51 protein-coding genes (2 of these 51 cut by a window edge) are annotated in these 57,671 nt (G+C 59.8%); 29 read left to right on the plus strand and 22 right to left on the minus strand.

Annotated features, from left to right (window positions below; genetic code table 11):
• Positions 1-116, plus strand: partial view of an MFS transporter gene (locus EJA70_RS13920; RefSeq protein ID WP_371924577.1) — the 3' portion only. 1,228 nt of this gene lie to the left of the window's left edge; only the last 116 of its 1,344 coding nucleotides appear in the window; its start codon lies off the left edge, out of view; the stop codon is at positions 114-116.
• Between the two features lie 152 nt (positions 117-268).
• Here the strand turns inward: EJA70_RS13920 and panB are convergent, their stop codons facing one another.
• From panB to EJA70_RS13955, 7 genes are read right to left on the minus strand one after another with little or no spacing between them, the layout of a single operon-like run.
• Complete coding sequence (gene panB / locus EJA70_RS13925; RefSeq protein WP_158831420.1) at positions 269-1,093, minus strand: 3-methyl-2-oxobutanoate hydroxymethyltransferase; 825 nt, start codon at positions 1,091-1,093, stop codon at positions 269-271.
• Between the two features lie 40 nt (positions 1,094-1,133).
• Positions 1,134-1,931: an alpha/beta fold hydrolase gene (locus EJA70_RS13930; RefSeq protein WP_158831422.1), complete on the minus strand. Its 798-nt coding sequence runs from the start codon at positions 1,929-1,931 to the stop codon at positions 1,134-1,136.
• Positions 1,928-3,136, minus strand: coding sequence for an MFS transporter (locus tag EJA70_RS13935; protein WP_158831424.1), 1,209 nt, complete (start codon positions 3,134-3,136; stop codon positions 1,928-1,930). The genes EJA70_RS13930 and EJA70_RS13935 overlap by 4 nt, the downstream gene beginning before the upstream one ends.
• A 6-nt stretch (positions 3,137-3,142) precedes the next feature.
• Positions 3,143-4,324 (minus strand): acyl-CoA dehydrogenase family protein, encoded by a 1,182-nt coding sequence (locus EJA70_RS13940; RefSeq protein WP_158831426.1) that lies wholly within the window; start codon positions 4,322-4,324, stop codon positions 3,143-3,145.
• A gap of 38 nt (positions 4,325-4,362) precedes the next feature.
• Positions 4,363-5,490, minus strand: coding sequence for an acyl-CoA dehydrogenase family protein (locus tag EJA70_RS13945; protein WP_158831428.1), 1,128 nt, complete (start codon positions 5,488-5,490; stop codon positions 4,363-4,365).
• A gap of 29 nt (positions 5,491-5,519) precedes the next feature.
• Positions 5,520-5,780, minus strand: coding sequence for an acyl carrier protein (locus EJA70_RS13950; protein ID WP_158831430.1), 261 nt, complete (start codon positions 5,778-5,780; stop codon positions 5,520-5,522).
• A complete protein-coding gene (locus EJA70_RS13955; RefSeq protein WP_158831432.1) occupies positions 5,773-7,308 on the minus strand; it encodes an AMP-binding protein in 1,536 nt (511 codons plus the stop codon). The genes EJA70_RS13950 and EJA70_RS13955 overlap by 8 nt, the downstream gene beginning before the upstream one ends.
• A 133-nt stretch (positions 7,309-7,441) precedes the next feature.
• On the opposite strand from EJA70_RS13955, the gene EJA70_RS13960 reads away from it, so the two are divergent.
• A complete protein-coding gene (locus EJA70_RS13960; protein WP_158831434.1) occupies positions 7,442-8,338 on the plus strand; it encodes a LysR family transcriptional regulator in 897 nt (298 codons plus the stop codon).
• Positions 8,339-8,491: 153 nt separating this feature from the next.
• Here the strand turns inward: EJA70_RS13960 and EJA70_RS13965 are convergent, their stop codons facing one another.
• The 4 genes from EJA70_RS13965 to EJA70_RS13980 form a co-directional block, all read right to left on the minus strand.
• The gene (locus EJA70_RS13965) at positions 8,492-10,891 is read right to left on the minus strand and encodes a TonB-dependent receptor (protein WP_158831436.1); all 2,400 of its coding nucleotides are present in this window, start codon (positions 10,889-10,891) and stop codon (positions 8,492-8,494) included.
• 67 nt (positions 10,892-10,958) lie between these two features.
• Positions 10,959-11,909, minus strand: a complete 951-nt coding sequence (locus EJA70_RS13970; RefSeq protein WP_178116860.1) for a FecR domain-containing protein — start codon at positions 11,907-11,909, stop codon at positions 10,959-10,961.
• Complete coding sequence (locus EJA70_RS13975) at positions 11,906-12,415, minus strand: sigma-70 family RNA polymerase sigma factor (protein ID WP_008086001.1); 510 nt, start codon at positions 12,413-12,415, stop codon at positions 11,906-11,908. The genes EJA70_RS13970 and EJA70_RS13975 overlap by 4 nt, the downstream gene beginning before the upstream one ends.
• Positions 12,416-12,505: 90 nt before the next feature.
• Entirely contained in the window at positions 12,506-13,405 is a 900-nt protein-coding gene (locus EJA70_RS13980; RefSeq protein WP_158831440.1) for a helix-turn-helix domain-containing protein, read from the minus strand.
• Between the two features lie 162 nt (positions 13,406-13,567).
• Here EJA70_RS13980 and EJA70_RS13985 point away from each other — a divergent pair, with 162 nt between their 5' ends.
• The 5 genes from EJA70_RS13985 (at position 13,568) to EJA70_RS14005 (ending at position 19,921) form a co-directional block, all read left to right on the plus strand.
• Complete coding sequence (locus tag EJA70_RS13985) at positions 13,568-14,926, plus strand: glutamine synthetase family protein (RefSeq protein ID WP_158831442.1); 1,359 nt, start codon at positions 13,568-13,570, stop codon at positions 14,924-14,926.
• Between the two features lie 155 nt (positions 14,927-15,081).
• Complete coding sequence (locus EJA70_RS13990; RefSeq protein ID WP_158831444.1) at positions 15,082-16,170, plus strand: polyamine ABC transporter substrate-binding protein; 1,089 nt, start codon at positions 15,082-15,084, stop codon at positions 16,168-16,170.
• On the plus strand, positions 16,167-17,468 hold the full coding sequence (locus EJA70_RS13995; RefSeq protein ID WP_158831446.1) for an FAD-binding oxidoreductase: 1,302 nt from the start codon (positions 16,167-16,169) through the stop codon (positions 17,466-17,468). The genes EJA70_RS13990 and EJA70_RS13995 overlap by 4 nt, the downstream gene beginning before the upstream one ends.
• 229 nt (positions 17,469-17,697) lie before the next feature.
• Positions 17,698-19,353, plus strand: coding sequence for an intermembrane transport protein PqiB (locus tag EJA70_RS14000; protein WP_158831448.1), 1,656 nt, complete (start codon positions 17,698-17,700; stop codon positions 19,351-19,353).
• A 16-nt stretch (positions 19,354-19,369) separates the two neighbouring features.
• Complete coding sequence (locus EJA70_RS14005; protein WP_158831450.1) at positions 19,370-19,921, plus strand: membrane integrity-associated transporter subunit PqiC; 552 nt, start codon at positions 19,370-19,372, stop codon at positions 19,919-19,921.
• Here EJA70_RS14005 and EJA70_RS14010 read toward each other — a convergent pair.
• On the minus strand, positions 19,879-21,183 hold the full coding sequence (locus EJA70_RS14010) for a HAMP domain-containing sensor histidine kinase (RefSeq protein WP_158831452.1): 1,305 nt from the start codon (positions 21,181-21,183) through the stop codon (positions 19,879-19,881). The genes EJA70_RS14005 and EJA70_RS14010 overlap by 43 nt on opposite strands.
• Before the next feature lie 330 nt (positions 21,184-21,513).
• On the opposite strand from EJA70_RS14010, the gene EJA70_RS14015 reads away from it, so the two are divergent.
• The 6 genes from EJA70_RS14015 (at position 21,514) to EJA70_RS14040 (ending at position 29,343) form a co-directional block, all read left to right on the plus strand.
• Positions 21,514-22,179: a histidine phosphatase family protein gene (locus EJA70_RS14015; RefSeq protein WP_371924579.1), complete on the plus strand. Its 666-nt coding sequence runs from the start codon at positions 21,514-21,516 to the stop codon at positions 22,177-22,179.
• Between the two features lie 55 nt (positions 22,180-22,234).
• A complete protein-coding gene (gene arnT / locus EJA70_RS14020; RefSeq protein ID WP_158831454.1) occupies positions 22,235-23,950 on the plus strand; it encodes a lipid IV(A) 4-amino-4-deoxy-L-arabinosyltransferase in 1,716 nt (571 codons plus the stop codon).
• Positions 23,947-25,464: a glycosyltransferase family 39 protein gene (locus tag EJA70_RS14025; RefSeq protein ID WP_158831456.1), complete on the plus strand. Its 1,518-nt coding sequence runs from the start codon at positions 23,947-23,949 to the stop codon at positions 25,462-25,464. The genes arnT (EJA70_RS14020) and EJA70_RS14025 overlap by 4 nt, the downstream gene beginning before the upstream one ends.
• A gap of 211 nt (positions 25,465-25,675) precedes the next feature.
• Positions 25,676-26,689, plus strand: coding sequence for an iron ABC transporter substrate-binding protein (locus EJA70_RS14030; protein WP_158831458.1), 1,014 nt, complete (start codon positions 25,676-25,678; stop codon positions 26,687-26,689).
• Positions 26,690-26,692: 3 nt separating this feature from the next.
• A complete protein-coding gene (locus tag EJA70_RS14035; RefSeq protein ID WP_158831516.1) occupies positions 26,693-28,288 on the plus strand; it encodes an iron ABC transporter permease in 1,596 nt (531 codons plus the stop codon).
• Positions 28,285-29,343 (plus strand): ABC transporter ATP-binding protein, encoded by a 1,059-nt coding sequence (locus EJA70_RS14040; protein ID WP_158831460.1) that lies wholly within the window; start codon positions 28,285-28,287, stop codon positions 29,341-29,343. Before EJA70_RS14035 ends, EJA70_RS14040 begins: the two co-directional genes overlap by 4 nt.
• Here EJA70_RS14040 and xerC read toward each other — a convergent pair whose 3' ends face one another.
• Positions 29,344-30,234, minus strand: coding sequence for a tyrosine recombinase XerC (gene xerC / locus EJA70_RS14045; RefSeq protein ID WP_158831518.1), 891 nt, complete (start codon positions 30,232-30,234; stop codon positions 29,344-29,346). It lies immediately after the preceding gene.
• A 432-nt stretch (positions 30,235-30,666) separates the two neighbouring features.
• Here xerC and arnB point away from each other — a divergent pair, with 432 nt between their 5' ends.
• The 12 genes from arnB to EJA70_RS14105 all read left to right on the plus strand — a co-directional run bounded on the left by arnB (position 30,667) and on the right by EJA70_RS14105 (position 43,696).
• Complete coding sequence (gene arnB / locus EJA70_RS14050) at positions 30,667-31,815, plus strand: UDP-4-amino-4-deoxy-L-arabinose aminotransferase (RefSeq protein WP_158831462.1); 1,149 nt, start codon at positions 30,667-30,669, stop codon at positions 31,813-31,815.
• Positions 31,812-32,846, plus strand: a complete 1,035-nt coding sequence (arnC, locus tag EJA70_RS14055; RefSeq protein ID WP_158831464.1) for an undecaprenyl-phosphate 4-deoxy-4-formamido-L-arabinose transferase — start codon at positions 31,812-31,814, stop codon at positions 32,844-32,846. Before arnB ends, arnC begins: the two co-directional genes overlap by 4 nt.
• Positions 32,843-34,834: a bifunctional UDP-4-amino-4-deoxy-L-arabinose formyltransferase/UDP-glucuronic acid oxidase ArnA gene (gene arnA / locus EJA70_RS14060; RefSeq protein WP_158831466.1), complete on the plus strand. Its 1,992-nt coding sequence runs from the start codon at positions 32,843-32,845 to the stop codon at positions 34,832-34,834. The genes arnC and arnA overlap by 4 nt, the downstream gene beginning before the upstream one ends.
• Positions 34,834-35,718: a 4-deoxy-4-formamido-L-arabinose-phosphoundecaprenol deformylase gene (arnD, locus tag EJA70_RS14065; protein WP_158831468.1), complete on the plus strand. Its 885-nt coding sequence runs from the start codon at positions 34,834-34,836 to the stop codon at positions 35,716-35,718. Before arnA ends, arnD begins: the two co-directional genes overlap by 1 nt.
• Positions 35,715-37,367 carry a lipid IV(A) 4-amino-4-deoxy-L-arabinosyltransferase gene (gene arnT, locus EJA70_RS14070; RefSeq protein ID WP_158831470.1) on the plus strand — a complete coding sequence of 551 codons (1,653 nt, stop codon included), beginning with the start codon at positions 35,715-35,717 and terminating at the stop codon, positions 37,365-37,367. The genes arnD and arnT (EJA70_RS14070) overlap by 4 nt, the downstream gene beginning before the upstream one ends.
• The gene (arnE, locus tag EJA70_RS14075) at positions 37,364-37,708 is read left to right on the plus strand and encodes a 4-amino-4-deoxy-L-arabinose-phosphoundecaprenol flippase subunit ArnE (protein ID WP_158831472.1); all 345 of its coding nucleotides are present in this window, start codon (positions 37,364-37,366) and stop codon (positions 37,706-37,708) included. The genes arnT (EJA70_RS14070) and arnE overlap by 4 nt, the downstream gene beginning before the upstream one ends.
• On the plus strand, positions 37,705-38,109 hold the full coding sequence (gene arnF / locus EJA70_RS14080) for a 4-amino-4-deoxy-L-arabinose-phosphoundecaprenol flippase subunit ArnF (protein ID WP_158831474.1): 405 nt from the start codon (positions 37,705-37,707) through the stop codon (positions 38,107-38,109). The genes arnE and arnF overlap by 4 nt, the downstream gene beginning before the upstream one ends.
• Entirely contained in the window at positions 38,106-39,485 is a 1,380-nt protein-coding gene (locus tag EJA70_RS14085) for a UDP-glucose/GDP-mannose dehydrogenase family protein (RefSeq protein WP_158831476.1), read from the plus strand. The genes arnF and EJA70_RS14085 overlap by 4 nt, the downstream gene beginning before the upstream one ends.
• Positions 39,482-41,080, plus strand: a complete 1,599-nt coding sequence (locus EJA70_RS14090) for a glycosyltransferase family 39 protein (RefSeq protein WP_158831478.1) — start codon at positions 39,482-39,484, stop codon at positions 41,078-41,080. The genes EJA70_RS14085 and EJA70_RS14090 overlap by 4 nt, the downstream gene beginning before the upstream one ends.
• A 134-nt stretch (positions 41,081-41,214) precedes the next feature.
• Positions 41,215-41,478 (plus strand): GNAT family N-acetyltransferase, encoded by a 264-nt coding sequence (locus tag EJA70_RS31120; protein WP_158831480.1) that lies wholly within the window; start codon positions 41,215-41,217, stop codon positions 41,476-41,478.
• A 196-nt stretch (positions 41,479-41,674) separates the two neighbouring features.
• Positions 41,675-42,853 carry an MFS transporter gene (locus EJA70_RS14100; protein ID WP_158831482.1) on the plus strand — a complete coding sequence of 393 codons (1,179 nt, stop codon included), beginning with the start codon at positions 41,675-41,677 and terminating at the stop codon, positions 42,851-42,853.
• Between the two features lie 156 nt (positions 42,854-43,009).
• Positions 43,010-43,696, plus strand: coding sequence for an HPP family protein (locus tag EJA70_RS14105; RefSeq protein WP_158831484.1), 687 nt, complete (start codon positions 43,010-43,012; stop codon positions 43,694-43,696).
• An 89-nt stretch (positions 43,697-43,785) separates the two neighbouring features.
• On the opposite strand, the gene EJA70_RS14110 is transcribed toward EJA70_RS14105, so the two are convergent.
• The 3 genes from EJA70_RS14110 to EJA70_RS14120 form a co-directional block, all read right to left on the minus strand.
• A complete protein-coding gene (locus tag EJA70_RS14110) occupies positions 43,786-44,145 on the minus strand; it encodes a hypothetical protein (RefSeq protein WP_256677675.1) in 360 nt (119 codons plus the stop codon).
• An 88-nt stretch (positions 44,146-44,233) separates the two neighbouring features.
• Positions 44,234-44,935, minus strand: a complete 702-nt coding sequence (locus EJA70_RS14115; protein WP_158831488.1) for a hypothetical protein — start codon at positions 44,933-44,935, stop codon at positions 44,234-44,236.
• Entirely contained in the window at positions 44,935-45,441 is a 507-nt protein-coding gene (locus EJA70_RS14120; RefSeq protein WP_158831490.1) for a PAAR domain-containing protein, read from the minus strand. Before EJA70_RS14120 ends, EJA70_RS14115 begins: the two co-directional genes overlap by 1 nt.
• Before the next feature lie 434 nt (positions 45,442-45,875).
• Between EJA70_RS14120 and EJA70_RS14125 the strand changes: the two genes are divergently transcribed.
• Together EJA70_RS14125 and EJA70_RS14130 are read left to right on the plus strand one after the other, a co-directional pair.
• On the plus strand, positions 45,876-46,982 hold the full coding sequence (locus EJA70_RS14125) for an enoyl-CoA hydratase/isomerase family protein (RefSeq protein ID WP_158831492.1): 1,107 nt from the start codon (positions 45,876-45,878) through the stop codon (positions 46,980-46,982).
• 3 nt (positions 46,983-46,985) lie between these two features.
• On the plus strand, positions 46,986-48,137 hold the full coding sequence (locus EJA70_RS14130; RefSeq protein ID WP_008082569.1) for an acyl-CoA dehydrogenase family protein: 1,152 nt from the start codon (positions 46,986-46,988) through the stop codon (positions 48,135-48,137).
• Between the two features lie 705 nt (positions 48,138-48,842).
• Here EJA70_RS14130 and EJA70_RS14135 read toward each other — a convergent pair.
• The 6 genes from EJA70_RS14135 to EJA70_RS14160 all read right to left on the minus strand — a co-directional run bounded on the left by EJA70_RS14135 (position 48,843) and on the right by EJA70_RS14160 (position 55,971).
• Positions 48,843-49,616 carry an enoyl-CoA hydratase gene (locus EJA70_RS14135; protein WP_158831494.1) on the minus strand — a complete coding sequence of 258 codons (774 nt, stop codon included), beginning with the start codon at positions 49,614-49,616 and terminating at the stop codon, positions 48,843-48,845.
• A 121-nt stretch (positions 49,617-49,737) separates the two neighbouring features.
• Positions 49,738-50,865, minus strand: a complete 1,128-nt coding sequence (locus tag EJA70_RS14140) for an acyl-CoA dehydrogenase (protein WP_158831496.1) — start codon at positions 50,863-50,865, stop codon at positions 49,738-49,740.
• 138 nt (positions 50,866-51,003) lie between these two features.
• Positions 51,004-52,197 carry an acetyl-CoA C-acyltransferase gene (locus tag EJA70_RS14145; RefSeq protein ID WP_158831498.1) on the minus strand — a complete coding sequence of 398 codons (1,194 nt, stop codon included), beginning with the start codon at positions 52,195-52,197 and terminating at the stop codon, positions 51,004-51,006.
• 12 nt (positions 52,198-52,209) lie between these two features.
• On the minus strand, positions 52,210-52,971 hold the full coding sequence (locus tag EJA70_RS14150; protein ID WP_008082577.1) for an SDR family NAD(P)-dependent oxidoreductase: 762 nt from the start codon (positions 52,969-52,971) through the stop codon (positions 52,210-52,212).
• A gap of 16 nt (positions 52,972-52,987) precedes the next feature.
• Positions 52,988-54,652, minus strand: a complete 1,665-nt coding sequence (locus tag EJA70_RS14155; RefSeq protein ID WP_158831500.1) for an AMP-binding protein — start codon at positions 54,650-54,652, stop codon at positions 52,988-52,990.
• A 302-nt stretch (positions 54,653-54,954) separates the two neighbouring features.
• Entirely contained in the window at positions 54,955-55,971 is a 1,017-nt protein-coding gene (locus EJA70_RS14160; protein ID WP_158831502.1) for an AraC family transcriptional regulator, read from the minus strand.
• A 262-nt stretch (positions 55,972-56,233) separates the two neighbouring features.
• On the opposite strand from EJA70_RS14160, the gene efeU reads away from it, so the two are divergent.
• Together efeU and efeO are read left to right on the plus strand one after the other, a co-directional pair.
• On the plus strand, positions 56,234-57,073 hold the full coding sequence (gene efeU, locus EJA70_RS14165) for an iron uptake transporter permease EfeU (protein WP_158831504.1): 840 nt from the start codon (positions 56,234-56,236) through the stop codon (positions 57,071-57,073).
• 8 nt (positions 57,074-57,081) lie between these two features.
• A protein-coding gene (gene efeO / locus EJA70_RS14170; RefSeq protein WP_158831506.1) for an iron uptake system protein EfeO crosses the window boundary here: on the plus strand, positions 57,082-57,671 show its beginning. 610 nt of this gene lie beyond the right edge of the window; only the first 590 of its 1,200 coding nucleotides appear in the window; it begins with the start codon at positions 57,082-57,084; its stop codon lies off the right edge, out of view.

Genomic DNA, 57,671 nt, shown 5'->3' on the forward strand with positions numbered 1-57,671 from the left:
CGCCGACCGGCGCGGAGCTGCGAGTGACCGAAGACTTGCGTCAGGCGGTGCAGGAGCATCCGCCCATGGTCGATGCGTTGAGTGGCGAGCCTGGACCACACTGTGAAAGGCGCTGAGCGCTGCATGTCCTTCTCGCCAACAGGACAATAGGCGCGCCGTGAACAAAGCAAAAAAGCCAGTGCGGCGCTTGTCACACCACACTGGCCGGGTGTTAACGCAGTAACCCGCAATCAGCTACAGATGCAGCGAGCTGCCAGCGTTATTGATCTCAGCGTTTAACGCCAAAACAGTGCGAGAGTTCGGGGAAGCTGCCATCGCGAACCTCCGCTGAAAACTGGCCAACCGCATCGCGGATGACCGCATGGACGTCGGCATAACGTTTAGCGAAACGCGGCACAAAATCACCGCCAAGCCCCAGAATGTCCTCGATCACCAGGACCTGGCCATCGCACGCGGGCGACGCGCCGATGCCAATCGTTGGCACACTGAGCGTTTCGGTCAGTTCGCGGGCGAGCGGCTCTGCCAGCCCTTCCAGCACAAAGCAAAAGGCCCCGGCTTGCTCCATCGCCGTGGCGGCTTCACGGATAGCGTTCGCCGATGAGTCGTCCATGCCCTGGGCGCGGAATCCGCCCATGGTGTTGACGAACTGAGGCATCAAGCCGATATGCGCCATCACCGGGATACCGCGCTCCACCAGAAACTGCACGGTGGGAGCCATGGCCGCGCTGCCTTCCAGTTTGACCGCGGCGACATTGGCTTCCTGCATCAACCGTGCGGCACTGCGAAAGGCCTGGACCGGTGATTCCTGGTAGGAGGCGAACGGCAGATCGGCCACGACGCAGGCTCGGCGTGTCGCCTGAACGACAGCGCGACTGTGTTGAATCGTCTGATCCAGGCTGAAGTGCAGTGTGTTGGGCTGCCCGTAGGCAACCATCGCAGTCGAATCCCCCATCAGGATAACGTCGACGAATTCGTCAACGATCTCAGCGAGCGAGCGATTGTGCGCGGTCAACGAAACGATCTTGCGTTTGCCCTTGCACGCTCTGATGTCCGGCACTGATAGCCGACGGGTTTCACTTGCTGCAGTACTCATGGCGTGAGCTCCTTGCCAATAGCGATGAAGGAAATACCTTTTAAAGCGACGCTGACGCGAGTTCGGCTCTGGGCGAGGTGCCCGTCATCTGGCCAACGAATTCGACGATCAGGTCAAGTGTGTGCTCCGTCTGATCGAGATGCGGAGAGTGTCCGCAATCCATCAGGCAATGCCGGGTGACCACTGCGGGTATCTTTTGCTCAATGGAATCGAGTTGTGCCAGCGTTCCGTATTCGTCCCGATCGCCCTGCAACACCAAGACAGGGCAATCGATATCGGCCAGGCAATGCTCAATATTCCACTCAAGAAAATCATCGGCAGCCCAGACGCTGCTCCACCCCTCAAATACGGCTTTGGGGTCGGGATGAAACAGAGCCAGTTGCCGTTCCAGACTCCCGTCCAGGAACGAATTTCGTGCGGCGGCAATGCCGCTCAATGTGATCGACTCGACGAACACATGCGGCGCGAACAGCACCAGCCCGGCAACAGGAAATCTGCTCGCGTGGAGTAATGCGATGGAGGCGCCATCGCTGTGCCCCACCAGCAGAGGGTTGCGTAACTGCAGTTTCGCCAGCAGTTCAGGCAATACCTGCTGTGCCTCCACATGCATATAGTCTGATCGGCGTGGCAACGCTGCGCGAGACGAATGGCCATAGCCAAAACGGCTGTAAGCGAGCACTCGACGCCCGGTCATGGCTGCCAGTCGATACGGGACACGTCGCCACATCGCAATGCATCCGAGGCCCTCATGCAGCAGGACCAGCGGAGGACGATCGGCATCCCCGTCAATCAGCAAATAGTCAATATCACCACCACTTAGCGAGATCGTCGCCATCATTCACTCTCTACTGCAATTGCCAAATCTGGCTCCGGCGCTGAACCTAGCGCCAGCACCGCGCGGCTACTGAAAATGGCCATCAGCGTCACTAACCCGCCGAACAAGCCTATGGTTGAAGACATCTCCCATACGGACAACAGCAGGCCCACCCCGACCACGGGCACAATCAACCCCAGATAGGCCGCGACGAAAAACGCCGAACTGACTTCCGCCATGCGATCGGCAGGCGACAACATCGTCACCAGGCCCAACCCGCCACGCAGCACCATGCCCGCGCCCATCCCGCCCAGCACCGCGCCACCGAGAAATAACGTCAGGGAGGTAAATTCAAAGGCCAGCCAGACACTGGCCAACGCCACGGGCAGCAGCAATACACCCACTGGGACAACTCGCCGGGGCGCCATGCGCAACACCAGCAACTGGCCGATGGCAGCACTGCAAAACGCCAGGAATACAATGCTGCCGCTCAACAGAATGCCGCTCTGATGCAACCCGACCGCCAGGAAACGACCAGCCAGCGCGGCGAACAGACCGAGAAAGCTGAAGCCGCACAGCACCGACATCGCCACGGCCATAAAGGCCTGCCGCATCTCGCTCGGTATCCGCAGGCGCTGCAACCGTAGCGGCGGACGAGAACCGCCATGGATCACCGTTTCCGGCAGCCAGGGCAACAGCACAGCGGGCAACAGCATCAACAGCAATACGACATAACTGGCGTGGAGCGGTTGCGCCGCCTGCTCTGCCACCCAGCCAGACAGTAGTGCGCCAAAGCCGAGCCCGCCCATGTTGCTCAAGCTGGCGATCAACGCCGCGAGCGACCGATTCCCCAGCAATTCGGCCAGATAGGCCGTGCTGGCGCCCACCATCAACCCGACAGCCATCCCCGATAACAGGCGGCCAACGAACAAGCCGACTAACGTGGGCCAGAGCAAAAAGCTCAGCAGGCTCGCCAGCGTCAATCCGATCCCGAGCCCGAGCACCACGCGTCGGCCGAGCAGATCGGACAGTCGGCCAAATATCAGCAGCTTGAACAGTATCGCCAGTGCGTAGGAGGCAAAGACCAACGTCACCCAGAACGGCGACAAGTCCAGTTGCCTGGCGTAGAGCGGATAAAGAGGCGTCGGCAACGTGCCCACCATCATCACCACTAACAACAGATAAGTGCTGAGCCAGACGGCGCGGTTGAATCGGTGCGAAATGCCCATGAGCCGTTACCAGTCAATCTGTCGAGTATCGAACAGATTGACCCCCAACTGGGCTTTGCCCAAGTACTCCAGACAGTCCATCGGCTTGGCTGGCATGACACTGCAGAAAAACGATTCGCGCAGCAATCGTTCCAGTGGCCGGCTGCGATTCAAGGTGCTCGCACCACAGATCTTCACCGCCGCCATGGCCATCTTCGGCGCCAGTTCACCGATGAAGTATTTGGCCGCATGCACAGCAGCATTCGCCTCGATCGTTCCACGCCGCTCCACAATGAGGGTGCCTGCATGATTGAGCAGCGCGCGCCCGGCTTGCAGCTCCGCTGACAGCCTGCCGACTTCCTGATGGATTGCGCTGGATTCGCGCTGCGAAGGCGTGGCGCGCACGCCTTCGGTGATGTGTTGCAGCAACGCAGTGGCGATCCCGAGATAGACGCCGGTATAGCCGGCAATCATCCAGTGGGGCTCACGTACCAGCTTGAATAAAGACATGCCTTCGACAGCCAGAAACAAACGCTGGCGGGTGAGCAGCACATTCTCGAACGTCATGCTGGCGGTCTGGGTGCCGTTCATGGCAAACCCGTCCCACACCTGTCCGCACTGCACACCTTCGTCGTGGCGTCCGACCACGAAGTGGCTGATCTCGCTATCGCTATCGTTGCCTTCAGGTTTTGCCGTGACAACGATGTAGTCCGCAGCGCCCGCCAACGACACGAACGACTTGCTGCCGTTGAGCAGAAAGCCGCCGGCATGCGCCCGGTAATGGGTCTGGATACCTCGCAAGCGCGCGCCACTGCCCAGCTCCGACGTCGCCGAAGCGAACATCTTGTTGTGCGCGATCACCTCGTCGAATACCCAGGCGCGAAAGGCATCCGCCGCCACTGACAGCGTTTTCCCCGCCGACTCGCACAACGAGCCAAGCGCCACGTTGTGCATGTTGAAGCCCAGCGCCGTCGCCGCGTCATACTGCGCAAGTCGCGCCAGAACCTGGCTGTATTGCAGATAATTCAGACCTGCGCCCCCCGCCTCGCGAGGGATCAGCAAGCCTAAAAGTCCCGACTCCTTGATCAGTTGATAGCTTTCGCGACTGTCCGATTGCTGGTTATCCACCAACGGCGCCAAGTCGACCAACTGGGTACCGATGCGATCTACCAAGGCGAAAATTTCATCGATTTGATCTGGCAAAGCCATAAACGTTGACCTTCTATTTTTTCAGAAGCGCAAAGCGCTCAGTTCTCGACGGGCAAACCAGCCTGGCGCGCAACGCTGATGCGGAGCAGATCGTTCACCCCCGCATAGGTCATTGAAGCCAGTGGGCTGATGAGATCGATCGCGCGACCGGAATCGCCGATGTAAGAGCGCACGCCACCCAACTGAGCGGCCAACTGCGACAGCCGCGTAAAGTCTTCGGAAACCGATATCTTGACCATCGCCGCCTCACCGCTCAGCTGGCGCACAGTCACCCCGGCGTCGATGCGTCGCGCAATGCCGTAGAGCAGTTTTCGCGAGCGATAGAGGTACAGGCTCATGTCAGCCACGTGCCCCGCCACCAGGTGACTGGCGCTCATCGATCGACCGAAGTGGGTGCGCTCCCGGCTCCACGCGACTGTCTGATCGAGCATTCGGCGCATCGGCCCCAGCGCATAACCCATCAACAACGCGCGTTCCCACGTGGTGGTCGCGGTCATGACAGAGAAACCCGCGCCCTCGCCGCCCAGCAGGCTGTGCTCCTCCAGCCGTACGCCGTCAAAGCTCAACACTCCCATCGGCACGCAGGGCAACGCGGTCTTGTCCAGCGGAGCACCGCGCTCCACGCCTGGCGCCGAGAGGTCAACCAGTGCGACGGACAAGTCGAAGGGAGATCGGCCCTTGCCGGTACGGACGAACACCAACGCGTGATCCGCCACCGGGGCGGCGGTGATGAAGCGTTTCTCGCCAGTCAATCGATAGCTACCATCCGCCTGGCGTTGTGCCACGGTTTCCATCGACATCGGATCACTGCCGCCATGTGCCTCGGTCAGCGCGTGACACAACACTGTCTCGCCGTCTTCCAGGCCTGCCAGTTGTCTGCGCTGCTCGGCATTCAGCCAGGCCTGCATCGGCAATTGCATACCAAACAACTGTGACGCCAGCGCATAGCAAAGGGCTGGACTGATGCCGCTCAGGCCCAATCCTTCCACCATCGCCAGCTTGTTGGTCACTGTGCCATCCGAGGCACGCAGCAAGCCGGTCCTGGCGGCCAGCAACCATTGCTCCCGGAAGGTTTTGCCTTCCAGTTCAGGCCGCAACGCCTGCCCTTGCAAGCAACTCTCCTGCACGGTTTGCTCAACTGTTTTGTCTTCGTTTACGAACAGCATGACTCGCCCTCTCTGTTATCTGCACAGACTCAAGCGAGTTCGACCCGGTTGGCTTCAATCACGGCCCACAACGTGGCCGGCGTGCGAAACGAAGCGGCGATGACTTTTTCTTCCGGAAACGCGATGCCGAACTTTCTCTCGACGTCGGTGACGATGGAGATGATGGTCAGAGAGTCCAGCCAGCCCTCCTCCAGCAGAGCCGTATCGGGCAACACGGTAAGGTTTTCACCTTGGTATTGGGTCAGCAGATTTGCCTGGATCAGCAAGCACAGCGCTTCAATGTTATTCATTGCCTATCTCTTCCATGTTTACGCTCAACATGCCCAAAGCACGTCGATCTATTTTGCCGTTGGCCGTCGCGGGCAGCTTTCGCGCCATACGAATGCCATCCGGTTGCATCCTCTTGGGTAATGCACTGTTCAAGCCGCGAAGAATGTCTGCGCGACTGGCACCGGCACTCACCACATGTACCCAGATTTCGGCCTCCGGCGTTGTGCCTTGGCGAACCACGACCGCCGCCGTTTCAATGCCGGGCAACGCCAGTACCGCACTTTCGATGTCGAGCAGATCGATACGGTGACCGCGGCGCTTGACCTGATGATCACGGCGGCCCTGCAAATGAAAACGACCATCGGCCGCCTGATAGCCGATGTCCCCCGTGCCATAGGCCAGCCTTTGCACGCCATCGCGGAAATACACGTTCTTACGGGCATCGCGGCAGATGCCGTCGACCAGATAACCGGCGAACACCGTTGGGCCGGCAACGAAAATCTCGCCCTGCGCAGCCGCGCGACCGTCCTCGCCGATAAGCTCGACTTCTACCCCTTCGATTGCCCAGCCGATTGACGGTAAAACCGTGTCGACACCCGCCAGGCTCACCTGTTCTGCGGTACACACATTGGTCTCGGTGGGGCCATACAGGTTGTAAAACGGCAAGTCGGGGAATGCCGTCAGATAGCGTGCCAGCAGCTGTGGCGGGAATGGTTCACCGGCGTACAACGCAGCGCGCAGAGCCGATGGCCGCGCCTGCTCGATTGCCCCCTGCTGCAACAGCATCTGATACAAGGTCGGGACGGCGTAAAACACCGAGATACGCTGCTCATCCAGCCAACGCGTGACATCGCGAGGAAACATCTTCAAGAAGTCTGGCATCAGGCAAAGACAGGCTCCCGCCAGTGCGGTCGAGAACAGGTCGAAGGTCGTCAGATCGAAGGTGAGTGCCGCTTGTGAGCCCACCCGATCCTCGCAACTCAGAGCCACCGTGCGGGCTGCCCAGGCAGAAAAATGCAAGACGTTGGCGTGGGTCAGGCATACGCCCTTGGGCGAACCGGTACTGCCCGAGGTAAACAAGACATAACCGCCCTCGTCCCCGGCATGTCGTTGCGGTTGCCCTGGCAAGGCAAACAGCAATAGCCCGTCCACTGTGCGAACATCGCCAGCCTGACCATGAATGGCAACCACCCTGGCCGCTGCGGCCTGGCTTGCCGCAGTTGCCAGCAAAAAATCCAGGTCGGCGTTGGCCAACATGCGTGCGCCCCGTTCCGCGGGGTCCTTGATATCCATCGGAGCAACTAATGCGCCCAGCCTCAATGCGGCATAAATGGCCACAACAGCGCTTGCACTTTTGGCGATATAAATGCCTATTCGATCGCCCGGCTGAACGCCTTGCGCCCGCATCAACTCACATAACTTATTAACTGTTCCGTTAAGTTGTTCGTAGCTGAATGTGCCATCTTGCGCTTCCAGTGCCGATCTCTGCGGATAACGCTGTGCAGCCGCAACCAGTGCCTGATCAAGCCGAATACAATCATTGAACACGGTTGGCCTCTACTTCCAAATTGATATGTCCTGTCGTGGCACCAGGGCAATTGGGGTGGCGATAGTAGAAGGATTCTTCCAACCAGAGTGAATGAACAATTTTTATAAACACTATGCGGAAATGGCATACAAGATGGATCTGAAAAACTTACGCTACTTCGTCGAAGTGACGGAGCATGGAAGCTTCTCGAAGGCCTCCCACAATATTCATGTCACGCAACCGGCGCTGAGCAAAGCGGTGCAACAGCTTGAAGAAGAACTGGGCTCGACGCTGCTGGTGCGCAGCCGTCCAGGCGTGCCATCACGTTTGACGCCATCGGGTGAAGTGGTTTTCCACCACGCCAAACGCATACTCAGTCGCAGCAAGCAAATGCTCACCGACGTCAACCTGCTCAATAGCCTCGTCACCGGCGTGCTTAAGCTGGGCCTGCCGCCGTTAGGCAGTACCGATCACATTGCCTTTGTGTTGACCGAGTTTCGGCAGCGCTTCCCGCAAGTGGAACTGCAGTTGCGCGAACAAGGTGGGCAAGCGCTGGAAGACGCTGTGCGCAAGGGCGAAATAGAACTGGCAATCAGCCTGCGCCCGGATGACGAGGAACTCGCGTGGCTGCCGATTTGCGAGGAACCACTGGTTGTCGTCCTGCCGCCGCGCCACCCACTTGCCAGCCGCCATCGGCTGAGTCTGCCCGATCTGGCGCATCACCCATGGGTCCAGTTACAAGGCGCCTCCATTCTCAATCACCGCATCAAGCTCTGTTGCCCTGATCTGGACGTCAGCCGTCTGCAAGTAGCCAAGAGTGACAACCTGGCTTTTTGCCTGTCATTGGTGGCTGCGAATGCGGGCCTTATGGTACTGCCCAGACTTTTGGCGCAACACCATATTCCGCCCGGTGTGGAAATTGTCCCGCTTGAATGCGCCGAACTTCAGTGGCAACTGGTTGCCATCTGGCGCAAGAACTCGCAACTGTCGGTGGCGGCACAACAATGGCTTGAATTGCTGGCCAATCAAGGGGGCAATAACCTGGAATAACATCGTGATCCAACGACCTGCAGGCATTCAGTAAAGTTCGGACTCGATACTTGAATCACGAATGCTTACTCATTGTTTTTCAGGCATACAAAAGGACAATAACCATTTCCTGTTTGAAAGCCCGTCCCTGGGCTTTCGCTAAATTACAGCCACTCAAAAATCCACAGTCGCCGACAACAGATAAGTTCGCGGCGTCGACAGGGTCAACCCCGGTTCACTGTCATCCGAAGCCCCCGCCGAACTCCAGTAACGCTTGTCCAGCACGTTCTCGACATTGGCGCGCAAGGTCACGGTTTTCTCATCGACCTTGAAGGCATAGCGCGTGCCCACATCAAAACGCTCCCAGGCGTCGATTTGCTTCTCGTTGGACTGATCCAGATACTGCGAGCTGGAATAAATTCCGCGCCCGGTCAACGTCAGTCCCTGCACGGTCGGCACGTCCCATTCGGCGCCCAGATTGACGTTGTATTTCGGGGTCGCCGGCGCGCGATTGCCGTCGAACGTGCCGTTGGTGGTCTTGGTCAGTTCGCTGTCGATGAACATCACGCCGCCCAACAGCCGGAAGCCTTTCAACGGCTCGCCAAACACGCTCAGTTCGACCCCGTCGTTCTGGCGTTTGCCGTTGGGGCCGAAGACGCGTGTCGTGGCATTGGTTTCGTAAGCGGGCTGTTTGATCCGGAATACTGCGGCGGTCAGCGCGTAGGCACCCGCGTCGTACTTGGCGCCGACTTCAACCTGGCGACTGATGAACGGCGGGAAGATTTCGTCCTCGTTGATCGAGGTCGAAGGGGCGATCTTGCCTTGGCTGAGGCCTTCCATGTAGTTGGCGTACAGCGACAACTTGTCCGTCGCCTTGAACAGAATGCCGCCCGAGGGCGAGACTTTTTCTTCATCGTAGGCCGTGTCGCCTTTGACGTCATCGCTCCAGTCATCGACTTTCACCCGTTGCCAGCGAGCGCCCAGCGTCAACAGCAGTCGATCGTCGAAGAACCCCAGCGTGTCAGACAACGCCACGCCGCTGAAGCGGTTTTCGGTGTAGACCTTGGCGTCGTAGCGCGTCGGTGTGCCGGGTTTTGCCGTTTCCACCGGCTCATACAGGTTGCTGCGCCCGGTGGCGTAGCGCGCACCGCCATTCTCGAAATCCATGTAGAAATAGCTGGCCGCGAGGTTGACCTCGTGGCTCACCGGCCCGGTATGGAACCAGTTGCGCACACCGGCCGTGGCCGTGCGCACGTTTTCGTCGCGGGTGAAGTCGCGCGGCAGAACGCTGAAATCACCGGCATCGTTGGTCACGGATACGGCGTGGCGCAAGAAGTCATGATTACTTTTGCGCGCACCGACGCCGCCGTACAGCATCACCGAATCACTGACATCGAACTCGGCATTGAGCGTGCCGAAGGTGTCCCGGGTTTTCGCTTGGCTCCACGGTTGCGCGTAGTTGCGATGCACATTGTTCGCGCTCGGCACCTTGGCATTGGCCGCGACTTGCACGCGTTCCTGCGGTGCATCGGTGTCGCGTTCGGTGTGGCCGATATCCGTCGACAGGCGCAGGCGTTCGCCGCGAAAATCCAGGCCGAGCACGGCCATGTCACGGTCGACGCTTTGATGATCCCACTCCGTGTCACCCGACTGTTTGACGCCGTTGAAACGCAAACCGAACTGGTTGTCTTCGCCAAAACGGCGGCCGACGTCCACGGCGCCACCGAGCTGATTATTGGAGGCGTAGTTGGCGGTCAACGAGGTGATCGGCTGGTCGCTGGCGCGCTTGGGCACCACGTTGATCCCCCCACCGACACTGCCCCGTGGCGAAATGCCGTTGATCAACTGGCTCGGGCCTTTGAGGATGTCGACGCGGTCGGCCATCTCCATGTCGATCGTGTAGGTCGGCAACACGCCGTAGAGGCCGTTATAGGCAACGTCGCTGTTGAACAGACTGAAACCACGGATGGTGAACTGCTCATAGCGGCCACCCGCCGGGTTGGTTGCGCGCACTGACGGGTCGCTGCCGATCAGGTCACCCAAGGTGCGCGCCTGCTGATTCTTCACCGCCTCACTGGTGTAAGTGGTCATGCTGAATGGGGTTTCCATGAAGTCCCTGGAGCCCAGCAAACCCTGTGAGCCCCGGCGCGCCACCTGTCCGCCGGCAAACACATCGGCGTCGGTTGTGCCGGTCGCACCGAGAATCGAAGTCGGCGCCAATTGCAGGCTGCTGCCATCGGCCGCGGGAATCAACGTGTAAGCGTGATCACCCACCGGTTGCAATTGCAGACCGCTGCCCGACAACAGCCGAGTGAAGCCCTCTTCCACGCCATATTCACCGGCCAGGCCATTGCTGTTGCGGCCGCTCACCAGGGCCGGATCGACTGACAGATTGACCCCGGCCAACCCGGCAAAACGCGTCAGCGCCGCACTCAGACTGCCGGCGGGCACCTGATAATTGCGCCGGGCGTCATCGGCCCAACTGGATTGCATCAATACCGGGCTGGCACTCAGGCTCAGCACGAAGCTCAACTGCAACAACGGACGCAAACGACTTGGGAATACTGCGGGCATTGGAAGAAGCTCTCGATTTTGTTCACTTACCTGCAATGACCGGTGAGGCGAAGAAAGGGGACAGGCTTCAGACGATATTTTTTCGCGGCGTCAGCGTGACCCAGAAGCGCGTGCGCGAATGCACCTCCAGCGGCAAGCTTGCCGCCAGCAGCGCCAGCACTTTATCGGTGTCGTCGAGACGGAAACTGCCGGTGATGCGCAGGCTTTCCAGGGCCGGCTCCCACCGCAACAGCCCTGAGCGATAACGACTCAACTCGCGCAGGAAGTCGCCCAGAGGCTGGTTTTGCGCCATCAACACGCCGTCGCGCCAGCCGGGCATTTTGGCGTCGAACGCCGAGACCGGGCCGGCACCGGACGCTTGCAGAGTGATCTGTTGCCCTGCATTCAACTGCAGCGCCGGCCCTTGCAACGGTTGCAACTGCACCGCACCGCTGACCACCGAAACGTTGCAGTCACGTTCATTGAGGCGCACACAGAGTTCGCTGCGACTAACGATGATCCGGCCGTAAGCTGCGTTGATCGTCAATGCAGCGCCGCCAGCGACGTTGAGCGCCATTTCGCCGCGCACCAGGGTCAATTGACGACGGGCCAGATCAACGTTCACCGCGCTCGCCGTATTGAGTTGCAAAGTACTGCCGTCGGCCAACCGTGTTCGTGTGTGCTCGCCAGTGCCGGTCTGCAAGTCGGCGCGCCAGACGTCCAAGGGCAATTGGCGACTGACCAGCCACGCCGTCGGCATCAATGCGGCCAGCGCCAGCGCCCGTTTCAGCGCCGCACGCCGCGCCAGGTCCGGGCGATCCAGTGTGGCCATGGCCAATTCTGCGGGCAGACTGGAAAAACGCTGGCGCAACAACTGGATCTTCTGCCAAGCGTTTTCATGGCGGCTATCGCTGTCGCGCCAAGCCTTCAGCCGCACGTGATCCGTTTCACTGGCTTCACCCGATTCAAGCAACGCCAGCCATTGCGCGGCGGCGCGCGCCACTTCGCGTGCTTCCGTATTGGGCGCTACACGCATCATAGATCCAACATCAAGCAATGCTCGTAAGCCTGCGCCATATAACGTTTTATGGTTCGCTCAGAGACCTGCAGGCGCTCAGCGATTTCGCGGTAACCGAGGCCTTCCAGCTGACTCCAGAGAAATGCCCGCCGCACTGGCCGTGGCAAGCCATCGAGCAATTCATCCAACGCTTGCAGAGTTTCCAGCAGCACCCAGCGTTGCTCGGGCGACGGCACGCATTCTTCGGGCAATTGCGCGAGGGCTTCGAGATAGGCTTTTTCCAGGCTGCGGCGCGTGTAGAAATTGCTCAGCAGGCGTTTGCCGACGGTCAACAGGTACGCCCGTGGCTCACGCATGTCGGCAATCGGTTGCGCGCTGCACAGCACACGCACAAAGGTGTCCTGACTCAGGTCGGCCGCATCCCAGGCATTGCCCATGCGCCGCCGCAGCCAGGTTTCCAGCCAGCCTTGATGATCGCGATACAGTTCGTGCAGGTGCTGCGGCGATGGCGTCGCTGCTTCAGTCATCTCAAGAGTCCTGCGCGAAGTCAGTTTCAAATGAGAGTGATTCTATTTAACTTGCGCGCCGACACAAAGCCTTTTTATCCGCTACGGCATTCAAGAGCGCTTTAGCGTCTCGCTCGGTAATTCCTTGAACAACGCCCGATAACTGCTTGAAAACCGTCCCAGATGCCAGAACGACCACTGCATGGCCACCTCGGCAACGGTGGTTTCCGTGGGGCGACGCTTGAGCAGTTCGCGGTGGGCGCTGTTCAACCGGCGCAGACGTAACCAGTGGCTCGGCGTCATGCCGGTGTAGGCCTTGAAGGCCTGTTGCAACTGACGCAATGACACGCCCGCAACCTGCGAGAGTTCGAGCAGATTGAGGGTCTCTTCCGCTGAGTCCGCCGCCCAGTCACCGACGCGTTTCATGATGGCGCGCTCTGCAGTGCGCCGCTGCAAGCCGCCGCCGTCCAGGCACACCCGCGCGTTGTCGAGGATGAACAGACAGTCATCCAATAGCTGCCTGGTTAGACCATCTTTATCAAGCGGATCAACAGCTTGCGACAACTTCGTGAGAGTCGAGCTTAACCAGCGACTGAACAAGGCGTTCTGCCCGCAGTTGAGCTGGGTCATAAACATCCCTTCCAGTTTCGCCACGTCCAGACCGTGCTGGCGAACGAACTCCGGGCCGAACACCACGGCGATTTCCTGGTAGTTCTCCGGGGTGATCCAGATGTTGCGACTGTCTTCATTGAGCAGATAAAGCGCGTTGTCACTGCGATCAAAACAGAACGCCAGCGCCCCCGACGGTGCACTGAAATTCTGCTCGACGCGGGTGTTCATTTGCTCTTCGTAGACCTCGACACCCTGCAGATCCAGATAGCGAATCTGCCCGGCGAAATGGCCTGGCGACATCTGTTGGTAATGCTGTACCCAACCCGGTGTCACGCGAACTTGTTCAGCGACATCGGCGGTGTTGAACGCTTGTACCTGGAGCGGATTGCACGTTGTCATGGGGTGACCTTGCGCACTCTTTTGGTGCGCTTTGGTGCTGCTTAAAGTGGATAGATGGAACTGCAAGGCTCGCCCAAGATAGTCGTCAACGCGCCACAGGGGAAGGGGCGGAAGATGAAACCCGCCCTCCCCGGCGTCTATAAAACCAATAACGAGGTCTTTATGAATGCCCCTTTCGATCAGCTGTTCACGTGGCTGAAAGATCACAAGATTACCGAAGTTGAATGTGTGGTCAGCGACCTGACCGGCATCGCCCGCGGCAAGATCGCACCGACCAACAAGTTCCTGCATGAGCGAGGCATGCGCCTGCCGGAAAGTGTGCTGCTGCAAACGGTAACCGGGGATTTTGTCGACGACGACATCTACTACGACCTGCTCGATCCTGCCGACATCGACATGGTCTGCAAACCAGTGGCTGACGCGGTCTACGTGATTCCATGGGCGATCGAACCGACCGCCATCGTCATCCACGACACCTTCGACAAGTTCGGCAACCCGATCGAACTGTCGCCGCGCAACGTGCTGAAGAAAGTCTTGCAGCTGTACACCGACAAAGGCTGGAAGCCGATTGTTGCGCCGGAAATGGAGTTCTACCTGACCCAACGTTGCGAAGACCCGGATTTGCCGCTGAAGGCACCGCTGGGCCGTTCGGGCCGTGCGGAAAGCGGTCGTCAGTCGTTTTCCATCGATGCCGCCAACGAATTCGATCCGCTGTTCGAAGACGTCTACGACTGGTGCGAACTGCAAGGCCTGGACCTCGACACGCTGATCCACGAAGACGGCCCGGCGCAGATGGAAATCAACTTCCGCCACGGCGACGCGCTGGATCTGGCCGACCAGATCACCGTGTTCAAACGCACCATGCGTGAGGCTGCGCTCAAGCACAACGTTGCCGCGACGTTCATGGCCAAGCCGATCGGCGATGAACCGGGCAGCGCCATGCACATCCACCAGAGCGTGGTCGAGATCGCCACCGGCAAGCCGATCTTTGCCAACGCCGACGGGCAGATGAGCGAACTGTTCCTGCATTACATCGGCGGTTTGCAGAAGTACATCCCGAAAGTGCTGCCGATGTTCGCGCCGAACGTCAACTCGTTCCGCCGTTTCCTGCCGGATACCTCGGCGCCGGTCAACGTCGAATGGGGCGAAGAAAACCGCACCGTCGGCCTGCGTGTGCCGACCTCCAGCCCTGAGGCGATGCGTGTGGAAAACCGCTTGCCGGGCGCGGATGCCAACCCGTATCTGGCGATTGCCGCGAGCCTGCTCTGCGGCTACATCGGCATGGTCGATGGCATCGAGCCGAGCGCCGGGGTACAGGGCCGCGCCTACGAACGCCGCAACCTGCGTTTGCCGATCACCATCGAGGAAGCGCTGACGCAGATGGAAGAGTGCGAAACCGTGGCGAAATACCTCGGCGACAAGTTCGTCCGTGGTTACGTCGCGGTGAAGCGTGCCGAGCATGAAAACTTCAAGCGCGTGATCAGCTCGTGGGAGCGTGAGTTCCTGATGCTCAGCGTTTAATTCAAATTTGCACAAAACCTGTGGGAGCGGGCTTGCCCGCGATGGCGGCGGCACATTCAGCAGTGATGTCGAAGCTGCCGACCTCATCGCGGGCAAGCCCGCTCCCACAGGATTAGCGAACCACCTGAAAAGTCCAATAAATTAGAGGTGTCGATATGCGTCTGTTGAAATCCATGGTTCCCGCCGCTCTGGCCCTGATGTGCAGCGTTGGAGCACACGCCCAGCCCCAGGTCAGCGTCTACAACTGGACCGACTACATCGGCGAAACCACCCTCGCCGACTTCCAGGCAAAAACCGGGATCAAGGTGATCTACGACGTCTTCGACTCCAACGAAACCCTCGAAGGCAAGCTCCTCGCCGGGCGCACCGGGTATGACGTGGTCGTGCCATCCAACCACTTCCTCGCCCGTCAGGTGAAGGCCGGGGCTTTCCTCAAACTGGATCGTTCGCAACTGCCGAACTTCAAAAACCTTGATCCGAAGCTGCTTGAACTGCTGGAGAAAAACGACCCGGGCAACGAGCACTCGGTGCCGTACCTGTGGGGCACCAACGGCATCGGCTACAACGTCGACAAGGTCAAGCAAGTGCTGGGCATCGATCACATCGATTCCTGGGCCGTGCTGTTCGAACCCGAGAATCTGAAAAAACTCACCCAGTGTGGCGTGTCGATGATGGATTCCGCCGACGAAGTCTTCCCTGCGGTGCTCAACTACATGGGCATGGACCCACGCAGCGAAAACCCCGAAGACTACAAAAAAGCCGAAGCGAAACTGCTGAGCATTCGTCCGTACATCACCTATTTCCATTCCTCCAAATACGTCTCGGATCTGGCCAACGGTGACATCTGCGTAGCCTTCGGCTATTCCGGTGACGTGTTCCAGGCCGCCAACCGCGCCAAGGAAGCCAAGAACGGCGTGAACATCGCCTACGCCATCCCGAAAGAAGGCGCCAACCTGTGGTTCGACCTGCTGGCGATTCCCGCCGACGCGAGTAACACCAAAGAAGCGCACGCCTTCATTAATTACCTGCTCGATCCGCAAGTGATTGCCAAGGTCAGCGCGTCGGTCGGTTATGCCAACCCGAACCCGGCCGCCAAGCAGTACATGGATCAGGCGCTGGTCAACAACCCTGAGGTGTATCCGCCGCAGGAAGTGCTCGACAAGCTCTACATCTCTACCACCCCGCCTCAAGCGATCATGCGTCTGATGACCCGGTCCTGGAGCAAAGTGAAGTCGAACAAATGAATCAGTACACCGAAGAACACGCCCGCTCCTACTACGCAGCTTCAGCGCGGGCGACCACGGCCTATCCGCAACTGGAAGGTGAGCTGAGCGCCGATGTCTGCGTGATCGGCGGCGGGTTCACCGGGGTCAACACGGCCATTGAACTGGCACAGCGCGGGCTTTCGGTGATTCTGATCGAAGGCCGGCGCATCGGCTGGGGCGCCAGCGGGCGCAACGGCGGGCAGTTGATTCGTGGCATTGGCCATGACGTCGACGGCTTCGCCAAGTATGTCGGCCAGGACGGCGTGCGTTACTTGCAGCGCGCCGGCATCGACTCGGTGGAACTGGTGCGCCAGCGCATCGGCGACCACGGCATCGAGTGCGACCTGCGTTGGGGCTTCTGCGATCTGGCCAACACCTCTGCGCAGTTCGATGCATTCAAGGAAGAACTGGTCGACCTCGCCGAACTCGGTTATGCCCACGCAACCCGCCTGATCGGCCCGGAGCAGATCCGCCAGCAAGTGGTCAACTCCGAGATCTATGCCGGTGGGCTGGTGGACATGGGTTCCGGGCATCTGCATCCGCTGGATCTGGTGCAAGGCGAAGCGCGGCTGGCGGCCTCCCTTGGCGTGCGGATCTTCGAGCAAAGTCAGGTGCTGGAAATCATCCATGGCGCGACGGTGCAAGTGCGCTGCGCCCATGGCACGGTGCGTGCCGGTAGCCTGGTGCTCGGCTGCAATGCGCATCTGGATGAACTCGAACAACAACTCAGTGGCAAAGTGCTGCCGGCCGGCAGTTACATCATTGCCACCGAACCGTTGTCGGAGGAGCGCGCCGCGCAACTGATCCCGCAGAATCTGGCGGTGTGCGACCAGAAAGTCGGCCTCGATTATTACCGGCTCTCGGCTGACCGGCGCTTGTTGTTCGGCGGTGCCTGCCATTATTCCGGGCGCGATCCTGCGGACATCGCTGCGTACATGCGGCCGAAGATGCTCAAGGTCTTCCCGCAATTGGCAGACGTGCGCATCGATTACCAGTGGGGCGGCAAGATCGGCATCACCGCCAACCGTTTCCCGCAGGTCGGGCGGCTCAAGCAGCATCCGAATGTGTTTTATGCGCAGGGCTACTCCGGCCATGGCCTGAACGTCACCCACTGGTGCGCGAAACTGCTCGGCGAAGCGATTCATGCCGGGCACAGCCAAGGCCTGGACGTGTTCAGCGGCGTGCCGCACATGACCTTCCCTGGCGGTCCGGCGCTACGCTCGCCCCTGCTGGCGCTGGGCATGTTCTGGTACCGCCTGCGCGAAATCCTCGGCTAACCCCCTACCCAATCTGATCGTTCCCACGCTCCGCGTGGGAATGCCTCAAGGGACGCTCTGCGTCCAGTGACGCGGAGCGTCACGGGCTGCGTTCCCACGCGGAGCGTGGGAACGATCAATTCGCAGTGCATGGGGTATACAGATTTGCTCTATCGCCAAGCACTTCTATATTGATGAGGTGCTTTTGCGTTCCTGACGCTCAGTGCCCAATCAATCGAGGAGGACATGGATGAAGTCGTCAGCCACCGACGAGCCGCGAGCACCAGGCCAGGCCCCCATCAAAACCCGCCGCTTCGGCATTTCACTGGTCTGGATCGTGCCGATCGTGGCCGTGCTGGTGGGCATCTCGCTGGTTGTGCACAACATCCTCCAGGAAGGCCCGACCATCGTGGTCACCTTCAAGACTGGCAGCGGGCTGACGGCGAACAAAACCGAGGTCAAGTACCGCAACGTGGTCGTCGGCCAGGTCACGGATGTCGACTTGAGCGACGACCAGAAAAGCGTCAACGCCACCATCAAGCTGGCCAAGCAGGCCGAAACCTTCACCCGCGAAGACTCGCAGTTCTGGGTCGTGCGCCCACGGATCGGTGCTGGCGGTGTTTCCGGCATCGACACCCTGCTCTCCGGTGACTACATCGGTGCCGACATCGGCCAGTCCAATGCCCGCGCGAAAAACTTCAAAGGCCTCGAAAACCCGCCACCGATTACCTACGGCGAACCCGGCAAGCGTTTTATGCTGCACGCCCCGGACCTGGGCTCACTGGACATCGGCTCGCCGGTTTACTACCGCAAGATCCCGGTCGGCCAGGTCGTTACTTACGCCCTCGACCCGGATGGCAAGGGCGTCAATATCGAAGTGTTCATCCACGCGCCAAACGATGCCTTTGTCACCGAAAACACCCGTTTCTGGAACGCCAGCGGCATTGATATCAATGTCGGCGCCAACGGTTTTGCCGTGAAAACCGAGTCGTTATCGACCTTGCTGGTCGGCGGTATTGCCTTCCGCGCCCCCGATTACAGCCCCAACGACGTTGCCGCCGCCGACGACAAGGATTTCGATTTGTTCGCCGACCAGCAAACCGCCCTCGCCCCGCCCAACGGCAAGGCGCAATACCTGAGTTTGCGCTTCGATCAAGCCATGCGCGGGCTGAAGGTCGATGCCCCGGTCGAGTTCCTCGGCATGGAAATTGGTCGAGTGGTCGCAATCAATCTTGATTTCGACCCGCAAAAACGCAGTTTCCCGGTCAACGTCGGCATTGTCATCTATCCGCAGCGCCTCGGTCTGGCCTATAAAAAAATGCTCACCACCTTCAAGCACGATCCAAACGACGAAGCCGCCGGCATACGCCTGATGGGCACTTTCATCGACAATGGCCTGCGGGCCCAGGCCCGCAGCGGCAACCTGCTTACCGGGCAGTTGTACATCGCCCTGGACTTCTTTCCGAAAGCCGAAAAAGTGGCGTTTGATCCGACCCAGCGTCCGGTGGTGATCCCGACCGTTCCGGGCAGCCTCGAACAGTTGCAGGAAAAACTCGAAGCCGTGGTCGACAAGCTCAACAAGCTGCCGGTTGATCGCATTGCCAGCAACCTCGACAGCAACCTGGTCGAACTGCGCAAAGGCCTGGCCCAATTCAACGCGAAGACCTTGCCGGGCGTGCAGAACACCCTTGCCGACGTCAGCAAAACCCTGCAGTCCGCCAGTTCGACCCTGGCCGAAGATTCACCGCAACGCGAGAAGCTCACCGAGACCCTCGACGAACTCGGCCGCATGTCGCGCTCCCTGCGTGAACTCTCGGATTACCTCGGTCGCCATCCGGAATCGCTGATTCGCGGTCGCCCAGACAACGCAGCGCCACTGGACCTGAAAGGACCGCCACGCAATTGAGCACAGGAGCTACCCCATGGCTTTACCGCTGAAGATCACCGTGCTCGCTGCGTTCATGTTGTTGGGCGCCTGCCGCAGCGACCCGATCAGCTTTCACACGCTGACCCCGGTGCAACTGGGCAGCACCCGCTCCGGGGTGCAAATCCCGATTGAAGGCATCAGCGTGCCGCCGCAGGTCGACCGCCCGCAAATCGTCATTCGTCAGGGCAACAGTGGCCTGGCGATTCTTGAAACCCAATGGTGGGGCGCGAGTCTGGCGGATGAATTGCGCAGTGCGTTGACCGATCAATTGAATAACAGCAGCGGCCGCGGCAACGTCTCGGTGCGCATCGACGTCCAGCGCTTCGACTCGATTCCCGGCCAGTACGCGCTGATCGATGCGAAATGGCGGCTGCGCCCGCTGGGCGATACCGACAGCGAACTGGTCACGTGCCGTTCGACCTTGCAGACCCCGTCGGGGCCGAGCATCGATGAACTGGTGACGGCTCAGCAGAACAACGTCAAACGCCTCGCGGCGCTGATCAGTCAGGCCGCCGGTAATCCGCGCGCTTGCCCGCCCTCCTCCTGAGCCAGGGTCACGGTAAAAATACAACCGTTAGGCTCGCGGGTCGTCAGTTGTACCCGCCACTGTTGCTGGTTGCAGATTCGCTGCACCAGCGACAGTCCGAGACCAAGCCCTTCCCCACGTTGTTCATCGCCGCGCACGAAGGGCTGAAACATCGCGTGGTGTTGCTCCTCGGGAATGCCGATGCCACTGTCCTCGACCACAAAACTGTCGTCACGCAGGGTCAAGCGAACAAAGCCGTGGTCGGTGTAGTGCCAGGCGTTGCGCAACAGATTACCCAGCACCGACTGCAAGAACGTCAGGTTGTAGCGCGTCGTGCAATCCAACTGCTCAACGTAGATAAACTCCAGGCCTTTTTCGCGGATCAACCGCCCCCAGACTTCTACCTGGGCATCCGCCACTTCCTTGAGCGTTACCGACGACTGCACGGATACTTCATCAGGCTTTCGCGCGAGCATCAGGAAGGTTTCAACCAACTGGCGCATTTCACTGCTGGCGCGGGCAATGCGATTGACCTGCGCCGTTGAACGCGCATCCAGTGACGGGTTGGCCGACAGCAGTTCGCAAGAGCTGCCGAGCACCATCAGCGGTGTGCGCAGTTCATGGCTGACGTCGCTGGTGAAGAGTTTTTCGCGGCTCAGGGTGGCTCGCAGGCGACCAAGGGTCTCATCGAACGAGAGCGCCAGTTCGCCAACTTCATCAGCGGCGTAATCCGGGTGCAGGGGTGGCGCCAGTTCGATGAGCTGATCGCGGTGGCGCACCTGTCGCGCCAGGCGGATCACCGGCGCCATCACCCGGCGCGCCAGCAACCGGCCGAGCACAATCGCCAATAGAATGCTGAGGATGAAACCGACAATCACCACGATGAACAACAAGTGTTCACGCTGTTCGAGACTGCCCTGGTCACGCAGCAGCACGTACTTGCGCCCGGCCACCGATTCGACCATCGCGTAGAAGTCTTCACCGTGGAACTTGATCTCCTGAAAGCCCAGTGGCAGCGCCGCCAATTGCGTGGTTAGCGTCAGCGGGGGCTTGGCGCCTTCAGCGAAAAACAACTCGCTCTTTTCCGGCTTGTGGCTCCAGTGGCTGATGTCTTCCATCGCCAGCAGCCGGTGCAGGCCACCGCTCAACGTGGTGGTGGTCAATTTTCGCTCGACCACATGCACGGTGGCGACGATCCCCAACGCAAATACCCCGGCGACGAAGGCACTCATCAGGGCGAACACGATCACGATCCGCGTCGTCAGGCTGTGCTTGAGATCCATTCGTTCAGTCGGCTCCTATCGGGTTGTCTGGCGTGAGGGCAACAATAGAACAGCGCAACGCCGTTGTCCGCCACAACCGAGCTTCGCCGCAACCCCTGCGCGTTGTTAAGACCTGCGCCAAACAAAAACAGCGTTTGAGTTTATTTATCAAATAGCCGTTTTAGTTAGGCGCTTCAACTTTCCGCAATTTTTTCACATGTTATTCACCGCGCCCCTACGACCCCGAACTTAGTGTTCAGCCAGCATTCAACCAAGTAGTCGTAAAGTTGCTCGCTGCCTGAGCCTTGCGTTGCACTGAATGAAACATCAGGAGTTAGAAGGGGCAATATTGTGGCGCAATTATTTCAATCTGAAACACCATCAAAGTTGCCGCGTACTCCGCGCCTGCGCCTGTTGATCGCGCTTGCTTGCGTTGTGTTCTTAGCGATCCTGGTCAGCGGTTTTGTCTGGTGGCCACGCTCGCCGGCTGACCTCGATCACGCCGATCGCGCCACCACCGCCGAGTGGGTCAAGGCGTGGCAAGCGGGCGAAATCGTCGCGTTGGTCCGCCATACCGAACGCTGCGATCGCTCGAGCAACACTTGCCTCGGCCCGGCTGACGGCATCACCGAAGCGGGCAATCTCGCGGCAGCAGCAGTCGGTCAGGGCTTTGTGCGTCTCGGCATGCAGCAGACGCACGTATTGAGCAGCCCGTTGACGCGGACAGCACAAACCGCACACTCGATGTTCGGTCATGACGCCAGCACTGAGGATTGGCTGGCCACCTGCGGACCGACGCTGCGCGATGAAATCGTCGCGAACAAGACACCGCAGCACAATCTGATTCTGGTCACCCACAGCGGTTGTATCAGCGACTTCGAAAAACAGAGCGGTTTTCCTCATGCAATTGCCGCCGAATACGGCAGCGTATTACTGGTGCGAATTAACCATCAGCAGAAACTTAGCGTCCTGGGCATTTTAAATACCCCGTTCTGGCAAACAACAAGTGCCCATTAACCCGCAAACATCCGAACTTTCGCCCCAAATACTTTATCCGCGCCAAGGTCCAGTCATGACGTCTGATAACAAACCGTTGCGCCACGCTGTCCGACATTTATCACAAGCCCCCTCGATGGTTGAGCGCTGGGCGATTCCCGGGCTGATTTTCGCCTTCGTGCTGTTTTATCTGCTGCCACTGATGAGCCACGGCTTGTGGATCCCCGACGAAACCCGTTACGGCCAGATCAGCCAGGAAATGCTCCTCAGCGGCAACTGGGTCGCACCGCATTTCATGGGCATCCGCTACTTCGAGAAGCCGATTGCCGGTTACTGGATGATCGCCATCGGTCAGGCGATTTTCGGTGACAACCTGTTCGGGGTGCGCATCGCCTCGGCATTGAGCAGTGGCGCCAGCGTCTGGCTGGCCTATGTGCTGGCGCGGCGTTTGTGGAACAGCCCGCGCATCAGCGCTGCCTGCGCGTTGCTGTACATGAGTTTTGGCCTGATCGCCGGTCAGGCGGGCTACGCCAACCTCGATCCGCAATTCGCCTTGTGGGTCAATCTGAGTCTGGTCGCGGTGTGGTTTGCCATTGATAGCCGCAGCGTAAAGGCCCGCCTCGGCAGTTGGGCGTTGCTGGGCGCCGCCTGCGGAATGGGCCTGATGACCAAGGGTTTTCTCGCCCTGCTGCTGCCGGTGTTGATCGCCCTGCCCTACATGATCTGGCAACGCCGCTTTGGTGAAATACTGCGTTACGGGCTGGTGGCGGTGCTGGTCGCCGCACTCGTCAGCGTGCCTTGGGCGTTGGCCGTGCAGGCGCGCGAACCGGATTTCTGGCGATTCTTCTTCTGGCATGAACACATTCGCCGTTTTGCTGCCGGCGATGATGCCCAGCATGCGCGGCCATGGTGGTTCTACCTGCCGTTGCTGTTCGCCGCGACGCTGCCGTGGGCCATGTTGTTGCCGTCGACGTTGATCCGTACCTGGCGCGAAAGACGCCAGCCGAAAATCGCGTTTCTCGCGTTGTGGTTCCTCCTGCCATTAGCGTTTTTCAGCCTGAGCAGCGGCAAGTTGCCGACTTACCTCATGCCGTGTCTGCTGCCTTTGGCCTTGCTCATGGGGCACAACGTGGTGCACTGGCTGCAGCAGCGCGACAGCCGTATCCTGCGTCTCAATGGAGTAATCAACACAGCACTGGCGAGCGTTGCCCTGATTGCGCTGATCTATCTGCAAACCAGCAAAGAGCTCTACACCCACAGCGAAATGTTCAGCCTGTCGCTGGTGTTTATCGTGTTGATCGGCTGGATCATCGCCAACGCCCTGCAGATCATGCGTCCGCTGACTCTGTGGGCGATGCCGGCGCTGGGCATCGGCCTGTTGATCGCGCTACTGCCGGCGGCCATGCCCGCGCTGATCGTCGACAGCAAAATGCCTGACCAGTTTATTGCCGAACATCAGCAGGCATTGAGTGAAACGGCGTCACTGTTGAGTAATGACCTGGGCGCGGCGTCGGCGCTGTCGTGGCGTTTGCAGCGACCGCAAGTCGACCTGCTCAACACCGTCGGTGAGCTCAAATACGGTCTCGAAGACCCGGCCATGGCGTCGCGCAAGGTCAGCCTGGCCGACGTCGGCGAATGGATGACGCAAGCACGCCAAAAAGGCTCGGTGGCAGTGGTGATGCGCGTCAACAGCACGCAGGACGAACAGGAAATCGGCCTGTTGCCGGCGGATGGCAAGCACTACCAGCGCGGCAATCTGCAAATCTACATCTTCGCCAAGAGCCAGCCATGAGCTCAACGGCCAATGACCGCAAGGCTTTATGGATGCTGCTCGCGGCCACGGCGTTGATGTTGCTCTTCGGCCTCGGCGTTCGCGAACTGTGGGGCGCGGAAACCCGCTGGGCCAACATTGCTTTGCAGATGCTGCAAAGCGGCGACTATTTCGATCCGTATCTCAAGGGCGGGCCGTACTACGACAAACCGCTGCTGTCGTACTGGTTGATTACCGCCAGCGCCTGGCTGACCGGCAGCCTCGGGCCTTGGTCACTGCGTTTGTCGTCGGTTGTCGCGGCGTGGTTGAGTGTCTGGCTGGTGTACCTGCTGGGTGAGCAGCTGTTTCGCAAAGGCACCGGACTGATCGCCGGATGGATGCTGGCCACTACGTTCTATTTCGTGTTCTGGGCGCGCGTCGCCACCGCCGACATCCTCACCGTGTGCGGCGTGCTCGCTGCCGTGTGGTGGTACTGGCGCGGGCCGGACGATACAAAACTCTGGCGATACGTAGTGTTTTTCGGCTTGCTGGCGTTGACCTCGCTGTTCAAGGGCTTGATCGGCTTCATTCTGCCGGGGCTGGTGTTGCTGCCGCACCTGCTGAGCGACAAGCGCTGGAAGCTGCACCTGAATCTGCGTCTGGCTGCAGCGTTGCTGATTGCCGGTACGTTCTACATGGCGCCGTTCCTGCTCTCGCATCTGTATGGCGCGCCGAACTACGGCGAAAGTGGCCTGGGTCTGGTGCTGCGGGAAAACGTCGTGCGGTTTTTCCAGCCGTTCGACAACATCGGGCCGATCTACACCTACCTTATATATCTGCCGGTCTACACCTTGCCTTGGGCACCCTGCTGGTTGATTGCATTGTGGGTGGCGCTGCGGCATTGGCGGCAGATCGAGCCGGACACCCGCTGGCTGATTCAGGGGCTGGCCTTGCTGATGATCTTCTTCACCGCCAGCGGCAGCCGCCGCAGCTATTACGTGCTGCCATTGGTGCCGTTCGCACAACTGCTCGGCGCCTGGTGGATCACCCGGCGCATGGCGGCGCGCAACGTCGAAGGTCGTGGATTGAACATCGGTTTTGGCGTCGCCACTGCGGTGCTGGTGGGCGTACTTGGCGTGCTCTACCCGTGGACCAACAGCGGTGGCGGCGTGATCCGTTTCGGCGAAACCGTGCGCGAACAGGCCAGCCAGCAGGCGCCGCTCGATCAGTGGCGCATGGTCATGGTCGAGGTCGACAACAAAGTGCCGATGTACCTGCAAACCGGCGGAGCGCCGTTCTATTACGTGGCGCAAACCGCAGACTTTCCGCGCAGCGGCGACAGTGCCGCGCTGATCGCCTGGCTTGAACGCAGCAGCGGTCAGCAATGGAATCCGCAACGCACCATCTTCGTTGCGCAGTACCGCCAAGGCGAGCCTGTGCCGCTCGGTTATCTCAGCGCCGACCACCGGATCATCACCACCACGCCGACACGCGGCGAGCAATTTTTCCATGGCCGCGAGGACCAGAGCGTCGCCTACCTGCCCAATCCCTCCTGAAATCTCATGACGTTAAATGACGCACGGCAATCGTGCGTTTTCGAGTCGCTGCTAATCTGAATGAAAATGACATGTATTAACGGTTTGTTTGACGTTTTTTTCTCATTTGCCTCTCTACATTGCCTGCGACTCAACATATGCAAATCATTCGCATTGAAGTCCGCTCGCGAGTGCCTGCCCATACCGTCTGAAAAACAGGAGCGTTGTCGTCATGAATCCACAGTTTCCGTCCTTCCTGAAACGCGCGTTGCTGGCCAGCGCCCTGCTCGCTGCCAGCCAGGCCTACGCCGCCGACGGCGTCGGTCTATTGGTTTACAACGCGCAGCATGAAAGCCTGACCAAGGCCTGGGTCGCCGGCTTTACCGAAGAGACCGGCATTCCGGTGACGATTCGCAATGGCGATGACACCGAAATGGGCAATCAATTGGTACAGGAAGGCGCGGCCTCTCCGGCGGATGTGTTCCTCACCGAAAACTCCCCGGCGATGGTGCTGGTCGACAACGCCAAATTGTTCGCGCCGATCGCGCCCGCCACGCTGGAACAAGTCGATGCAGCCTACCGTCCGGCCCACGGCCAGTGGATCGGCATCGCTGCGCGCTCCACGGTGTTCGTCTACAACCCGGCAAAACTTGCGGAAAAAGACCTGCCGAAATCCCTGCTCGACCTGGCCAAACCGGACTGGAAAGGTCGCTGGGCCGCCTCCCCGGCGGGTGCTGATTTTCAGGCCATCGTCGCTGCGGTGCTGGAGCAAAAAGGCGAAGCCGCCACGCTCGACTGGCTCAAAGGCATGAAGACCAACGCCACCGTGTATCGCGGCAACAGCGCCGTGCTCAAAGCAGTCAACGCCGGCCAGATCGACAGCGGCGTGATCTATCACTATTACAGCTTCGTCGATCAGTCCAAGACCGGCGAAAACAGCCAGAACACCAAGCTCTACTATTTCAAACATCAGGACCCGGGCGCGTTTGTCAGCACCTCCGGCGCCGGCGTGCTGGCCTCCAGCAAACACCAGCAAGACGCACAGAAGTTCGTCAAATACATCACCGGCAAAGAGGGTCAGGAAATCCTCCATAGCGGCACCTCGTTTGAGTACGCGGTGGGCAAAGACGCGCCTTCGAATTCTAAGCTGACGCCGTTGAAGGAGCTCGATGCGCCAAAGGTTGATGCATCGAAACTCGACAGCAAGAAAGCCGTCGAGCTGATGACTCAGGCGGGAATCCTGTAAGTGATCCCGGAACCTTTACCGGCGGAAATCGCTGCGGCGTCTTCCGCTCACCTGCCACTGAAAACCCGCGCCCTCACTGGTCGCGGGGGGTCGTGGGTAGTTGCCTTGGCGATCACGGTTTCACTGTTGTCGTTGCTGCCGATTGCGTTTGTGATCGGCGTGTCGTGGGCGACCGGCTGGGCGACGATCGAAGCCCTGGTGTTTCGCCCAAGGGTTGGCGAACTGCTGATCAACACGGTGCTGCTGGTGTTGATCACCCTGCCCTTGTGCATTGTGCTCGGCACGACGCTGGCGTGGCTGACCGAACGCAGCAACCTGCCCGGGCGGCGCCTGTGGTCATTGCTTGCAGTGGCGCCGTTGGCGGTGCCGGCGTTCGTGCACAGCTATGCGTGGGTCAGCCTGATTCCATCGATCCATGGATTGCCGGCCGGAGTGCTGGTGTCGGTGATCGCCTATTTCCCGTTCCTTTATCTGCCGGTTGCAGCGACCTTGCGGCGACTCGATCCAGCGATAGAAGACGTTGCCGAATCCCTCGGTCTCAAGCCCTGGGCGGTGTTTTTCCGCGTGGTGCTGCCGCAGTTGCGCCTGGCGATTTGTGGCGGTGCGCTGCTGGTGGGTTTGCATCTGCTGGCCGAGTACGGCCTCTACGCGATGATCCGTTTCGATACGTTCACCACAGCGATTTTCGATCAGTTCAAATCAACCTTCAACGGCCCGGCGGCGAACATGCTCGCGGGGGTTCTGGCCCTGTGCTGTCTGGCGATGCTCACGGTCGAATCAGCCGCCCGTGGCAAGGCGCGTTACGCCCGCGTGGGTTCCGGCAGTGCGCGCGAACAACGCACCGTGTTGCTGAGTCGCGGCGCCAAAGCGCTCGGGCTGGGCCTGCAAATGCTGACGTGCCTGCTCGCTCTCGGCGTACCGTTGCTGACCTTGGGGCGCTGGTTGATCGCCGGTGGTCTGGAGGTCTGGGGCGGCGGCGAGTTATTGCCCGCGCTGTTGCAAACCCTGTCGTTCGGCGTGGCCGGAGCGCTGTTGACCAGTCTGGCGGCGATACCGATTGCCTGGTTGTCGATCCGTGCGCCCGGCAAACTGCAACGTTTGCTGGAAGGCTGCAACTACATCACCAGTTCGTTGCCGGGGATTGTCGTCGCATTGGCGCTGGTGACCGTGACCATCCATTTCGCCCGACCGATCTACCAGACCACTATCACCGTGTTGCTGGCCTACTTGCTGATGTTCCTGCCGCGCGCACTGGTCAGCCTGCGCGCAGGTTTCGCCCAGGCGCCGGTGGAGCTGGAAAACATCGCGCAAAGCCTCGGCCGCTCGCCGTTGCGCGCCTTGTGGCTGATCACCCTGCGCCTCGCCGCACCCGGCGCGGCAGCCGGTGCAGCGCTGGTGTTTCTGGCGATCACCAATGAACTGACCGCGACCCTGCTGCTCGCCCCCAACGGCACGCGCACCCTCGCGACCGGATTCTGGGCCATGACCAGCGAAATCGATTACGCCGCTGCGGCGCCTTACGCACTGCTGATGGTGCTGTTATCGCTGCCGCTGACGGCCATCCTCTACCACCAATCCAGGCGCACCGCGGGCCGATGAACGCACTTGAACTGATCTCCCTGAGCAAAGCCTTTGGCGCGCAGAAAGCGCTGGATGACATCTGCCTGTCCGTACCGACTGGCAGCCGCACGGTGATTGTCGGCCCTTCGGGTTCCGGTAAAACCACGCTGTTGCGGATGATCGCCGGTTTCGAATTCCCCGACGCCGGCAGCCTGACTCTCAACGGTCAGGTGCTGGTCGACAGCACTCACGCGGTTCCGGCCTATCAGCGCCAGATCGGCTACGTGCCGCAGGACGGCGCGCTGTTCCCGCACATGACCGTGAGCGCCAACATCGGCTTCGGTCTGACCCTCACAGGCACGGCGCGACACGAGCGCATCGCGCAACTGATGGACAGCGTTTCGCTGGACGCCAACATGGCCCAGCGCTGGCCGCATGAGTTGTCCGGTGGCCAGCAGCAACGGGTTTCACTGGCGCGCGCGCTGGCCCAACAACCACGCCTGATGCTGCTCGACGAACCGTTCTCCGCGCTCGATACTGGCCTGCGCAGCGCCATGCGCAAAATGGTCGCGCGCTTGCTCGAAGACGCGGGCGTCACGACGATTCTGGTCACCCACGATCAGGGCGAAGCACTGTCATTTGCCGACCAGTTGGCGGTGATGCGCGGCGGTCGCCTGGTGCAGTCCGGGCATCCGATGGACCTCTATCGCTACCCGAACGATGAGCAGACCGCGCACTTTCTCGGCGAAGCCGTGGTGATGCCGGCGCGCATTCAATCCGGTTGGGCGCACTGCGATCTCGGCCCGGTGCCAGTCAACAGCAATGGTTTCATTGGCGATGCGCAGATCATGCTGCGACCGGAACAATTGCAGGTCGGCGGCACCGTCATTGGCGCTCCGAGCTGCGATGCGGTGGTCACCGAACGTGATTTCGCCGGCAACACCTGCACGCTGACGGTCGAACTGCGCTCCCCCGCCAGTCAGGCGCCGGGCCGTTCGCTACTGGTGCGCAGCTCCGGCATGCACGCGCCGCCCGCCGGCAGCGCGGTGCAATTATCGGTGCTCGGTGCAGCCCACGTGTTCGCCGCGCTCTGATCAGAGATCGAAGCGATCCACCGCACGCCGCCGCTCGTTGTCATCCCGCACATCGTAGTTGGCGGTGGTCTGGATATTGCTGTGGTGGGCGAGCTTCTGCGCAATCGACAGATCGTGCTCCTCGATCACCCGGGTGATGAACGAACGGCGGAAATCGTGCGGCATGATCTTCACACCAACCTGGGTGCCACGCTGACGTGCAATGTAGTAGATCGCGTGTTTGGTGATGCGCTCACGGGTGATGTGGCTGCCACGGCGGATGCGGTTGAACAGAAAGGCATCGTCGCTCTCGCCGTCCTTGAGCTGCTCGCGGCGGAACTCCAGCCATTTATTGAGCTTGTCGAACGCCCACGTCGGTGCATATTTGATCAGTTGCTTGTTGCCCTTGCCGGTGACGGTCAGGCTGCGTTCGCGGAAATCGACCTGATTCAAATCCAGATCCACCGATTCCGACTTGCGCATGCCGGTGCCATACAACAGTGCGATCACTGCAGCGTCGCGCAGGCCCTGCGGGCGCGGGTCGGCGGCGCAGACTTCCATAAGTTCGTGAATCAAGGTGCGCTTGAGATTGCGCCCCTGCGACAGTCGCGTGCCGGCAATGCCTTTTACCGAACGCATCTTCAAAAGATGGTCCTGGCTGATCAGGCTCATGCGCCAGGCTTCATTCATTACACCGCGTATGGCATTGACATAAAGCGAAGAAGTGTTCGGCGCGTAGTTGTCTTCGCGTAAAGCGGCCACCAGCGCGACAACATCTTCAGGTTGTAACGCATGCCAGGGAATATCTTCGACATTCATCTCGGCAAAGCCGAGGCGATCGGCAGCGTCCTGCAAAACGTAACGCATGGTCAGCTGGCTGGAAGGTGCCAGGCCTGCCAGATACACGGTCATCGGATTGGTTTGGCGGGTTTCCAACGGAACAGCGGGCAAGTCAATCAAACGTAAAGGCCTTGAGTAAAAACAATTCAACACACCAACTAACAACTGCAACATTCCCCGTCTAAGGGGAACACTTCTGTAAGACTTTTCTACTAAAAATGACGATAAACGGTAGAAGTCTGAACAGCGGCTGTATGAGTTTCAGATAAACGATTCGCCGACCGGTTTTTCATGTTCCTTTCACAAAAACGGGCATAACCTTAATTCCAACAGATCCCGTGTCGGCCCTGTCCAAACTGCCGCGCGAAGCCACAAAAGTCAACCAGCCCCCGACGGAAGCCGTTTCAGCAACTTATTGATGCAAAGGTAATTTTTGCGTCTACGCTGAAATTGGATCCTATTTAAAGAGTTGGTTTTCTTCTGATTGTTTGTGATGAGGTGTCCATGAGTCAGGCGTTTCTCCCTTTTTCTCGCCCGAGTATCGGCGAAGAAGAAATTGCAGCCGTAGAGCAAGTATTGCGTTCCGGCTGGATTACCACCGGGCCTAAAAATCAGGCACTCGAAGAACAATTCGCAGACTACGTTGGTTGCCGGCATGCGGTAGCACTTTCCTCGGCAACCGGCGGCATGCATATCGCGCTGCTCGCGCTAGGCATCGGCCCGGGTGACGAAGTCATCACTCCGTCGCAAACCTGGGTCTCGACCGCCAACATGATCTCGCTGCTCGGCGCCAAACCGGTGTTCGTCGACGTCGACCGCGACACCCTGATGACCGACGCTGCGCGTATCGAAGCCGCGATCACGCCGCGCACCAAAGCGATCATCCCGGTGCATTACGCCGGCGCCGCATTTGATCTCGATCCGCTGTACGCCCTGGCTGAAAAACACGGGATCGCCGTGATCGAAGACGCCGCACACGCCGCCGGTACCCGCTACAAGGGCCGCCACGTTGGCTCGCAAGGCACGGCGATTTTCTCCTTCCACGCGATCAAGAACATGACCTGTGCCGAAGGCGCAATGTTCGTCACCGACGACGAAGCGCTGGCCAGCCGTGTGCGCATGCTCAAATTCCACGGCCTCGGTGTTGACGCCTACGACCGCCTGACCGGTGGCCGCAAGCCGCAGGCGCAGGTGATGGAACCGGGGTTCAAATACAACCTGGCCGACATCAACGCTGCCATCGCGCTGGTGCAGCTCGAGCGCCTGGATGCAATCAACGCGCGCCGCACCGAGTTGGCCACGGCCTACCGGCAAAAACTCGAAGGCCTGCCGGTGCAACCACTGGCCCTGCCCGCCTACGCCCAGCAACACGCCTGGCACCTGTTCATCCTGCGCATCGACAGCGAGCGCTGCGGCATGGACCGCGAAGCTTTCATGAAAGGCTTGCAGGACCAAGGCATCGGCACCGGCATCCATTTCATCGCCACCCACCTGCACACCTGGTATCGCCAGCGTGACCCACACCTGTACCTGCCCAATACCGAGTGGAACTCGGCGCGGCTGTGCTCGATTCCGTTGTTCCCCGACATGAGCGATCAAGACCTTGATCGCGTGGTCGGCGCCATCGCCACTCTTATGGACAAACGCCTGTGAAACCCTATCCGATCCGCTGTGTGTCGATCGTCATCCCGGTCTACAACGAACAGGACAGCCTGCCGGAACTGTTGCGCCGCACCGAAGCGGCGTGCCGGATGCTGCGTCACGACTATGAGATCGTCCTCGTCGACGACGGTAGCCGTGACGAGTCCGCCAACCTGCTGGAAGAAGCCGCGAGCCGTGAAGACAGCCCGTTCGTGGCGGTCATTCTCAACCGCAACTACGGCCAGCACGCGGCAATCATGGCCGGTTTCGAGCAGTGCAAAGGCGACGTGGTGATCACCCTCGACGCCGACCTGCAGAACCCGCCGGAAGAAATCCCGCGCCTGGTCGCCGAAGCCGAAAAGGGCTACGACGTGGTCGGCACCGTGCGCGGCAACCGTCAGGATTCGGCGCTGCGCCGTTATCCGTCGAAGCTGATCAACCTCGCCGTGCAGCGCTCTACCGGCGTCGCCATGAGCGACTACGGCTGCATGCTGCGCGCTTACCGCCGCACGATCATCGACGCGATGCTCGCCTGCCGTGAACGCAGCACCTTCATCCCGATTCTGGCCAACAGCTTCGCCCGCCACACCACGGAAATCGTCGTCGCCCACGCCGAGCGTGAACACGGCGATTCGAAATACAGCCCGATGCGTTTGATCAACCTGATGTTCGACCTGATCACCTGCATGACCACCACGCCTTTGCGTTTGCTGAGCATCGTCGGCTTCGCCATGGCCGGGCTCGGCTTGTTGTTTGCCGCCGTGCTGATTGTCCTGCGTCTGACGCTCGGCGCCGGCTGGGCGGGCGATGGCTTGTTTGTGCTGTTCGCCGTGTTGTTCGTGTTCACCGGTGGCCAGTTCATCGGCATGGGCCTGCTCGGCGAATACCTCGGGCGCATGTACAGCGACGTGCGTGCCCGCCCGCGTTTCTTCATTGAAAAAGTCTTGCGCAGCCACGCCGCCCACCCGGCGCCTGCGGTCACCGTTGACGGTCTTTCTTCCACTTCCAATTCCACTTCTACTTCCGGTCAGGTCCTCTCATGAGTGCAAAAACTGTTGTCTTCGCTTACCACGACATTGGCTGCGCCGGCATTCAAGCCCTGCTCGACAGCGGCTACGACATCGCTGCTGTGTTCACTCACGCCGATGACCCGAAAGAAACCGCGTTCTATGCCTCGGTTGCGCAACTGTGCGCGCAAAAAGGCATCCCGGTGCACGCCCCGGAAGACGTCAATCACCCACTGTGGATCGAGCGCATTGCCAAGCTCGACCCGGAATACATTTTCTCCTTCTACTACCGCAACCTGCTGAGCGAACAGCTGCTGACCACCGCGAAAAAAGGTGCGTTCAACCTGCACGGCTCGTTGCTGCCGAGCTACCGTGGTCGCGCCCCAGCCAACTGGGTGCTGGTCAACGGCGAGACCGAAACCGGCGTGACCCTGCACCGCATGGTCAAGCGTGCCGACGCCGGTGCCATCGTCGCCCAGCAACGCGTGGCCATCGAACGCAGCGACACCGCGCTGAGCCTGCACGGCAAACTGCGCATCGCCGCCTCCGACCTGCTGCGCGATACCCTGCCAGCAATGCTCCAAGGCAAGATCAGCGAAACCGCGCAGGACGAATCGAAAGCCACAGTATTTGGTCGTCGCACTGCCGCCGACGGCAAACTGCTCTGGGCGCAACCGGCCGAGCAACTGTTCAATCTGGTGCGTGCCGTCACCCAGCCGTACCCGGGCGCGTTCTGCGCTGTGGGTGAGCACAAACTGATCGTCTGGAGCGCTGAAGTCGTCAAAGGCAACGACGGTCAGGCACCGGGCCGCGTGATCAGCGTCGACCCGTTGCGCATTGCCTGCGGTGAAGACTCGCTGGTGATCCTCTCCGGTCAGCGCAACGACAACGGCCTGTTCCTCAGCGGCCCGCAACTGGCCAACGAACTCGGTCTGGTCGACGGTTCGCTACTGCGCGGCGCTGAATCCGGCCGCGCGCCACGTCGCACTCGCGTGCTGATCCTCGGCGTCAACGGTTTTATCGGCAATCACTTGTCCGAGCGCTTGCTGCGTGACGACCGCTACGAAGTCTATGGCCTGGACATCGGCTCCGACGCCATCGAGCGTCTGCGCAGTCACCCGCACTTTCACTACGTCGAAGGCGATATCAGCATTCACTCGGAGTGGATCGAGTACCACATCAAGAAGTGCGATGTGGTGCTGCCACTGGTAGCGATTGCCACGCCGATCGAATACACCCGTAATCCGCTGCGCGTGTTCGAACTCGACTTTGAAGAAAACCTCAAACTGGTGCGCTACTGCGTCAAGTACAACAAGCGCGTGATCTTCCCGTCGACCTCAGAAGTCTATGGCATGTGCCAGGACAAGCATTTCGACGAAGACACCTCGAACCTGGTGGTCGGCCCGATCAACAAGCAGCGCTGGATCTATTCGGTATCCAAGCAATTGCTGGATCGGGTGATCTGGGCGTACGGCGCCAAGGGTTTGAATTTCACCCTGTTCCGCCCTTTCAACTGGATGGGCCCGCGCCTTGATCGCCTGGATTCGGCCCGTATTGGCAGCTCCCGCGCCATCACCCAGTTGATCCTCAACCTGGTCGAAGGCACGCCAATCCGTCTGTTTGACGGTGGCGAGCAGAAACGCTGCTTCACCGATATTGCCGACGGCGTCGAAGCACTGGCGCGGATCATCGATAACGATGGCGATGTCTGCAACGGCCAGATCATCAACATCGGCAACCCGGACAACGAAGCGAGTATTCGCCAGTTGGGTGAAGAGTTGCTGCGCCAGTTTGAAGCGCATCCGCTGCGCGACAACTTCCCGCCGTTCGCCGGTTTCCGCGATGTCGAGAGCAAGGCGTTCTACGGCGCCGGTTATCAGGATGTCGAACACCGCAAGCCAAGCATCGCCAACGCCAAGCGCCTGCTCGACTGGACGCCGACCGTGGAAATGCGCGAGACCATCGGCAACACGCTCGACTTCTTTTTGCGTGAAGCCATGCTCGAACAAGCGGACAAGCGCTAATGCAGGCCGGTCTACGCATCGACGTCGACACCTTTCGCGGCACCCGTGACGGTGTGCCGCGTTTGCTGGAAATGCTCGACGAGGCGCAGATCAAGGCGACGTTCTTCTTCAGTGTCGGCCCCGACAACATGGGCCGGCATCTGTGGCGCCTGATCCGCCCGCAGTTCCTCTGGAAGATGCTCCGTTCCAATGCTGCCGGCCTGTATGGCTGGGATATTTTGCTGGCCGGCACGGCGTGGCCGGGCAAACCGATTGGCCGCGAACTCGGGCACCTGATGCGTCAGGCCCGCGACGCCGGTCATGAAGTCGGCCTGCATGCGTGGGATCACCACGGCTGGCAGGCGAATGCCGGGCGCTGGAGTAACGCGCAACTGATCGAACAGATCCGTCAGGGCGTCGACACCTTGAGCGACATTCTCGGTGAAAAAATCCACTGTTCGGCCGCCGCCGGTTGGCGTGCCGACGAGCGCGTGATCGAGGCCAAGCAAGCCTTCGGTTTTCGCTACAACAGCGATTGCCGTGGCACGCGGCTGTTCCGGCCGTTGTTGGCGGACGGCACGCCGGGCACGCCGCAGATCCCGGTGGATCTGCCGACCTTCGACGAAGTGGTCGGCCCCATCGTCGCAGCGCGGGACTTTAACGGTTTCATCCTTGATCACTTCCGTGCGCAACAGCTCAACGTCTACACCATTCATGCCGAAGTCGAAGGGATTCTGCTGGCTGAGGATTTTCGTCAATTGCTCGCCGCTGCACGCCAGCGAGGCATCGACTTCACACCGCTGGGCGACTTGCTGCCCGAGTTCTTCAACAGCTTGCCCGTGGGTCGCGTACAACGCGGCGCCCTCGACGGCCGTGAAGGCTGGCTGGGAGTGCAAGGCGCATGACTAGACGCTGGGCATTGCCGCTGCTGCTGTTGGGCATCTGTCTGCTGGCTTACCTGCTGCCATTGGGCACGCATGGTTTGTGGATTCCTGATGAGACGCGCTACGCGCAAATCAGTCAGGACATGTTGCTGAGTGGCAACTGGGTGTCGCCACACTTCATGAGCCTGCGCTACTTCGAGAAGCCGATTGCCGGCTATTGGATGATCGCGCTTGGGCAAGAGCTGTTCGGGCAGAACCTGTTTGGCGTGCGCTTCGCTTCGGCGCTGAGCACCGGGTTGAGCGTGTTGCTGTGTTATCTCGTCGCCCGACGCTTGTGGAACGATCCGCGCAAAAGCTTTGCCTGCGCCCTGCTCTACATGAGTTTCACTGTGGTAGCCGGTCAGGCCGGTTACGCCAACCTCGATCCGCAGTTTACTTTCTGGGTCAACTTGAGCCTGGTGGCGCTGTGGTTTGCTGTCGACAGTCAAGCCAGCGGCAAGCGCATGCTTGCCTGGGCAGTGCTGGGGCTGGCGTGTGGCATGGGCTTCATGACCAAGGGTTTCCTCGCGTGGCTGTTGCCGGTGTTGATCGCTCTGCCGTGGATGCTTTGGCAAAAGCGCTGGCGCGAACTGCTGATGTATGGCCCGGTGGCGATTGCTATCGCGATCGTCGTCAGCTTGCCGTGGGTGCTGTCGGTGCATGCGCAAGAGCCCGACTACTGGCGGTTCTTCTTCTGGCATGAACACATTCGCCGCTTTGCCGGTGACGACGCCCAACACGATGCGCCATGGTGGTTTTACCTGCCGCTGCTGGTAGCGTTCAGTCTGCCGTGGGCGGGTTTGATCCCGACCACGCTCAAGCAAGCCTGGCATACGCGCGCCCAGCCCCGCGTGGTGTTTCTCCTGCTGTGGCTGCTGATGCCGCTGCTGTTTTTCAGCTTGAGCAACGGCAAATTGCCGACGTACATCCTGCCGTGCCTGCTGCCGATGGCGTTGCTGCTCGGTCATGCGCTGGCCGACCGTTTGCGTCTGGAGCAAGGTCGGGCGCTGAGCATCAATGGTTTGCTGAATTTGCTCTTGGGTGTCGTCACGCTGATTGCGCTGGTGTACCTGCAACTGACCAAACCGGTCTACGACCACGAATTGCACAGCATGGTGCTGGTGTTCATTGCCCTGATCGGCTGGATTATCGCCAACCTGCTGCAAGCCTTTCTGCCGCTGCAATGCTGGGCAGCACCGGCGTTCGGCAGTCTGTTGCTGATCGCCGTATTGCCGGCGGCGCTGCCCAAATCGGTGGTCGCCAACAAGATGCCCGACCAATTCATCAAGCATCACGTCACCGAACTGGCGCAGACCGATCACCTGCTGAGCAACGACCTCGGCGCGGCGTCGGCGCTGGCCTGGCGTCTGAAAACCCCGCAAGTCGCGTTGTACAACACGATAGGCGAATTGAAATATGGCCTTGCCTATCCTGACGGCATCCAACAGCGGGTCGATCCCGATCAAGTGCAACAGTGGATGCGCGAGGCGCGCCGCAGCGGTTCGGTCGGCGTGGTGATGCGCGTCAAGGGGCAGGACGAACTGGACGAAATCGACAGATTGCCAAAGGACGGCGTCCGTTATGAGCAGGGCAACCTGGTGATCATGATTCTGCCCAAGGAGGCGTCATGAGCCTGTTGCTGCTGTTGGCCGCTTGCCTGCTGACCTGTCTGGGACAGGTTGCGCAAAAGTACGCCGTGGAGAGCTGGCGCGGTGTTGAGTCGACATGGGCCGCCAAACTGCGCTCGCCATGGCTATGGCTGGCCCTGCTCGCCCTCGGCTCAGGCCTGCTGGTGTGGCTGCTGGTGTTGCAGCGCCTGGAGGTCGGCATCGCCTACCCGATGCTCAGCCTCAATTTCGTCCTGATCACGCTGATCGCCCGCTTCGTCTTCCGCGAACCCATCGACCGCCAGCATTGGTTGGGCGTGGCCTTGGTGATCGGCGGCGTGGTGTTGTTGGGGCAACAATCATGAACCAGCGTCGCGGAATTACTTTCGCCCTCGGCAGCGTTTTGCTGGTCAGTGCCGCGCAACTCGCGATGCGCTGGAGCATGACCCGCCTGCCCGTGCCGGAACAATGGCTGGCGCTGGACAGCCTCGACCTGCGCGCACTGGCCGTGGTCATCGCGGCGATTGTTGCCTACGCCCTGTCAATGCTCTGCTGGCTCGTCGCCCTGCGTGACCTGCCGCTGGGCCGCGCCTATTCGCTGCTGAGCATCAGCTACGCGCTGGTGTACCTGCTGGCGGCCAGTCTGCCGCTGTTCAACGAATCCTTCAGTTTCACTAAATCACTGGGCGTGGCGCTGGTCATGCTCGGGGTCATCACCATCAACACTCGTCCGGCTCGTGCGCCCGAATTCAGGAGTGCTCCATGAAAATCACAGTATTTGGCAGCGGTTACGTCGGTCTGGTGCAAGCGGCCGTGTTGGCCGAGGTCGGCCATGATGTCGTGTGCATGGACGTCGACCAGAAGAAGGTCGACCTGTTGCGCCAGGGTCACGTCAGCATCTTCGAACCGGGGCTGGCCAGCCTGGTACGCGAAGGCCTCGATTCGAAACGCCTGCTGTTCACCACCGATGAAAAACTCGCGGTGCAACACGGTCGAGTGGCGTTTATTGCGGTGGGGACGCCGTCGCGTGAGGACGGTTCAGCGGATCTGCGTTACGTACTATCGGTGGGCGATGCGATTGCCCGCCATCGTGAGCAACCGCTGATTCTGGTGGAAAAATCCACCGTGCCCGTGGGCACCGGCGACACCTTGCGCACGCACATCGAAAAAGCCCTGGTCAAGGTCGGCCGCCTGCTGCAGTTCGATATCGTCTCCAACCCGGAGTTTCTCAAGGAAGGCTCGGCGGTTGCCGACTGCCGCCGGCCGGACCGCATCGTCATCGGTTGCGAAGGCGATGAGGTGCGCGACGTGATGCGTGACCTGTATTCGCCATTCAACCGCAACCATGACCGCATCATGTTCATGGACCTGCGCAGCGCCGAGCTGACCAAATACGCCGCCAACTGCATGCTGGCGACCAAGATCAGTTTCATCAACCAGATCGCCGAACTCGCCGAACACCTTGGCGCCGACATTGAATCGGTGCGTCAGGGCATCGGTGCCGATACGCGCATCGGTTACCACTTCATCTATCCAGGCTGCGGTTATGGCGGTTCGTGTTTCCCCAAAGACATGCGTGCGCTGATCCACAGTGCCGAAGAAGCGCACTGCTCCAGCGATTTGCTGCAAGCGGTCGAGGCGATCAATCAGCGGCAGAAACACAAGTTGTTTGAGCGCATCAATGCGTTCTACCAAGGCGAACTGCGCGGCAAGACCTTCGCCCTGTGGGGCCTGGCGTTCAAACCGAACACCGACGACATGCGCGATGCACCGAGCCGTGTGCTGCTGGAGGAATTGTGGGCCGCCGGCGCCAGCGTGCGCGCGTTCGACCCGGAAGCCATGCAGGAGACCCAGAACCTCTACCCCGACGAATCGAGACTGATGCTGATGGGCACCCCGGAATCGGTATTGCCTGGCGCTGACGCCTTGATCATCTGCACTGAATGGCAGCAGTTCAAGGCGCCGGATTTTGACCTGATCAAACAGCGCCTCAACAATCCGGTGATCTTCGACGGCCGTAACCTCTACGACGCCGAGCGTCTGGAGCGCAACGGCATCCAGTACTTCCCGATGGGCCGTGGCGAATCGCGCAAATTGCCGATTCCGCTGCAACAGTGGCCGCACGCGTCCGACGTCGCTTGATCACGTTAACGCCCGAGATTCGCCGGCAGTCCCTGATCGCGGGGCTGCTGGCGTTTTTAGTGTGCATGGCCGGGGTATACGGGCAGGCTCCGATCGGCTTCGACTCACGGTTTGTGCTGTTTGCGCAGGAAATGCTGCGCCACGGGCCGACGATTTTTCCGACCACGTACGGGCAGCCATACGCCGACTATTCGGCGCTGTCGACCTTGTTCATCTGGCTGCTGTCGTTACCCTTCGGCGCGGTCAATGCGTTCACCGCGTGGGCGCCGAGTGCAATCGCCGGCGCTGTGATCGTGACATTGATGTATCGGCTGTTGGCGCCCTATTCGCGGCGCTGGGCATTGATCAGTATTGCGTTGTTGCTGCTCACCAACACATTCGTCAGCGAAGTGCGCGCGGTGTCGCAGGACTTGATGCTCGCCGCAGTGGCGTTGGCGGTGTTCTATCTGGGTTACGCCCATGACTACTTTGGCGGGCGACGACACTGGCCGCTGATTTTCGTCTTGTTGTTGCTCGGTTTTGGTATTCGCGGGCCGATCGGTCTGGTGGTGCCGACCGGCATGCTTTGCAGTTACTACTTGCTCAACCGTGAATGGGCGCGGTTGCTGGTGTTCGGTGTGCTCGCCTCGGTGTTGCTGGCCGCTTGTATCGGCCTGTTGTTGTGGTTGGCGCAAGTCAGCGGCGGAGCGGCATTCATGCAGGACGTGATCCGCATGCAGTTCATGGGGCGCATGGATGGCAGCGAGGGCGTCAGCGGTTCGTTGTACTACTTCAGCAGTTCTTTCGGTAACTATGCGCTGGCGTATCCGTTGGCGTTACTGGCATTGGTAGCGGCCTGGCTGAGTAAACCGCAGCAGCGCGGCCCCGCCTTGCGACTGGTGCAATATTGCGCGGCGGCGGGTTTGATCGTGATGGTCGGGTTGTCGATCCCCCAGGCGAAAAAGGCACGGTATCTGCTGCCGATGTTGCCGATGGCGGCGATCATTGCCGCGTATCCGTTTCAGGTGGTTCATGGGCGGGTGTTCCGCTGGTTGCGCGGTTTGATACTCGGCGTGTGGCTACTCACGCCGGGGTTGTTGCTGGTTGCTTTGCTGGTTGCCCGACGAAAGTTTCCCGAGCAGTTGAGCGAGGTGACGTTCGTCCTGATCGCCCTGGGCGTGCTGCAACTGTTGGCGCTGTCACGATTGCTGATCCCTCGCGGGCGCGCCGAAGTGCTGGCGCTGTGTGCCGTGTTGGCATTGTGGACGGTGTATGCAGTGGTGTTTGAACCGGTGGAACGGCGGCTGTACGACACGCAGACGTTCAGTCGCGCGGTGTTCGCTCAGGTTCAGCAAAGCCCCGCGCCCCTGGTGTTGCACGGCATGGGCAAGGACGCGAAGGCGATCAAGTTCATGGTCAACGTCGAGCAGGATCTGCAGCCGCAGTTCACTGACTCGGTACAGCAACTGGAGGCACTCAAGGGGCCGGCGTGGCTGATGATGGATCGTAGCGACCTGCAATCGCTCAAGGGCACGCCGCTGGAACTGCTGCAACCGCTACTCAGTGGTCGCTTCGACAAAAACGATTACGTCCTCCTGCACTTGAAGCCCTTGTAGGAGCTGCCGAAGGCTGCGATCTTTTGATTGATCGTTCCCACGCTCCGCGAGGGAATGCAGCCAGAGACGCTCCGCGTCCCGAAATCAAAAGATCGCAGCCTGCGGCAGCTCCTACATGAATATGCTCATTCGCCTTGCACGACCCGCTGACGCAGCGGCCCTCCCCACTGGTGACGGCAGCGATTGAAAAGGCCCGCCAGCTGCAATTGCAGGCAGTGACATTGACCACGTTTCGCGACCTGCCGTGGAATGCGCCGTTCTATCGACGCATGGGTTTTATCGAGTTGCCCTCCTCACACAACTTCGGCCATCTACACGACGCACTGCAGGTCGAAATCGCCCACAACTTTCCCGCAGAACGTCGCTGCGCCATGCTCCTGCCGACAATTCCCCTGTAGGAGCTGCCGCAGGCTGGGATCTTTTGATTTCAGGACGCGGAGCGTCCCCGGCTGCATTTCCACGCGGAGCGTGGGAACGATCAAAGATCGCAGCCTGCGGCAGCTCCTACCGTATTTGTATTTGACCGGGGATGGTTGTCCGGTGAGCATGGCGTACGCCCGCCAGGCATTTTCAAATAAGGACATTGACCTCTTCGTGGCCACCTACTCGCGCTTCATCCGCCGGTTGATGATCAGCTCGCTGACCGTCGTCGTCAGCCGCGCCCTGATCAGCCCGCTGCTCACTCTGTTCCTCAGCAACAAACTCGGCCTCAACCCGCAAGACGTCGGCCTGCTCCTGGGCATCGCGGTGTTAAGTGCCACGCTGTTGTCGCTGTACGGTGGCTACATCATCGATCGGCTGGACAAGCGGCAGTTGCTGATCCTGAGCATGTTGTCGAGCGGCATCGGCCTGATGCTGCTGACCTTCGCGCAGAACCTGTATCTGGTCACCCTGGTGCTGATCATCAGCGAAACCGCGTCGGCATTGTTCCTGATTGGCTCCAAGGCGATCCTCAGTGAAAACCTGCCGGTCGGCCAGCGGGTCAAGGCGTTTTCGCTGAACTACACGCTGACCAACATCGGCTATGCCGTCGGCCCGATGATCGGCGTGGTGATTGCCGGTATCCAGCCGTCAGCGCCCTTCATCGTTGCGGGCGCGATCGCCATTGGCAGCATTTTCCTGCTGCTAGGCGCCACGAAAGAAGCGAATCCGATTACCGCAGTCGGCCCGCCGCAAAGTTTTCTCAAGACCCTGATCATCCTGAAGAACGACCGCACGATGATTCTGTTTACCCTCGGCTGCCTGCTCAGCACATTGGTGCACGGGCGCTTCACTCTGTACCTGTCGCAATACCTGCTGGTCACCCACACCCAGCAACAGACGCTGGACACCATGGCCGCCCTGCTCGCCTGCAACGCGATCACAGTGATTTTGCTGCAGTACCAGATCGGCCGTTTTCTCAAGCGCGAGCACCTGCGTCAGTGGATTGCCGGCGGTACGGCGCTGTTCATTGTCGGGCTGGTCGGTTTCAGTCTGGCCGACAGCCTGGTCGGCTGGTGCGTGGCGATGTTCATCTTCACCCTCGGCGAGATGATCATTTACCCGGCGGACTTTCTGTTTGTCGACACCCTGGCCCCCGAAGAACTGCGCGGCAGCTACTACGGCGCACAGAATCTGGCGGCCCTGGGCGGTGCGGCGAGCCCGGTGATGTGCGGGTTTCTGCTGATGCACACGCCGGCGCCCGTGATGTTCTACGCCTTGAGTGCCTTGGCGGCGGTCGGCGGCTATTTATGTTTCGTCAGTGGCCGCCGCATAGCCTTAGTGCAAAAATAATGCATTCAAACTGCATTTATATGAATTTGTCAGCATCGAGCCAGACCGGCACACTGTGCGCGTTCCTCCCCCAATGTTGGAACACTTCGAGGGCTTTCCGGATTGCCGGACAAGTCCTTTTTTTTGCCCTGAATTTGCTGCAAGGATCGGATTCACATGCTCGCTCGCTGGTTGCCCGCCGCCATCAACACCCGCCCGACCGAATGGAGCCGCGCCGCCATCGGCATGGCTTTGGGGACGCTGTTTAGTGTGTGGCTTTGCGCTCAGGTGTTCGGCCATGAAGTGGCTTATCACCTGATCGGCCCGCTGGGTGCTTCGGCGGTGTTGCTGTTCGCCGTGTCGTCCGGCGCGCTCGCCCAACCGTGGTCGATCATTGGCGGTTATCTGTGTGCCGGCGTCGTCGCGCTGCTGGTCGCACACGTGCTGGGACGAACCCTCGGTAGTGCCTGCCTGGCGGCGGGCATGGCGTTGATTCTGATGTGCTGGTTGCGCTGCCTGCATCCGCCGGCCGGTGCCTTGGCCTTGACCCTGGTCTTGGCCGATCCGGCGACCATCGCGATGGACTGGAAAGCCATGGAACCGGTGATGCTCGGTGCCGCGTGCCTGTTGCTCAGCGCCCTGGCCTACAATAATCTGACGCGCATCCGTTACCCGAAACGCCCGGCAGAACCGGCGCCGGTTCTGGCCCCGGTCGACAGCCAGGCAATCACCGCCGAAGACCTCAAGCTGGCGCTGGCCGACATGGAAGCGTTCATCGACATCACCCCCGAAGACCTCGAACAACTGATCCACGCCAGCGAACTGCACGCCAAACGCCGCAGCATCACCGCGACCTTCACCTGACCCCTTATGTAGGAGCTGCCGCAGGCTGCGATCTTTTGATCTTCTTAAAGAGGCACAATCGCATTCTTTGGCAGCGCCGACATAATCGCTTAGTCCGGCATAGACCGGATGATATCGGCCAAATCATCCTTGGTGATTTCATTTGCCTTTATTGCTTCAGCGACATCTTTCTTTGAGAGCGGGAAACGTTTAAAAATCTCCTTCAATGTATCTGCATCAACACTTGTCAGCCAGAGAGGATCAATTAAAGTGCCGCCATACTCAGGCTTCATAGGCACCTCATCACCAGCAATAACGCCCTGATGATTAAAGTAAACCATATAACGACTGAATCCCTCGGGATAGCTTTGATCATAATAAAGTGTGGTACCTCGAGGCAGCACGTAATAATTTTCATCATCGCCGCGCCCGGCAATCATCAAAGGCTCTCTTGTCTTAACCATATCCATGCTTCGACTCCTTATCAAACCAGTAGAAACAACAAAAAATAGTGCGCCAACATTGATCAATGTCACTGCGATCAAAAATAGTGACAGCCTACTTTTTGTAAATATTTTTCTTATCATAGCGTGCCTCAGTGTTGCCTTCGAGCATGGCCTGAAAATCTGCCGGCATGAATATTCCATCCCGAGGAGAGCTTTGAGTGTGCGTCGCTTGTCTTTCCACCCAAGAAAGCCCCCTCAGCTCTGCATACTGCTCGGGGTTTTGTATGATTGCCTTTCCTGAAACCTTAGCCCCGCCAATGGTCATGGTTGTACAGTTGTTCGTCGTTGGCTGATAACTCTCGGGCAAAAGATATCGAGTAGAAGTAGGAAACTTCTTTCTCAATTCTTTTTTTCTCGCAATGACGCCATCGAAGTACGTATTCACCGCCTCGGCTTCTTTATTGCCCAGATAATAAACAAAACCCGTTGTAGTCCTCCCGTAGCGGTTTTCGTTCGCTATGTACGCATTGAAAGATGTCCATACATTGAAGATACCCTCTCCTTCACTTTTGAAAGGCCCCCATACCAGCCCATACCGCCCGAAGTCGTAGGTGATGTCTTTATTATCCACGACAACGCGCAAAGCAGCGTGACCGTAAGTATGGTCTTCTCCTTTTAACGTATAGGGGCCTCCGATTAGAATTTCCATAAATGCACCGGACACTGCCAATCTATTCGTCCTGGTGGTTTTGCCTGATGCACCTGAAGATTTTGCTGCCTGCTTGGTACCAGACGTCTTGGTAGGCTGAACCATTAAAGATGTTCCGTATCTTCAAGTTTCGGGAATTTAATACTGCAACTTCCCCTGGGAATATTTGCCACATGCACGAAGCCATTTCCGTCAAGAACACCGGTCATCACAGTTCCATCGGGTAGCGTCAGTTCATATGCTTCGTTGGCGATAGGCTCATCTCTATCGTCAAGCAACTGAAACTCAACAAAAGTCTTTTCTTTGAGAAATTCCGAGAAAAAACTGGTCGAAGCACCACCCCCAAACTCACCGACAAAAGTATCGGGGGAACCAGCCGTTATCGTCGCGCCACATGCTGTTTGCGAGTCAACGTGCGCTACGTCTTTCCCTAACCCAAAGACATGCGGGGCGCCTGTTGTTATGGGGTTGCTACCGTGAATCGGACAGGAGTAGATATCTCCTACCAAAGCCACGGGCATTGAGTTAACAAAAATCGGGCTTGATCCGGTAGTGATATTCCCACCGTGACTGCCCGGATCTCCTAGTCGTGCGACTGGCTTTCCTGCCATCGTTTAGTCTCCTTCTAACATCACGAACTGGCGGATGTTACCTGATCTTCGATGGTTCCTGAACAAATGAAAACTATACAGGAACTGGCTTACACGATAAGAAGCCTCCTCCCATGCACCGCCGGTTGACTGACCTTTGCTCACTTCCTGTCGACGTGAAAGATGTGCTCGGCCGACAGATTCTGAAGCAGATTTGAAGCAAGAGCTGTTAAATACAACGAAGCCGCGATCTTTTGATCTTGAAAAAACAAGATCAACAGATCGCAGCCTTCGGCAGCTCCTAACATGAGCCCGCGTATATTTTTGGGTAAGGTAAAAACGCAGACAGGCCCTGCAGATATCCCCGTTGTACAGGGCAAATTTGCACTGTTACGATCCGGTAACGCTCGCGCGCGAGCTTCTCGAATAAAGACAATAAAAGCAGGGAGTTACTGATGACAGCTCAGGCTTCATCCCCGCGGACTCAGTCCATGGATGCCACGCAAGACGACGTGCTGGCCGAGGTTCGCAACCACATCGGTCACCTGACCCTCAACCGCCCCGCCGGCCTCAACGCCATCACCCTCGACATGGTGCGCCTGCTGCAACGACAGCTCGACGCCTGGGCGGCTGACGCCAATGTCCATGCAGTAGTGCTGCGCGGTGCCGGTGAAAAAGCCTTCTGCGCCGGCGGCGACATTCGCTCGCTATACGACAGCTTCAAAAGCGGCGATACCTTGCACGAAGACTTCTTCGTCGAGGAATACGCCCTCGACCTGACGATTCATCACTACCGCAAACCGGTGCTGGCCTTGATGGACGGTTTTGTCCTCGGCGGCGGCATGGGACTGGTGCAAGGCGCGGATCTGCGCGTGGTCACCGAGAAGAGCCGACTGGCGATGCCGGAAGTGGCCATCGGTTATTTCCCGGACGTCGGCGGCAGTTATTTCCTGTCGCGGATTCCCGGTGAACTGGGGATTTATCTGGGCGTCAGCGGCGTACAGATTCGCGCGGCCGATGCGCTGTATTGCGGCCTCGCCGACTGGTATCTGGACAGCAGCAAACTGGCGCTGCTCGATGAAAAACTCGATCAACTGGAATGGCAAGACACGCCGCTCAAGGCGCTGCAGAACCTGTTGGCCAAACACGCTGTGCAAACCCTGGCCGATGCGCCACTGGAAGCGCTGCGCCCGGCCATCGACCACTTCTTCGCCCTGCCCGACGTGCCGAGCATGGTCGAGCAACTGCGCGCGGTCACCGTCGCCGACAGCCATGAATGGGCAACCGCCACCGCGAATCTGCTGGAAACCCGCTCGCCACTGGCCATGGCCGTGACCCTGGACATGCTCCGTCGCGGCCGTCACCTGAGCCTGGAACAGTGCTTCGCACTGGAGTTGCATCTGGACCGCCAGTGGTTTGAGCGCGGCGACTTGATCGAGGGCGTACGTGCCCTGCTGATCGACAAAGACAAGACACCTCGCTGGAACCCGCCGACCCTGGCTGCGCTCGACGCGGACCATGTCGCGAGTTTCTTCCACGGGTTTGCTGAGAGCGGGAACTGAGCCATGCACGATCTCGAACTGACTGAAGAACAAGTGATGATCCGCGACATGGCCCGGGACTTCGCCCGTGGCGAAATCGCACCGCACGCGCAAGCGTGGGAAAAGGCTGGCTGGATCGACGACGCGCTGGTCGCGAAGATGGGCGAACTGGGTTTGCTCGGCATGGTGGTGCCCGAAGAATGGGGCGGCACTTATGTTGACTATGTGGCGTATGCCTTGGCGGTCGAAGAGATTTCCGCAGGCGATGGCGCGACCGGCGCGTTTATGAGTATCCACAACTCGGTCGGCTGCGGCCCGGTGCTCAACTACGGCAGCGAAGCACAGAAACAGACCTGGCTGGCGGACCTCGCCAGCGGGCAAACCATCGGCTGCTTCTGCCTGACCGAGCCGCAGGCCGGCTCCGAGGCGCACAACCTGCGCACCCGCGCCGAGCTGCGCGACGGCCAGTGGGTGATCAACGGTTCCAAGCAATTTGTCAGCAACGGCAAACGGGCGAAACTGGCTATCGTGTTTGCGGTGACCGATCCCGATCTGGGCAAGAAAGGCATTTCGGCGTTTCTGGTACCGACGGATACCGCCGGTTTTATCGTTGATCGCACCGAACACAAAATGGGTATCCGTGCTTCCGACACCTGCGCCGTGACCTTGAACAACTGCAGCATTCCCGAGGCCAACCTGCTCGGCGAACGCGGCAAAGGCCTGGCGATTGCCCTGTCCAATCTTGAGGGCGGACGTATCGGCATCGCCGCTCAGGCGCTCGGCATAGCCCGCGCGGCGTTTGAAGCGGCGCTCGCCTACTCGAAAGATCGGGTGCAGTTCGACAAGCCGATCATCGAACACCAGAGCATCGCCAACCTGCTGGCCGACATGCACATGCAGATCAACGCGGCACGCCTGCTGATCCTCCACGCGGCGCGCCTGCGTTCGGCGGGTAAACCGTGTTTGTCGGAAGCCTCGCAGGCCAAATTGTTTGCCTCGGAAATGGCCGAGAAGGTCTGTTCGTCGGCGATTCAGATTCATGGCGGGTATGGGTATCTGGAGGATTATCCGGTCGAGAAGTACTACCGCGATGCGCGGATCACGCAGATTTATGAGGGGTCGAGCGAGATACAGCGGATGGTCATTGCGCGGGATTTGAAGAACTATCAGTTGTGATGGTGTTGGGCCCCTTTTCCCTCACCCCAGCCCTCTCCCAGAGGGAGAGGGGGCCGACCGAGGTGTCTTTCGCCATGCATCGACCTGAAAGACCGTGTCGATTATCGATTGGATAAAACCGAACAATTATGGATTCGGTAAAGCCCTTTCAGGTCGGCGTACCTCGCAAGCATCCCCCAATCAGTCCCCTCTCCCTCCGGGAGAGGGGCCGACCGAGGTGTCTTTCGCCATGCATCGACCTGAAAGACCGTGTCGGTTATCGATTGGATAAAACCAAATCAATTATGGATTCGGTAAAGCCCTTTCAGGTCGGCGTACCTCGCAAGCATCCCCCAATCAGTCCCCTCTACCTCCGGGAGAGGGGCCGACCGAGGTGTCTTTCGCCATGCATCGACCTGAAAGACCGTGTCGATTATCGATTGGATAAAACCAAACAATTATGGATTCGGTAAAGCCCTTTCAGGTCGGCGTACCTTGCAAGCATCCCCCAATCAGTCTCCTCTCCCTCCGGGAGAGGGGCCGACCGAGGTGTCTTTCGCCATGCATCGACCTGAAAGACCGTGTCGATTATCGATTGGATAAAACCAAACAATTATGGATTCGGTAAAGCCCTTTCAGGTCGGCGTACCTCGCAAGCATCCCCCAATCAGTCCCCTCTCCCTCCGGGAGAGGGCTAGGGTGAGGGGCTTTTGAGCTCGATTCAAATCACTTGCCCGTGAACTCCGGCGCACGCTTGGCCACAAACGCCGCCATGCCTTCCTTCTGATCCTGCGTGGCAAACGCCGCATGGAACACCCGGCGCTCAAAGCGCACGCCTTCGGTCAGGTTCACCTCAAACGCACGATTCACGCTCTCTTTGACCATCATCGCAATCGGCAGCGATTTGCTCGCGATCACACCAGCCACTTTCAGTGCTTCATCGAGCAGCTCATCGCTCGGCACGATACGCGCCACAATCCCGCAACGCTCAGCCTCAACCGCATCAATCAAGCGCCCGCTCAAACACATTTCCATGGCCTTGGCCTTGCCTACGGCGCGGGTCAAACGCTGGGTTCCGCCCATGCCCGGCAACACGCCGAGATTGATTTCCGGTTGGCCGAATTTGGCGTTGTCGCCGGCCAGAATGAAGTCGCACATCAGCGCCAGTTCACAGCCACCGCCGAGGGCGAAACCGTTGACTGCAGCGATGATCGGCTTGCGACGGTTGGCCACACGATCGCTGTCGCTGAACAGGTCATCCATGTAGATCTGCGGGTAGGTCAGCTCAGCCATTTCCTTGATGTCGGCACCGGCAGCAAAAGCTTTTTTCGAACCGGTGATGACGATGCAACCGATGTTCGCGTCCGCTTCCAAGATGTCCAGCGCCTGGTTCACTTCGCTGACCAGTTGCGCGTTCAGGGCATTCAGCGCCTGCGGACGGTTGAGGGTGATCAAGCCAACGCGGCCGTGGTTTTCCAGCAGAATCGTTTCGTAGCTCATACATAACTCCTGAATTCATTCCTGTAGGAGCTGCCGCAGGCTGCGATCTGTTGACTTTGATTTTCAAGATCAAAAGATCGCAGCCTCGTTGCACTCGTCAGCTCCTACACACGGGGTGGGTTTACAGGTTGCGGGAGATGACCATGCGCTGAATGTCGCTGGTGCCTTCGTAAATCTGGCAGACGCGCACGTCGCGGTAGATGCGTTCCAGCGGGAAGTCGTTGAGGTAACCGTAACCGCCCAGCGTCTGCAATGCCATCGAACAGACCTTCTCGGCCATTTCCGAGGCGAACAGTTTGGCCATCGACGCCTCGACCAGTGCCGGCTGGCCGCTGTCACGCAGGGCCGCCGCGTAATGCACCATCTGCCGGGCGACGGCAATTTGCGTGGCCATGTCAGCTAGGCGGAACGCGACAGCCTGGTGTTCGATGATCGGCTTGCCGAAGGTGTCACGCTCACGGGCGTAATCGCGCGCCGCTTCGAACGCCGCACGGGCCATGCCCACCGATTGCGAGGCGATGCCGACACGGCCGCCCTCAAGGTTGGCCAAGGCGATCTTGTAGCCCTCGCCCTCCTCGCCCAAGCGGTTGGCCACCGGCACTTTCACGTCTTCGAAAAGAATCTGGCAAGTGTCAGAGGCGTGCTGGCCGAGCTTGTCTTCGACCCGCGCGACCTTGTAACCCGGCGAATCGGTCGGCACGATGAACGCCGTGATCCCACGCTTGCCGGCGCTCGGATCAGTCACCGCGAAGACGATGACGATCCCGGCGTTCTGCCCGGAAGTGATGAACTGTTTGCAGCCGTTCAACACATAGTGATCGCCTTCCAGCCGCGCGCGGGTTTTCAGGCTGCTGGCGTCGGAACCGGCTTGTGGCTCGGTCAGAGCGAAGGCACCGAGCATGGCGCCGCTGGCCAGCGGTTTGAGGAAACGTTCGCGCTGATCGTCGTTGCCGAATTTGAGGATCGGCACGCAGCCGACCGAGTTGTGCACGCTCATGATCGTTGAGCAGGCGCCATCGCCCGCAGCGATTTCTTCCAGGGCCATGGCGTAGCCCAGGTAGCCGGTGTCGCAACCGCCCCACTGCTCCGGCACGAGCATGCCGAAGAAGCCCAGCTCGGCCATTTCACCGATGGCTTCCTTGGGGAAGCGGTGTTCGCGATCCCACTCGGCGGCAAACGGCTTGAGGCGTTCCTCGGCAAACTGCCGGGCCATGTCGCGGATCTGGGTTTGGTCTTCGTTGGGAATCATGCTGAATCCTTAAATCCGGTTGACCACAACCCCCTGTAGGAGCTGCCGCAGGCTGCGATCTTTTGATCTTGCTTTTGTTTTCCAAAAATCAAAGTCAAAAGATCGCAGCCTGCGGCAGCTCCTACAGGGGTGGTGTGTTTAGTAAAGGCATTCCACGGCCATGGCTGTGGCCTCGCCGCCGCCGATGCAGATCGCAGCGATACCGCGCTTGAGGTTTCGCTGGCGCAGGGCCGACAGCAATGTCACCAGAATCCGCGCACCGGAGGCACCGATCGGATGGCCCAGCGCACATGCACCGCCATGCACGTTGAGCTTGTCGTGGGGGATTTCCAGATGCGTCATCGCCGCCATGCCGACCACGGCAAACGCTTCGTTGACCTCGAACAGATCGACATCACCCAACGACCAGCCGGTTTTCTTGATCAGCTTCTTGATCGCACCAATCGGCGCCACCGGGAACAGGCCGGGGGTGTCGGCGAACGCCGCATGACCATGGATCACGGCCAACGGTTTCAGCCCCAGTTTCTGCGCCTGCGACTGACGCATCAGCAGCAGTGCCGCCGCGCCGTCAGAGATCGAACTGGAATTGGCCGCCGTCACCGTGCCACCTTCGCGGAACGCCGGTTTCAGTGAGGCGATCTTGTCCAGTTTGGCTTTCGGCGGCTGCTCGTCGTTGCTGATCAGCACCTGTTCTTTACCGACGGTCACGGTCAGCGGGACGATTTCGTCCTTGAAGCTGCCGTCCTGAATCGCCTGCTGCGCGCGGGTGGTCGAGGCGATGGCAAAGGCATCCTGCGCTTCGCGGCTGAAATGATTGGTCTCGGCACAATCTTCGGCAAAGGTGCCCATCAGGCGCCCCTTGTCGTAGGCGTCTTCGAGGCCGTCGAGGAACATCGAATCAAGCACGCGACCATGGCCCATGCGATAACCGGCGCGAGCGCGATCCAGCAGATACGGCGAGTTGGACATGCTCTCCATGCCGCCAGCGATGACCACATCGGCACTGCCGGCGATCAGCATGTCGTGGGCGAGAATGGTGGTCTCCATGCCCGAACCGCACATCTTGTTGACGGTGGTGCAACGGGTCGATTTATCCAGCCCGGCGCCCAGCGCAGCCTGACGCGCCGGCGCCTGGCCGAGACCGGCCGGCAACACGCAACCGAACAGCACTTCATCGACCGCGTCGCTGGCGACACCGGCACGTTCAACCGCAGCCTTGATCGCCGCAGCACCGAGTTGCGGCGCGGTGAGGCTTTTCAGTTCGCCCTGGAAGCCGCCCATGGGCGTGCGCACAGCGCTGACGATAACAATCGGATCGTTGGAAATAGTCATGACAAATCCTCCTTACTTGGCGGCCATGCGCAAGGCACCGTCGAGACGGATCACCTCGCCGTTGAGCATGCTGTTTTCGATGATATGGCGAACCAGTGCAGCGTATTCGCCAGGCTTGCCCAGGCGCGGCGGGAACGGTACGCCGGCAGCCAGCGAATCGCGCACTTCCGGGGTCATGCCGGCCATCATCGGCGTTTCGAAAATGCCCGGTGCGATGGTCATCACGCGAATGCCGAAACGCGCCAGTTCACGGGCGGCGGGCAGAGTCAGGCTGGCAATTGCGCCTTTGGATGCGGCGTAAGCTGCCTGACCTATCTGGCCGTCGAATGCTGCCACCGAGGCGGTGTTGATGATTACACCGCGTTCACCGTCGGCATTGGCTTCGGATTCGGCAATCGCCGCAGCGGCCAGACGCAGCATGTTGAAGCTGCCGATCAGGTTGACGTTGATCACCTGGGCGAAGCTGCTCAGCGCATGCGGGCCGTTCTTGCCGAGGATCTTCTCGCCTCGCACGATACCGGCGCAGTTGACCAGACCGTTGAGGCTGCCAAACGCGGCGACGGTCGCTTGCACGGCGGCTTCGGCGGCGGCTTCGTTGCTGATGTCAGCCACCACACTTTGCGCGCCCAGACGCTGGGCCTGAGCGGCGACGGCTTCGGCATTCATGTCTACCAACATCACTTTGGCGCCGGCATTCACCAGCAATTCAGCGGTGGCCGCGCCCAAGCCAGATGCACCGCCGGTGACGATAAAAACCTTGTTCTCGATCTGCATGACTGTCTTTCCTGATTCAAGCTGAAACGTTAGACGCCGCGGCCTCTTGAGCCTTGGCGATTTCCTGGTTGCGCAAGATAAAGCGCTGCAATTTGCCGCTCGGGGTCTTGGGCAATTCGCTGACAAATTCGATTTCACGCGGGTACGAATGCGCGGCCAGACGTTTGCGCACGTGTTGGCGCAGTTCTTCGGCCAGCTCCGGCGCGGCGCGGTATTGCGCACTGAGCACGACGAAGGCTTTGACCAGTTCGGTGCGCTCCGGGTCCGGCTTGCCGACGACCGCCGCTTCGACCACTGCCGGGTGTTCGATCAGCGCGCTTTCCACGTCGAACGGGCCGACGCGATAGCCGGAGGTGGTGATCACGTCATCGCTGCGGCCGACGAAACTGATGCTGCCGTCCGGATTCCATTCCACGGTGTCGCCGCTCAAGTAGTAATCGCCGACGAAGGCTTTGGTCGGCGCACCTTCGTAGCCACCGAACCAGCACATCGGCGATTGCGGGCGGTCGATGGCGAGGATGCCGGGCTGGCCGACACCGAGCTCGTTGTACTGATCATCGAGCACGACGATGCGATGGCCCGGCGAGGCAAAACCGGCGGCGCCGACGTGAACCGCGTGGTCGAGGCCGTGGTGGTTGCACAGCACCATGCCCAGTTCGGTCTGGCCGTAGTGATCGTGAATGACCACGTCGAGGTTGTCGGCGAACCAGCGGATCACTTCCGGATTCAGTGGCTCGCCAGCACTGCTGACAATGCGCAGTTTGCCCTTGATCGATTTGGCGAACTCGTCACCGCCAGCAATCAGCAGACGATAGGCCGTCGGCGAACCGGTGAGGTTGGTGATGCCGTACTTGTTGATCACCCGGCAGGTGCTTTCGAGGGTGAACGGCCCATCGTAGAAAGTGATCGGGTGACCCATCGACAACGGGCCGGTGACGCCGAAATAAATGCCGTAGGCCCAGCCCGGATCAGCGACGTTCCAGAACGAATCTTCCGGGCGCAGATCCACGGCATCTCGAGTGTAGCTCTGGAACGCGACGATGGCTTTGAGCGGCACCGACAGCGCTTTCGACGGGCCTGTGGTGCCCGAGGTGAACATCAGCAGGAACGGATCGTCACCGGTCAGCAGCACTGGCTCGCAGACGTTGGAAAAGTTGGCCAGTTCGGCCCAGAAACTGAAATCGCCACGGACGATGCCCTGGCCCTTGGCGCCACCGACGGTGACGAGGGTTGGGCAATCGGCAACCTCAGCGAGTTTCGGCCGGTTGACCGCGTCGGTGACCACCACTTTGGCGCCTGAGCTGGTCAGGCGATGTTCAAGGGCTTTGGGGCCGAACGCGGTGAACAGTGGCTGATACACCGCGCCGATGCGCCAGGTGGCGAGCACGGTGATGAGTAATTCGATGTTGCGTGGCAGCAGGCCGGCGACTTTGTCACCCTTCTGCACGCCTTGGGCGAGAAGGAAATTGGCAAAACGCGCGGCTTTGTCTTGCAGATCGCTGAAGGTGTACGTCGCACTGGCGCCGTCGCGACCTTCCCAGAACAGCGCGATACGCCCGGGCAAGGCATGACGGTCGCAGCATTCGACGCAGGCATTGAGTGCCTCAAGCGTACCGCTGAGCGCGGCATCCACGGTGTGCTGATAGTTGAACTGTGTGGTGGCAGACAAGTAATCGCGCATTGCCAGAATCCCTCTGTGTTTTTATTAGGCTGGGAAGCGTAAACAACAGAGGGATAGTCGCGCTGTGTGGGGGCTGGGGCAATGGTCAAAGCCATCAAAGTGGCTGACTGGTTTGGCCATGCCTTGCCACACCGATCGTTCCCACGCTCCGCGTGGGAATGCAGCCCCGGACGCTCTGCGTCCACTTCAGAATTGGAACGCGGAGCGTTCCATCAGGCATTCCCACGCGGAGCGTGGGAACGATCATCACAGGGGGAATGCCTTTCAAATGTAGGAGTGAGCCTGCTTGCGATAGGGCCGGGTCAGACAACCTCATTGAGGATCAGCGTGCGGTAATGCCCCGGATTCGATCCCGACCACTTACGAAACGCCTTATAAAACGAACTCGCATCCGCAAACCCCAACCGGCTGGCAATCTCGACAAAACTGATCGAAGGCTCCGCCAGCCAGACAATCGCCAATTCCTTGCGCACGCTGTCCTTGAGGCCCTGATACGTCTGCCCTTCCTCGGCCAGTCGGCGGCGCAAGGTCGAGGCCGACATGCACAACTGCTGGGCCAAAGCCTCGGTTTCCGGCCACTGCTCAGCGGGCAACTGCCGCAGATCCTGCTTGATCCGACTGGCGAGACTCTCCGGGTCGCGGTACTTCACCAGAATGTTCGCCGGCGCGTGGGCCAAAAAGCGTTTCAGCTCTTCGGCAGAACGTTTGATCGGTAGCTCAAGGCCATCCGCGGAAAAGATCATTCGCGTACGGGGGCGATCGAACCGCAGGTTCTCCGAGAACATCACCCGATAGTCATCGGTAAAATCCGGCTCAGGGCAGCGCAGTTCGATGGCCAGAATCGGAATCCGCCGTCCCGCCAGCCAGCAGGCAACGCCGTGGACGATCATCCAATAGGTGAAATAGGTGAAGGCGCGGCGCGGCTCAGGGTCGTCTTCGAGCAGGACGATTTCCGCGAGACTCTGTTGATGCACCAACTGCGCCGGCAGGCGCTCCAGCATCAACGACAGAAAGCTCAGCCCCGTGCTCAAACCCGCCGCCAGCGTCGGTTGCGCCATCGCGCTGCGGCAGAGGAATTCCAGGCTGCCGGACTTCAGCTTGCGCGAGTCCATGCCAAAAAACTCGTCGTCGCCACGCCGGGCCAGCAGACGCCAGAGTCTGGCGTACTGCGAGGCCGGTACCCGCCCGCCCTCGGATTGCAGCAGCGCCGGATCAATCCCGACCTTGTTCAAGACTTCTTCCGTGGCCACGCCCGGGGCACAACTTTGCAGCAGCGCTTCACGCACCAGTTGCACGGCGATGGTGTCTTTTTCCGACATGGAACTCGGTAAACCTTGTTGTTTTTGAGTGGCAAGCATCTTACCGCAACCCATGTAGGAGCTGCCGCAGGCTGCGATCTTTTGATGTTGATCGTAAAAAAACAGATCAAAAGATCGCAGCCTTCGGCAGCTCCTACATGAGAATGGTTGTTCTTCGAGTTGTTCAGCTTCTGTTCAGGTTTGTGTCAATGATTGTCATGTGAGAATGGTTGTCATTATGTTACAACTTGTAACCTCTTCGAATGACTTAGTTGGACACCGAATGCTCGTTCCCTTTCTGATCATGCTGCGCGAAGGCATTGAAGCCGCGCTGATCGTTGGCATCATCGCCAGCTACCTCCAGCAAACCGGCCGTGGCCAGTGGATGCCTGCCGTGTGGATCGGCGTTTTCCTCGCCGCCGCCCTCGCCCTGCTGGTCGGTGGTGGTCTGGAACTGGTCAGCGCGGAATTTCCGCAGAAGCAGCAGGAACTGTTCGAAGGCATTGTCGGGCTGGTCGCTGTGGGGATTCTCAGCTCGATGGTGTTCTGGATGCGCAAGGTTGCGCGTTCGATCAAGCATTCGCTGCAAGCCTCGCTGGACCACGCGCTGACGTCTTCGAAACACCAAGTGATCGCATTGATCGCAATGGTGTTTTTCGCTGTAGCCCGCGAAGGGCTGGAAACGGTGTTCTTCCTCCTCGCGGTGTTCCAGCAGAGCGAAGGCCCGGGCGCGCCGATCGGTGCGCTGCTCGGCCTGATCCTGGCGATCATCGTCGGGTTCCTGATCTACAGCGGCAGCATGCGCCTGAATCTTTCGGCGTTTTTCAAGTGGACCGGCCTGTTCATTCTGGTGGTCGCCGCCGGGATTCTCGCCAATTCGGTGCAGGCCCTGCATGAAGCCGGGCTGTGGAACCACCTGCAAACCGTGCTGTTCGACTTCAGCGCGACGCTGCCGATGGATGGCCCGCTGGGCTCGGTACTCGCCGGCATGTTCGGTTATCAGGATGCACCGACCGTCAGCACCCTTGGTGCCTATCTGATTTATCTGCTGGTGGCGTTGGTGATGTTTTTCCTCCCCGCGCCCAAACCCGCCGCGCAATCGTCTTCCGTTTCCAGCCAATAAGGGCATCCATGTCAAAGCCTAATACTCCTCAGGCCTCCCCTCCTCGCGCCTTGCGTTGGGCGGTGGCCGGTTCGGTGATCATCATGATCGCCGCCGGTGGCCTGTTCTGGTACGCCTCGAAAATGGCGGCGGCCAAGCGTCAGCACAATCACGATGAAGTGGTGGTGAACATCCATCCGGGCAGTTGCGAACCCAATGCGCTGACCGTACCGGCCGGCCGCGCCAGTTTCCGCATCGTCAACCGCTCCGACCGCGCCGTGGAGTGGGAAATCCTCGACGGCGTGCTGGTTGTCGAAGAACGCGAAAACATCGCGCCGGGCCTGAGCCAGGTGATCAACGCCAATCTGCAACCCGGCGATTACGCCATCACCTGTGGCCTGCTGAGCAACCCGCGCGGCACCTTGCACGTCACGCCGACTGCCGCCTCTGATGCGGCCGCGAAAGCCAAACCGTCGATGGTCGCTTTCGTCGGGCCGCTGTCGGAATTCCGTGTGTACCTGGCCAGCCAGAGCAGCGCGCTAATCAAAGCCGTGACCGCGCTCAATCAAGCGATTGAAAGCGGCGACTTGAGCCAGGCTCAGGCGCTGTACCTGCCCGC

It is taken from the genome of Pseudomonas sp. PB103, from assembly GCF_009764635.1.
In the GTDB taxonomy this organism is placed as follows: domain Bacteria; phylum Pseudomonadota; class Gammaproteobacteria; order Pseudomonadales; family Pseudomonadaceae; genus Aquipseudomonas.

What these genes read in the sequence shown, in the direction of transcription:
- EJA70_RS14125 (WP_158831492.1), top strand. Translation starts at nt 45,876, where the DNA reads ATGACAGCTCAGGCTTCATCCCCGCGGACTCAGTCCATGGATGCCACG.
- EJA70_RS14150 (WP_008082577.1), bottom strand. Translation starts at nt 52,971, where the DNA reads ATGCAGATCGAGAACAAGGTTTTTATCGTCACCGGCGGTGCATCTGGC.
- EJA70_RS13960 (WP_158831434.1), top strand. Translation starts at nt 7,442, where the DNA reads ATGGATCTGAAAAACTTACGCTACTTCGTCGAAGTGACGGAGCATGGA.
- EJA70_RS14130 (WP_008082569.1), top strand. Translation starts at nt 46,986, where the DNA reads ATGCACGATCTCGAACTGACTGAAGAACAAGTGATGATCCGCGACATG.
- EJA70_RS13980 (WP_158831440.1), bottom strand. Translation starts at nt 13,405, where the DNA reads ATGACAACGTGCAATCCGCTCCAGGTACAAGCGTTCAACACCGCCGAT.
- EJA70_RS13985 (WP_158831442.1), top strand. Translation starts at nt 13,568, where the DNA reads ATGAATGCCCCTTTCGATCAGCTGTTCACGTGGCTGAAAGATCACAAG.
- efeU (WP_158831504.1), top strand. Translation starts at nt 56,234, where the DNA reads ATGCTCGTTCCCTTTCTGATCATGCTGCGCGAAGGCATTGAAGCCGCG.
- arnE (WP_158831472.1), top strand. Translation starts at nt 37,364, where the DNA reads ATGAGCCTGTTGCTGCTGTTGGCCGCTTGCCTGCTGACCTGTCTGGGA.
- EJA70_RS14155 (WP_158831500.1), bottom strand. Translation starts at nt 54,652, where the DNA reads ATGCGCGATTACTTGTCTGCCACCACACAGTTCAACTATCAGCACACC.
- EJA70_RS14025 (WP_158831456.1), top strand. Translation starts at nt 23,947, where the DNA reads ATGAGCTCAACGGCCAATGACCGCAAGGCTTTATGGATGCTGCTCGCG.
- arnA (WP_158831466.1), top strand. Translation starts at nt 32,843, where the DNA reads ATGAGTGCAAAAACTGTTGTCTTCGCTTACCACGACATTGGCTGCGCC.
- EJA70_RS13950 (WP_158831430.1), bottom strand. Translation starts at nt 5,780, where the DNA reads ATGAATAACATTGAAGCGCTGTGCTTGCTGATCCAGGCAAATCTGCTG.
- arnB (WP_158831462.1), top strand. Translation starts at nt 30,667, where the DNA reads ATGAGTCAGGCGTTTCTCCCTTTTTCTCGCCCGAGTATCGGCGAAGAA.
- EJA70_RS14000 (WP_158831448.1), top strand. Translation starts at nt 17,698, where the DNA reads ATGAAGTCGTCAGCCACCGACGAGCCGCGAGCACCAGGCCAGGCCCCC.
- arnT (WP_158831454.1), top strand. Translation starts at nt 22,235, where the DNA reads ATGACGTCTGATAACAAACCGTTGCGCCACGCTGTCCGACATTTATCA.
- arnT (WP_158831470.1), top strand. Translation starts at nt 35,715, where the DNA reads ATGACTAGACGCTGGGCATTGCCGCTGCTGCTGTTGGGCATCTGTCTG.
- panB (WP_158831420.1), bottom strand. Translation starts at nt 1,093, where the DNA reads ATGAGTACTGCAGCAAGTGAAACCCGTCGGCTATCAGTGCCGGACATC.
- EJA70_RS13945 (WP_158831428.1), bottom strand. Translation starts at nt 5,490, where the DNA reads ATGCTGTTCGTAAACGAAGACAAAACAGTTGAGCAAACCGTGCAGGAG.
- EJA70_RS14085 (WP_158831476.1), top strand. Translation starts at nt 38,106, where the DNA reads ATGAAAATCACAGTATTTGGCAGCGGTTACGTCGGTCTGGTGCAAGCG.
- EJA70_RS13990 (WP_158831444.1), top strand. Translation starts at nt 15,082, where the DNA reads ATGCGTCTGTTGAAATCCATGGTTCCCGCCGCTCTGGCCCTGATGTGC.
- EJA70_RS13995 (WP_158831446.1), top strand. Translation starts at nt 16,167, where the DNA reads ATGAATCAGTACACCGAAGAACACGCCCGCTCCTACTACGCAGCTTCA.
- EJA70_RS14005 (WP_158831450.1), top strand. Translation starts at nt 19,370, where the DNA reads ATGGCTTTACCGCTGAAGATCACCGTGCTCGCTGCGTTCATGTTGTTG.
- EJA70_RS13975 (WP_008086001.1), bottom strand. Translation starts at nt 12,415, where the DNA reads ATGACTGAAGCAGCGACGCCATCGCCGCAGCACCTGCACGAACTGTAT.
- EJA70_RS14145 (WP_158831498.1), bottom strand. Translation starts at nt 52,197, where the DNA reads ATGACTATTTCCAACGATCCGATTGTTATCGTCAGCGCTGTGCGCACG.
- EJA70_RS14010 (WP_158831452.1), bottom strand. Translation starts at nt 21,183, where the DNA reads ATGGATCTCAAGCACAGCCTGACGACGCGGATCGTGATCGTGTTCGCC.
- EJA70_RS13965 (WP_158831436.1), bottom strand. Translation starts at nt 10,891, where the DNA reads ATGCCCGCAGTATTCCCAAGTCGTTTGCGTCCGTTGTTGCAGTTGAGC.
- EJA70_RS14105 (WP_158831484.1), top strand. Translation starts at nt 43,010, where the DNA reads ATGCTCGCTCGCTGGTTGCCCGCCGCCATCAACACCCGCCCGACCGAA.
- xerC (WP_158831518.1), bottom strand. Translation starts at nt 30,234, where the DNA reads ATGACCGTGTATCTGGCAGGCCTGGCACCTTCCAGCCAGCTGACCATG.
- EJA70_RS13940 (WP_158831426.1), bottom strand. Translation starts at nt 4,324, where the DNA reads ATGGCTTTGCCAGATCAAATCGATGAAATTTTCGCCTTGGTAGATCGC.
- EJA70_RS13930 (WP_158831422.1), bottom strand. Translation starts at nt 1,931, where the DNA reads ATGATGGCGACGATCTCGCTAAGTGGTGGTGATATTGACTATTTGCTG.
- EJA70_RS14135 (WP_158831494.1), bottom strand. Translation starts at nt 49,616, where the DNA reads ATGAGCTACGAAACGATTCTGCTGGAAAACCACGGCCGCGTTGGCTTG.
- EJA70_RS14160 (WP_158831502.1), bottom strand. Translation starts at nt 55,971, where the DNA reads ATGTCGGAAAAAGACACCATCGCCGTGCAACTGGTGCGTGAAGCGCTG.
- EJA70_RS14040 (WP_158831460.1), top strand. Translation starts at nt 28,285, where the DNA reads ATGAACGCACTTGAACTGATCTCCCTGAGCAAAGCCTTTGGCGCGCAG.
- EJA70_RS14140 (WP_158831496.1), bottom strand. Translation starts at nt 50,865, where the DNA reads ATGATTCCCAACGAAGACCAAACCCAGATCCGCGACATGGCCCGGCAG.
- EJA70_RS14120 (WP_158831490.1), bottom strand. Translation starts at nt 45,441, where the DNA reads ATGGCAGGAAAGCCAGTCGCACGACTAGGAGATCCGGGCAGTCACGGT.
- EJA70_RS13970 (WP_178116860.1), bottom strand. Translation starts at nt 11,909, where the DNA reads ATGATGCGTGTAGCGCCCAATACGGAAGCACGCGAAGTGGCGCGCGCC.
- EJA70_RS13935 (WP_158831424.1), bottom strand. Translation starts at nt 3,136, where the DNA reads ATGGGCATTTCGCACCGATTCAACCGCGCCGTCTGGCTCAGCACTTAT.
- EJA70_RS14115 (WP_158831488.1), bottom strand. Translation starts at nt 44,935, where the DNA reads ATGGTTCAGCCTACCAAGACGTCTGGTACCAAGCAGGCAGCAAAATCT.
- arnF (WP_158831474.1), top strand. Translation starts at nt 37,705, where the DNA reads ATGAACCAGCGTCGCGGAATTACTTTCGCCCTCGGCAGCGTTTTGCTG.
- EJA70_RS14030 (WP_158831458.1), top strand. Translation starts at nt 25,676, where the DNA reads ATGAATCCACAGTTTCCGTCCTTCCTGAAACGCGCGTTGCTGGCCAGC.
- EJA70_RS14110 (WP_256677675.1), bottom strand. Translation starts at nt 44,145, where the DNA reads ATGGATATGGTTAAGACAAGAGAGCCTTTGATGATTGCCGGGCGCGGC.
- arnD (WP_158831468.1), top strand. Translation starts at nt 34,834, where the DNA reads ATGCAGGCCGGTCTACGCATCGACGTCGACACCTTTCGCGGCACCCGT.